Source organism: Amycolatopsis sp. NPDC003731 (genome assembly GCF_053586895.1).
In genome coordinates this window covers 1-57,671 of sequence record NZ_JBSFNC010000035.1, presented here as the reverse complement: position 1 = coordinate 57,671, position 57,671 = coordinate 1, and the positions used below count along the sequence as shown (strand labels likewise).

Here is a 57,671-nt window from a genome sequence, read left to right as displayed (position 1 = left end):
AGAGGACCAGAAGGACTCCGCCGGGCGCGCTGTGACGCCGTGGCGACGGCGGTCCGGGAAGACTTCCGACCACACCGAGGCAGGCGCACGAACGACGAAAGTGGGCACCGTGAACAGGGAAACCGCTCTCACCCGGTCCCAGCTCCGCATGTGGTTCATGCAGGCGATGGACGTCCGGCGTACCGATCTGACGATCGCCTGCGCCGCCCGGCTCAGCGCCCCGATCGGGGTCGAGGAGCTGCAGCGCCGGCTCCTGGACGTCGTCGCCGGGCACCCGCTGCTGTCGGCGGTCGTCGACGCGGCGGCGGGTGAGCCGGTGTGGCGGTCGCTGCCGCCGCGGGAGGCCGTCCTCGCCGCGGTGCGGCCCACCGTGCGGGCGGCGAACCCGGCTCGGCTGCGCGCGCTCTACGCCGATTTCGCCGGGCAGCCGTGGTACCTCGGCCGGGAACTGGCGTGGTCGGCCGGCCTGGTCGTGACGCCGGAAGCGACGTACCTGTGCTGCCGGTTCCACCACCTGGTGTGCGACGGCGACCGCTCGTTGGAGCTGTTCCTCGCCGGGCTCGACGACCGGCCGCCGGCCGCGGCCGGGCCGGACCTCGGCCGGCTGGTGACCGAACCGCCGCTGCCGGAGGACGCCGGCGCGGAGGTGGCCCGGCTCGCCGGGGCGCTCACCGCCCCGGGGGACCTGCGGCGGCGGGTCGTCGAGCCCGATCCCGGCGGCCACCGCTGGAGCGGGGTGCTGGACCCGGGGCCGGACGGCGAGCCCGACGAAGTCCACCTCCTGCGGCGCCTGCGGGCGGCGACCGCCCACCTCGTCCCGGGGGAGCAGCTGCTCGTCGCGATCCCGTTCGACGGCGGCACGCCGGAGCAGGACGGGCAGTTCGGCTACTTCGGCAACCCGGGGATCGCCGTCCTGCCGTCGGACGACGATGACCCGCGGTGGGCCGAGCGGGAGTACGACCGGGCCCGTGCCCTGGCGCAGGTGCCGTTCCAGCACGTCATGGCCGACGACGGGTTCCGCGCCGCGGCCGACCCGGCCCACCCCTTCGACGTCCTGCTCGTGCCCCGGACCCTGTTCGGCCACCGCGGGGAGCTCGTCGAGTCGGTGGCGGAGCCCGCCGTCAGCAGAACGCCGTACGCCCTGGTGCTCAACCACTGGCGGGACGGTGCCGGCCGGCTACGCGTGCATCTGGAGTCCACTGTGGTCGGTCCGGAGGTGCTCGACCACCTGGGCGCGAGACTGCAGGGCGGCACGGACCACCGCGACGACGGCCGCCAGGAAGCACCGCAGGCGGAGCTCGACGTGCTCGAGCGGCTGTCCGCCGTGGTCGAGGCCCAGCCGGACGCGGTGGCCGTCGACGCCCCCGGCACCGGCACGGCGTCCTACGGGCAGCTGTGGGCGGAAGCTACGGCGCTCGCGGACCTCCTCGGCCGGACGCTGCCGCCGGAGCACCGCGTCGTCGCGGTGGTCGGCCGCAAGCACCCCGCCGAGATCGCCTGCGTGCTCGGGGTGAACCTGGCCGGGGCCACCGTGCTGCGGCTCGACCGCGGCCCGGCGGCCACCCGGCGCGCGCTGGCCGGGGTGGCGGGGATCGGCGCGGTCATCCGGCTGCCCGGCTCTCCGGTGCGCGGCACCGGGCCGGAGGAATCGTTCGAAGGAACCTTCGGGACGTACCGGATCGTCGCCGGGGCACGCGGCCCGGCCGCCGGTCCGGAGCGGCCGCTCTACATCACGCTGACGTCCGGCTCGACCGGGCAGCCCAAGCCGATCCCGTTCGCCCGCGCGGACCTGTCCGCGCTGGTCGCCTGGCACCTGCGGACGTTCCCCTCGCCGCGGCGGATGCTCCAGTTCTCCAAGCTGTCGTTCGACATCGCCTACCACGTCATCTACGCGACGCTGTGCGGCGGCGGCACCCTCGTGGCGGCCGGCAAGGAAGTCCGCGACGACCCCCGGAAGCTGCTGGAGTTCCTGGCCGCGGCGGGGATCGAGAAGGTGTACCTGCCGACCGTGCTGCTGCGGCCGGTGGCCGAGTCGGCGCTGGTCGAACCGGCGGTGGCGACCCCGGCGCTCAAGGAGGTCCTCGTCGCCGGCGGCGGGCTGCGGATCACGCCCGAAATCCGCGAGTGGTTCGGCCGCACCTCGGCGCGGCTGGTCAACCAGTACGGCATGTCCGAGACCCAGGACGTCACCAGCCACCAGCTCGGCGGGCCGCCGTCCGGCTGGCCGGACCGCCCGCCGGCGGGCTTCCCCATCGACGGCGTCGACGTCCGGGTGGTCGGCGGGGACGACGCCGAACTGCCGCCGACCCTCAGCGGCGCGGTGGTCGTCCGGCGCGGCACCGATACGGTCGTCACCGGCGACGTCGGCTACACCGACCGCGACGGCAGGCTGCACATCCTCGGCCGGAACAGCCGGGTCATCAAGCGCCGCGGCTTCCGCGTCAACCTGCAGGCCCTGGAGGCCGAGACCGCCGCGGCGCCCGGCGTGGCCGATGCCGTCGCCGTGCACCACCTGACCCCCGCCGGCGGCACCGAGATCGTCGTCGTGACGACCAGGCAGGACTCCGCCGCCGAGCCCGAGCCGGCCGCGATCCGCGACCGGATCGCCGAACGCCTCGGCGAAGGCTACGAGTTCGAGCTCCGGTTCGTGCCCGCGCTCCCGCGGCTGGCCAACCACAAACCCGATCTGCAGGCGATCACGAAGCTGGCCGAGGAGGCCGGCGCCCAGCGGACGTCCGGTGCGCCCGCCGCCGAACCGGGCGCGGCGGGGTCGGCCGTGCTCGCCGCCGTCCGCGCCCTCACCGGCAACCCGGCCGTCGACGAGCACTCCCGGTTCCTCGACGCCGGACTCGACTCGATCAGCCTGATGACCCTGGCGGCCCGGCTCGGCCGGGACCACCCCGGCCTGTCCGTCGCCGACTTCTTCCGCCACCCGGTGATCGGGGACCTGCAACGGGCCCTGGACCGGCCGGCGTCCCGGCCCGCCGCCGTCCGGCCCGAGCCGGTCGCGGCCGGCGAGCCGGACGAGGTGGCCGTCGTCGGCCTGGCCGGCCGGTTCCCCGGCGCCCCGGACGTCGAATCCTTCTGGCGCACCCTGCTCGACGGGACGTCCGCGGTGACGGCTCCCGGCGACGGCGGCACGTTCGTCCGCGCCCAGGGCCACCTGGCCGACGTCGACGCGTTCGACCACGCGTTCTTCGGGATCAGCCCGGCCGAAGCCCGGCGGATGGACCCGCAGGTGCGGGTGTTCCTCGAGCTGTGCTGGACCGCGCTGGAAGACGCCGGCGAAGTGGCCGGCCTGCCGGGCAAGAACGTCGGCGTGTTCGCGGGCGCCGGGTTGAGCACCTACCTGCTCAACGAGGTCGAGCCGCGGCGGCTGGCCGACGACGACACGCCGTTCCTGGAGCACAACACGCTCGCCGAACGGCTCGGCACCGACCGGAACTACCTCACCTCGACCGTGTCCTTCCGGCTCGGCCTGACCGGCCCCAGCGTCGTCGTGCAGGCCGCCTGCGCCACCGCGCTCACCGCCGTGCACACCGCCCGCCGGGCCCTGCTGGCCGGCGAATGCGACCTCGCGCTCGCCGGCGGCGTGTCGATCATCTACCCGCAGCCGGAGGGCTACGAGTACGTCGAAGGCTCGGTCCGCAGCCGCCACGGCGTGTGCCGCCCGTTCGACCGCGACGCCGACGGGACCGTCTTCGGCAACGGCGCCGGGGTCGTCGTCCTCAAGCGCGCCCGCGACGCCCGGACCGGCGGCAACACGGTCTACGCCGAGGTCGTCGGCAGCGCCGTCAACCACGACGGGGCCGCGAAGGCCGGCTTCAGCGCACCGAACCCGGCGTCGCAGACCCGGCTGATCGACGCCGCCGTCGGCGCTTCGGACCCCGTCGTCGACTTCGTGGAAGCGCACGGCACCGGAACCGCGATCGGCGACGTCATCGAGTGGGACGGGCTGCTCGCGTCCCGCCTGCAGGCCCCGGACGAAGCCACGCCGTGCCTGGTCGGCTCGGTCAAGGGCAACGTCGGCCACCTCGACGAAGCCGCCGGGATCGCCGGGTTCGTCAAGGGGTGCCTGGCCGTCCGGTACCGGCTCTACCCCGGGACGTACGGCTTCTCCGGCCTGCACCCGGGCCTGACCGGGACCGGCCGGTTCACGGTGACCGGCGACAGCCGCAAGCTGCCCGACGACCGGCCCGTCCGCGGCGGGGTCAGCTCGTTCGGCATGGGCGGTGCGAACTGCCACGTCCTGCTCAGCTCGCCGGCGGCCCCGCAGGCCAGCGAAGACGCCGGGACGCTGGGCGACCGCGACGCCCCGCTCTACCTGCCGGTCAGCGGCCGGAGCCGGGAGGCCCTCGGCGCACTGGCGACGCGGCTGGGCGAGCGGCTCGGCCACGACGCGGCCCAGCTGCCCGCGGCGAGTGTCGTGCGCACCCTCACCCACGGCCGCGAGCACTTCGGCGAGCACCGGGGCGTGCTCGTGCACGGCGCCGGCGCGCCGCCGTTCCGCGAGTTCCCCGCCGCCGCCGTGCGCGGCGAGACCGTCTGGGCGTTCCCCGGGCAGGGCAGCGGGTTCTCCTGGGACGCGGTGGCCGAGCTGGTCCGGTGGCCGGTGTTCGGCGAGCGCTTCCCGGCCCTGCTCGCGGAGTTCTCGGACCGGCTCGGGCCCGAAGCGTTCGAGCGGCACGTCGGACGGCGCACCGGCGACCCGGCGCGGCCGGTGGACACCGACGCGGCCACGTGCGGCGACCCGTGCACGATCCGCGAGCAGGTCCTGCAGTTCTCGTTCCAGCTCGCACTGGCCGACTTGCTGCGGTCGTTCGGCTGCGCCCCCGACGTCGTCACCGGGCACAGCCTGGGAGAGATCACCGCCGCGGTGTGCGCGGGCCTGCTGGCCGAACCGGACGCGCTGACGCTGGTGGCCGCCCGCTGCACCCTGATGGACGCCGCCCCGGCCGGGTTCATGGCCCAGGCACGCTGCTCGCACGACCGGGCCCGGGCACTGGCCGCGGAGCTCGACCTCGACGTCGCGGCGGTCAACGGCCCGGCGCAGGTCGTGCTGGCCGGCCCCCGGCCCCGGCTCGACGACCTGCGGCGGACCGCGTCCGCCGCGGGCATCCACCTGACCCCGCTGCCCGTCGGCAAGCCGTTCCACAGCCGGCTGCTGGCCGGGGCGGCCGGCGAGCTGGAGCGGGGCGCACCCGTCCCGGCCCGCCCCGCCGCGGTGGCGTTCGTCGGCTCGAACGCGGCCTACGGCCCCACCCGTGAACCGGACGGCCTGCGGTACTGGACGACCCAGCTGACCTCGCCGGTCGACTTCCTCGCCGCCGCCGAGCACGTGCTCGGCCGGTCGCCGCACCCCGCGATCGTGGTCGAGCTCGGCTTTTCCGCCACGCTCTCGCGCTTGGTGCGCGCCGCGGCGACCGACGGCGCGGTGCCGGCCCCGGAGCTGGTCTGCGACCTGAAGAAGTCCGTCCCCGGCTACGTCGGCAAGGTCGCCGCGGCGGCCTACCGCGCCGGCCGCGGGCCCGACTGGGCCGCGCTCAACCGGGTGACCGGCGGGGGCCTGCTCCCGCTGCCCGCCTACCCCTTCGACCGCACCGAGATCCGGCCGCTCGGCCCGGTGCCGCGGCGCGGGCCGCTCGGCGACGTGCTCGCCCCGGACGTGCCGTTCACCCTGGCTCCGTCCGATGAGGACTGGATCGGCGGCCACCGGGTCGGCGACCGCTGGCTCGTCCCGGCCGCCGGCATCCTCCGCCTCTTCGCCCGGATCGGGCGCGCGGTGCGCCCGGACGGCACCGACGTCCTGCTGGCCGACGTCTCCTTCGAGCGGCCCATCGCCTTCGAGGCCGAGACCGACGTCGTGGAGGCCCGGATCTCGGTCGCGTCCGGCTCGCCCGCCGAGTGCGTCCTGTGGACCCGGCGGCCCGGGCAGGCGTGGACCCGCAACGCCGCGGCCGTGCTCACCGACGAGGTCCGCGAGGTCGAGACCCCGGACGGCGCCGCCGGCCCGGTCGACGCCGACGGGCTCTACCGGCGGTTCGAAGACCAGGGACTGCACTACGGCACCGGCTACCGCGGCCTCGCCCGGATCACCGCCGGCCCGGCGGCGGCGCGAGCGCACTGGCGGCCGGAAGAAGCCCGCGGGGACCGCACCCGCCTCGGCATCGGCACCGACGAGGTGGCCGCGGTCGACGGCGTGCTGCAGCTCGCGGACGTCCTGGCGGCCACCGCCGGACCGGACGTCCGGATGCCCGCGCACGTGGCGTGGGCCCGGCTGCGCGCGGTCGCGGCCCCGGCCGACCTGATCACCGTCGGCCCCGACGGACCGGCCACCGTTTCCGGCGCCCTGTACGGCGAGACCGGGGGTGTGGTCGCCGAGCTCGCCGGCGTCCGGTTCCAGGGCGATCGCCGCGGGGGCGAGGTGGCCCACCGGCTCGTGTGGCGGCCGCACGTCCCGGTCGGCGCCGAACTGCCCGGCCCGGTGGCCGCGGCGCTGGAGGAGGCGCACGCCGCCCTGTCCGCACCGGACGACGAAGTCACGCGGTACCAGCGGCGCATCCGGCAGCTGGAAGACCACGCCGTGCGCGTCCTCGACTCGTCGGGCGCCCGCGAGTACCTGGCCGCCGCGACCGCGACCACACCGGCCGACGGCCGGCGCCTGCGGGCCTTCGCGAACCTGCTCGACCGCCCGCGCCCGGCCGTCACGGAAGTGCCGCCGGAGGGCGCCCTGGACGCCGAGTGGGCCATCGTCGGCAACTGCGCCGGCCAGCTGCCGGGGTTCTTCGACGGTTCCCTCGACGGCGAGAGCATCCTCTTCGGCGGCTCCGGCGCGGCCCGGCTGCGGTCCTACTACCAGAGCTCGTTCCTGCTCAACCGGCTCAACTCCGCGCTGGCCGGGGTGGTCGCGTCCGCGGCGGCCGCGCACTCCTCCCGGCCGCTGAAGGTCCTCGAAGTCGGCGGCGGCACCGGCGCCACCACCGAGGGCGTCCTCGCCGCGCTCGGCGAACTCGGGGCGGACGCGGACTACACCTTCACCGACCTCAGCGAGGGGCTGAACCGGCTCGCCGCCGAGCGGTTCGGGGCGCACCCCGGCTTCCGCACGGCGCTCGCCGACCTCGACTCCGACGAGTCTGTCGGCGCGCTCGACGACGACTACGACGTCGTGGTCGCGGTGGATGTCGTGCACGCCACCCGGAACGTCGGCGCCACGCTGGACCGGCTCGCCGGGCGCCTAGCGCCGCACGGGATGGTCCTGCTGGTCGAAGACCTCAAGGCGCTGGCCTGGGTGGACCTGACCTTCGGGCTGCTCGACAGCTGGTGGTCCTTCGACGACGACATCCGGGCGGACCACCCGCTGCTGTCCGAGGAACGCTGGCGGACCCTGCTGGACAGCCGGTTCGGCCGGGTCGACGTTCTCCGGGCGTGCGGCGGGCTGCCCGCCGGGGACACCGTCGCCGACGAAGGGCTGTTCGTCTGCGCCAACCCGCGCCCGGCGGACCGGGACGAGCCGGTCGTCGTCGACGTCGCGACCGGTGCGGACGCCGGAGACCTGCTGCCCGCGTCGGCACGCACGGCCGTGCTGCGGTTCGAGGCCGGCGAGCCGGACGCGGACACGGCCGAGTGGTTCGCCGCCGCGCTGCTGCGGGCGGTCCGGCGGGCCGAGGAGCTGCCGCGGCTGGACACCCTCGTGTTCGGCACCCCGGACGGGGCCGCCGCGGCGCCGGCCGGGGCGATGGCCGCGGCGCTGGCCCGGGTCGCGGCCTCGGAAGACCGCCGGGTCCGGACCCTCGCCCTGGCGGTCGACGGGCACGGACCGGCCGCGGAGACCGTCCGGCAGGTGAAGACCCTGCTGACGCACCGCGGCGCGCACGTCGCCGCACGGATCTGCGACGGCACGCTGCTGCTGCCCGCGGTCGAACCCGCCGGCCCCGCGCCGGACGGCGAGCCCCTCGACCACGACGCGCTGGTGGTGTTCGGCGGCTCGAGCGACCTCGCCCACGCCGTCACCGAATGGTTCGTCACGAACCACGGCACCGGCCGGGTGTGGCTGGCCGGCCGGTCGGTCCTCGACTCCGGCACCGAACGGTTCGCCGCCCGGCTCGCGGACACCGGCGTCCAGGTCCGTTACGTGACGGCCGACGTCGGCGACGCGGCCGAGGTCCGCGCGGTGGCCGAGCGGGTGCTGGCGGACTCGGCGAAGCCGCTCGTGCTCAACCTCGCCGCGGTGCTGCGCGACGGCACGATCGACACCGTCGGCGCCGAAGACCTCGAAGCCGTGCTGCGGCCGAAGGTCCGCGGCAGCCACCACCTCCGGACCGCCTTCGCCGGCACCGCCGCCCGGTTCGTGCTGTTCAGCTCCACCAGCGTCCTGCTCGGCAACGCCGGTCAGGCCGCGCACGGCATGGCTTGCGCCTACCTGGACGGCCTCGCCGCGGCCCCGGACGTCGTGGCGGTGCAGTGGGGACCGTGGGACGGCGTCGGCGTCACCGCCCGGCGCGGGCTGAACACGGCCTTGCGCCGGGCGGGGGAGAACCCGTTGCCCGCGGCCGTCCTGCTGCCCGAGCTCGACCGGGCCTGCCGGACCGGGGAGCCCGGCATCGCGGCCGACCTGAGCGCGCCCGTCCTGCGCCGGCACCCGTTCCACACCGCCTTGCTGCCCGCCCTGCCCCGCCCGGCGGCCACTCCGGACGCGCCGGAAAGCACGAGCGCGACCCCGGCCGGTGAAACCGCACCCGATGGCGAGCTCGTCACCGCGGCGGTGGCGTCCGTGCTCGGGGTGGCGCCCGGCGAGCTGGCCGCGGACCGGTCGCTGGCCGACAACGGCGTCGACTCCCTGACCCTGATCGAGGTCCGCGCGCTCATCGAGCGCCGGAGCGGGGTCCGGGTGCCGCTGAACGACCTGTCCGACGCGCCGACCCTGGCCGCGGCCGCGGACGCCGTCCGGCCGCGGGTCGCCCCGGCGGCCACGGAGCCGGTGGCCACGGACCCGGTGTTCTACGTTTCCGGCATCTTCGGGCGGCTCGACGGCGCGCCCGACCTGGAGAGCGCGCTGACGACGCCGGGCGGGCTGGTCACGCTGGCTTCGCCGACCCGCGAGGCGGGGGCGGCGGGCCGGACCGACGTCGTGGCGGTGGCCGGCGACCTGGCCGATCGGGTCGAGTCGGTGCAGCCGGAGGGCGAGATCACGCTCGCCGGTCACTCGTTCGGGGCGATGGTCGCCTGCTCGCTGGCCGTCGAGCTCAAGCGCCGGGGGCGGACCCTGCGGCGGTTCGTGGCCGTCGACGGCGAACCCGTCGCCGCGGCCGCCGAATCCGCCGTCGAACCTGCCGGTGAGGCGGAATTCACGCGCCTGCTGGAGCTGGGCGGCGGAGCGGGCCGCCTGTCCGGGGACAGCTGGGCGGAGGCCTGGGAGAGCTACCGGGTCAACTGCGAGATCGCCCGCTCGGCCCAGGTCGTCGGCGAGCTCGGCTGCCCGATCGTCATCGCCGTGCCCGAGACCGCCACCGGCGTCGGCCTCGGACCCGGCCGCGCGGCCGCGCTGGCCGCCGAAGCCGAGGAGAAGTTGGGAGGTACTTCCGTTGCCGTAGTCCGCATCCCGGGTGATCACTTCTCGATGCTGCGCTCGCCGCACGTCACCCGGCTCGCCGAACACCTCGAGTGAGACAACCGAAGGAGACACGAGATGACTTCCATCGCCACCCCGGCGGCCGCCACCGAACGGTTGCTGACCCCGGACGAGGCCGCGCAGTTCCACGAAGACGGGTACGTCGTCAAGCGCGGGCTCTTCTCCGCCGGCGAGCTGCGCCCGCTGCAGGACGAGCTCGACCGCCACCCGGACATCCGCGGTTCGCAGTCCAGCATTCCCGACCTCGAAGGGAAACTGTGGAAGGTCACCATCTGGTGCGAGCAGAACGACACCTACGCCGGCAAGCTGCCGCGCCTGGCCCGGATGGTCGACAACACGTCCCTGCTGCTGGGTGAGGAAAGCTACTTCTGGCACATCAAGCTCGTCCGCAAGAGCGACGACGTCCCCGGCGCGGTCGACTGGCACCAGGGGTACGCCTACTGGTACGACGACTGCGTCTACCCGAACACCGTCACGTGCTCGGTCGCGCTCGACTCGAACAACCTGGAGAACGGCTGCCTGAAGGTGGTCAAGGGCTCGCACAAGCTGGGCCGGATCGACATGGTCGACGTCGGCGGCGCGCACGTGGCCGACCCGGTGCGGACCGCGCAGATCCTCGACCGGCTGGAAGTCGTCCCGTGCGAGATGGAGGCGGGCGACGCGGTCTTCTTCCACGCCAACATGCTCCACGGTTCGCTGCCCAACAGCACCAGCCGGCCGCGCACGCTGATGCACTGCGTCTACAACGCGCGGTCGAACGAGCCGGTGGACCCGGAGAAGTCGCCGCACCGGGCCTACCGCCCGACGGAGAAGCTGCCCGACGACACGCTCGCGCGCGGCGACTACGACACCGTGTTCGAGAAGCACACCTTCTTCGCGCCGGAGCAGCTCAACAGCGTCGGCGGGACCCAGGTCTTCTGACCACCGCGGTCGTCCCCGGCCGGGAGTCCTTTGTGGACCGAGAAACCGGCCGGGGCCGGCGCGGTGCCGTAGGTTGGTCCGGTGGATGACGAGAGGTCAGACGTGGAGCCGTTGGTGCGGGAGAAGTCCGGCGACGCGCACGTGCGCCGGGAGCGGGTCGTCGGCATCCTGCTGATGCTGGGCTCGGCGACGTCGTTCAGCACGATCGGGTTGTTCACCCGGGCGACGACGCAGTCGCTGGGTGACGTGCTGTTCCTGCGCGGGGTGTTCGGTGCGCTCGCGATCTGGGTGGTGGCCCGGCTGTTCACCAAGCAGCGCATGACGGACCGGGAGAACTTCCGCTGGCCCGCGCTCGCCGTGGCCGGCCTGTTCACCGTCGGGATGACCAGCCTGGTCGGGGCCTACCGGCTCGGCAGCGTCGTGAACGTGTCGGTCATCTACGCGACCATCCCGATCGTCGTCGGGCTGGCCCAGCTGATCTTCTTCCGGCGCAAGCCGTCCCCGGTGTTCTGGGTGTCCGGCGCCGCCGTGGTGATCGGCGTCGGCGTGATGGCCGGCGGCGGCCTGAGCGGCGGCGACCTGGCCGGCATGGGCCTGGCCTTCGTGATGACGGTGTGCGTGGCGGGGGTCATCCTGATCTCGCGCCGGCACCGGGACACGCCGATGCTGGCTGCGTCCGCGCTGGCCTGCCTGCTCTCCAGCCTGCTCGCGGCCCCCTTCCTGGACCGCGACCTGTTCGACCCGAAGGGGTTCGCCGTCTCGGCCCTGTTCGGCATCGTGACCCTCGGTCTGGGCCGCGTCTTCCTGGTGCTCGGCTCCGGCCGCGTGCCGTCCCGGGACGCGTCGCTGATCGACGTCCTCGACGCGCCCATGACGCCGGTGTGGACCTGGCTCGTCCTCGGCGAAGTGCCCGGTGTCAACGGCATCGCCGGTGGCGCCGTCGTGATCCTCGCCGTCCTGCTCGGCGTCCGGTACGACCGGGAGTGAGTGCCGGTCGTCCCCGGCGTCGCGGGCGGCTTTCCCCCGAAGGTGGTCGAATCCGTGACTCCCCACATCAAAGCTGCTTCCGCCGGCGGAGGCGAAGCGGTGGCCGGCGTCGTCCTGGCCGACCTCGGCCTGCTGCTGGTGACCGCGTTCGCGTTCGCCCTGCTGGCGAAGCGCCTGCGGCAGCCCGCCGTGCTCGGCGAGATCGTCGCCGGGATCGCGCTCGGCCCCAGCCTGCTCGGCCTGCTGCCCGGCGACCCGACGGCGGTGCTGTTCCCGCCGGCGGCCCGGCCCTACCTGATGGTGCTTTCGCAGCTGGGCCTGGTGCTGTTCATGTTCGGTGTCGGCTACGAACTGAGGTTTTCGCGGCTGCGGGGTGTCGGCAAGCAGGTGACGGCGGTGTCCCTCGTGTCGGTCGCGCTGCCGTTCGCGCTCGGCGCCGGGCTCGCCCTGCTGCTGTACCCGTGGCTCGACCGGCACGAGCTGAAGATGGGCGGGGCGCTCGGGCCGGCGCTGTTCCTCGGCGCGGCGATGTCGATCACCGCGTTCCCCGTACTGGCCCGGATCGTCACCGAGCGCGGTCTCCAGCACAGCCGGCTCGGCACGGTCGCCCTGGCCAGCGCGGCCGTGCAGGACTTCCTCGCCTGGTGCGTGCTGGCCGTGGTGGTCGCCGTCGTCACGGTGGGCGGTCCGTGGCCGCTCGGCCGGATCGCGCTCGGCTCGGCGGTGTTCGTCCTCGTGCTGGTGTACCTGGTGCGCCCGGCCCTGAAGTGGCTGCTGGCGCCGGAGCGGAAGTGGGCGGGCAGCCGGATCGCCGTGCACACCGTGCTGATGGCCGGGTTGCTCACGTGTGCGTGGACGACCGACGTGATCGGCCTGCACGTCGTGTTCGGGGCGTTCCTCTTCGGCGCCGTGGTGCCGCGGGAGGCGGTCGCCGCGAGCGCGCCGGAGGTGCCGGCGCGGATCGAGCAGATGAGCCTGCTGCTGCTCCCGGTGTTCTTCACCGTCACCGGGCTTTCGGTCGACCTCGGGACGCTGGGGATGCGCGGAGTGGTGATCGTGCTCGCGGTGATCGCCGTCGCGTGCGTGAGCAAGTTCGCCGGCGCGGTCGGGGCGGCCCGCCTCACCGGGGCCGACGGGCACCGGTCGGTCGCGCTCGGCATCCTGCTCAACACCCGCGGCCTGACCGAGCTGGTGATCCTCAACGTCGGGCTGAGCCTCGGCGTGCTCGACACGCGGCTGTTCACCGCGATGGTGATCATGGCCGTGGTGACGACGCTGATGACCGGGCCGCTGCTGAGCCGTCTCAAGCGCCGCGCGCCGGCGGCCGCCTCGGTCGTCGCACCGGCTCCGGCCCCGGCTCCGAAGGACGCCCCGGACGACGAGGACACGGCGCGCGCTGCATGATCGCCCCATGAGTGAAACCGGCCGGCTCCGGCGCCTGCGGGCGGCGGCGGTGCACGCGACCCTGGGTGACCCGGGTGCGCTGACCACTGCCGTCGAGGCGCTGGAGTTCGTGCAGTACGACCCGATCCGCCGCCCGGGCCGCGCCCAGGACCTGATCCTGCGCCACCGGGTGCGCGGCTACCGCGAGGGCGGTCTCGAGCGGGCGTACGACCGGCTCGGCCTGGACGAGGGCTACCTGCACGTCTACGGCGCGATGACCCCGCGGCTGCGGGCGCTGGCCGACCCCCGCGGCCGCCCGGAGTTCGCGTACCGGCCCTCGGGCGTGGCCGCGGACGTCCTGGCGCTGGTCGGCGAGACGGGGGTCGTCCACCCTCGGGAGGTCGCGGCCCGCCTGGGCGACGCGCGCGTGGAGAACCTCTGGGGCGGGACGTCGACGGCCACCACCCACGCGCTCGACGAGCTGCACCGGCACTGGCTGGTCCGGGTCGCCGGGCGCCGCAACGGCGTGAAGCTCTACGGCCCCGCGGCACCGGTGTCCTCGACGGGCGACCCGGCGCTCGCGCTGACGAGGTACCTGGCGCGGTTGCTGATGCCGGTTCCGTTGCCCACCTTGCGAAGCGCGCTGGTGCAGCTGCGCCGCCGAGGCGGAATCGACGCGTCGGCGGCGGTCGATGCCCTGGTGGCTTCGGGGGAACTCGTCGTCGAAGTGGTGGCCGGGTGCTCGTGGGCCCGGCCGGCCGACGCGGTCGTCCCGGAAACGCCGGTACCGCCGCGGGTCCGGTTCCTCGCCCCGTTCGACCCGGTGGTCTGGGACCGCCGCCGCTTCGAGCTCCTGTGGGGCTGGCCGTACCGCTTCGAGGCGTACACACCGGCCGCGGCCCGCAGGTTCGGGTACTACGCCCTGCCGCTGCTGACCGGCGACCGCGCGGTGGGCTGGGTCTGCTGCACGGTGACCGGTGGCGGCTTGGCCGTGGAGGGGCGGTTCGCCGTCCGGGAGGAGAAGGGCAAGGCATTCCGCGCGGGCTTCGACCGCGAAGCGGAGCGGCTCGCGGCCACCTTCGGGCTTTCGCTGCGGTCGGCGACGTTGGGGGTGTGAGGGGGTCCGTCGCGTGTGGTGGGTCAGCCGCGTGGGTCGGGGAGTTTGCGTCCGGCCGCGAAGATGACCAGGGCGATCACGACCTGGACCGCCATCACGCCCGCGAAGGCATCGCGGATGCCGAGTACTCCGGGCTCGGCCAGCCACAGGTACGAGCTGCCGAGCGTGGCCACGCCCGCGGCCACCGACACCTGCTGCACGGTCACCAGCACGCCGCTCCCGGCGCCGGCCTGGGTGGCCGGCACTCGGGACAGGACGACGCGGAACATCGTCGTCATCGTCAGGCCCTGGCCGAAGCCCGCGAGGGCCATGCCCGGGACCAGGGCGAGGATCGGTACGTGCGGCCAGGCGAGCAGGACCGTGCCGATGAGGACGGCGATCCCGGCTGCCTGGGCGATGGCGCCCGTCGTCACCACTCGGTGTCCGATGTGGACTGTCAACCTGCTGCTGACCAGCGAGGCCACCAGGAACCCGACCGCCATCGGGGTGATCGCGAGGCCCGCGGCCGCGGCGCTGAACCGGAGGCCGTCCTGCAGCGTCAGCGCGTACACGAACAGGAAAGCGCCGAAGCCGGCGAAAAACGGGGCGCTGAGCGCCAGTCCGCGTCGCATGCTGGGCAGCGCGAGCAGGGACGGCGGCAGCAGCGGGGTGGCGTCCTGCCGCTCGGCCCGCCGCTGCGTGCGGGCGAACAGCACCGCGAGCACCGGCGCGGCGCCCAGCGACAGCCACGTCCACCACGGCCAGCCCAGCACGCGGCCGGCCATCAGCGGCACCAGGACCGCCAGGACCAGCGCACCGAACAGCGGGGTGCCGGCCCGGTCGAGGCCGAGCGGGCGCTCCGAGCGGCTCTCCGGCACGGTTCGCCGGAGCGCGAGCAGGCAGACCAGCCCGATCGGCACGTTCACCAGGAAGATGGGCCGCCAGGTCAGGCCGCCGAGGTCGGCCGTCACCAGGAGGCCGCCCGCCAGCTGGCCGACGCACATGGCCAGCCCCGAAGTGGCTCCCCACCAGCCCAGTGCCTTCGACCGCCGCTCGCCGGCGGTGGTGGCCTGGATGATCGACAGCACCTGCGGCACCATCAGCGCCGCCGACGCCCCTTGCGCGGCCCGGGCCGCCACCAGCAGGCCGGCCGTCGGTGCGAGGCCGCCGGCGAGCGAGGTGAGGGTGAACAGGCCGAGGCCGACGGCGAACAGCCGCCGCCTGCCGAAGTGGTCGCCGAGCCGCCCGCCGAGCACCAGCAGGGTGGCGTAGGCGATCCCGTAGGCCGCGACGACCAGCTGCAGCACGACGGGTGTCGCGTGCAGGGTGCGGTCGATGGTCGGCAAGGCGACGTTGACGATGAAGAAGTCGACGATCGACAGGCCGGCGCCGCTCAGCACGGTCAGCAGCCCGGCCGGGCCGAGCTCGGCCGGGGACCGCGTCCCCGGGCGCGTACCGATTGCTGTGTCCATGGTTCCACCCTCCGCGCTGCGGCGTCACACGACCGTCACTCGGCACAGCTCCACGTCATCCGCAACGCCGCGAGCGCCCGCTGCTCCAGCCGGGCGGCGTGCGCCGCGTCGCGCCCGGCGACCAGCCAGCCGATTTCGCCGCGGCACGCCGTGGCGTCGACGGTGACGGCCACCCCGGTCCGGGCCGGCCGGTCGTAGGCCACCTCGGCGATCTCGAGCGCCGCGACGGCCGTCGGGAAATCGCGCACCTTGATGCCCGCGCGGGTCAGCAGCACCCGGTCCCGGGTGTGGTCCGGGCCGGCCAGCGCCCGGGCGAGCCGCGCGACCGGGCCGTACCGGCCGGCGCCGGCTCGCACCCCGCTGACGAACCACCCGTCCCCGGTCACCACCGAGTCGACGCGCAGCGCACCGGCGTACCCCCGCCGCCCCGCCTCGGCCGCGACGTTCACGCTGTGCGAGGTCAGCTCGGCGCGCAGGGCCGCGGTCAGGTTCCCGCCGGGCACTTCGAGGCCCGCGACGCCGGGCCGCCGTTCGGCGAGGCCCAGCAGATCGGGCGGACCGGCGGGCCCGGGCACCCAGAACTCCGCGACGTGGGCGCGCAGGACCCGGCGGTGCACCTCGACGAGCACGTCCGCGCCGCCGTGGTCGCTCAGCAGCGGCCACAGTTCGGCGGCGAGGAAAGCGAAGTCGCAGTCGTCGCCGGGCACCCGCACGATCGGGTGCCGTTCGTCGCGGATCTCGTCGTGCACGGTCACCACCAGCCCCTCGCCCCGGCCGGAATCCCGCCGGACGAGCACGCGCCCCGCGACGGGCAGCAGCGCCCGCACCGCCGAGCAGAGGCCGTGCTCGGTGGCGACCGGCCGGCCCGGCACGAGCGGAGCGCCGACCGCGCCGGCCAGCAGGTGCAGCCCGGCGGGTCCGTCGAGCGCTTCGGCGCCACCGAACCGGAGGAACCGGCGGCACGCGGCGTCGGTGTCGCCGCCGACCCCGGCGACGGGGAGACCGAGATCGTCGGCGAGGGCCAGGACGCCGCGCCCGGGGCGGTACGGGACCAGCCGTCGCGCGCCGAGGTCGCCGGCGCGGAGTGCGGCCGCGGCCCGGCCGTCGTCCAGCGCGGGCCCGGCCACGACCAGGTTCCCGGCGCTCAGCCGCGACCCGAGCAGGTCGCCGAGGTAGCCGAGGAAGTCGTCCCCGCAGCGGTGCGGCACCAGCAGCCGGTCCTGCTCCCCGAGGACGGCCACCAGTTCGCAGCCGCATTCCGGGCCGCCCGGCTCGACGGCGATGAGGTCAGGCATCGTGGCGTCCTCGGTAGAAGGGAAGACCATCGGGCCGACCCTGCACGACTCGCCGTGACCGCGGAGTCGCACCGCCGTCACACCCGCCGTCACCTGATGTGACGAGCCGCACGGTTTTCGCCGCCGCAACCGCCGTTCCGAGCGTTTCCGAATACGCTCTGTTCCGTTGATCAATGCGCTGCTCTATTGTCTGCGCCCTCCCATGTCTTGAGCTACCCTCGGCCCGTGGGAGGATTTACTGGGGGAGCACAACCGCTCCCGTCCGATGCCGAACTCGTCACCCGGCTCAGGGGTGGCGATGAAACGGCGTATGCGCTCCTTCTCGACGCGTGGTCGGGAAAACTCTTGCGCGTGGCGCGATCCTTCGTCAGCACCAACGATTCGGCGCACGAGCTGGTCCAGGACACTTGGCTGGCCGTGGTGCGCGGAATCGGCGACTTCGAGGGCCGCTCATCGTTGAAGACGTGGGTCTTCCGGATTCTCGTGAACGCCGCCAAACGGCGTAGTACCCAAGAAAGGCGTACCGTCCCCTGGAGCAGTGTGGTCCTGGCGGAGGACTTCGGGCCGACGGTCGACCCGTCCCGTTTTCGCGGTTCCACCGATCCGTACCCCGGCGATTGGTGGGCCTATCCGGCCGCGTGGCCGACGCCGGAACAGGAAGCAATGGCGACGGAAATCAGAAATGAAGTGTCGTCGGCGCTGACGGAATTGCCCGAGCGGCAGCAGATCGTGCTCACGCTGCGCGATGTCGAGGGGTGCACGTCCGAAGAGGTCTGCGAGATGCTGGAGATTTCGGCGGCGAACCAGCGGGTTCTGCTGCACCGGGCGAGGGCGGCGGTCCGGCAGCGGCTCGAAGACTACCTGACGCCCGCGCCGGCGGGCGACGACCCGGACGCGATCGCACCGTGACGGCCCGTCTTCGAAGGGGACTGGACCGCGATCCTCGTGCGCGGTGTAACGCTGCGCGACCCTCCGACACTGTATGTCCGTAGCTCTTGGTTGCACGGCGGTGCCGAGGAAGGTCGGACAGGTAGTCTGAACGGGTGGTCGACATGAAGAAGATGACATGTCAGGAGCTGGTCGAGCTGGTCTCGGCCTTCCTCGACGGCGAGCTCGATCCGGCCACGGAGCGCCGTCTGGTCGACCACGTCGCCATCTGCGAAGGCTGCGGAAGCTACATCGACCAGTTCCGCCGGACGATCACCACGCTCGGCGAACTGCCCGACGAATCGCCGGGGGTGTTGGCGCCGGAACGCCGCAGCATGCTGCTGGCCGAGTTCCGCAAACTGCACCCGCCCGCGGACGCCCCGGACGAAGCCGGCAATTAGTTCGCCGTAAGGGATCGGTAACCGTGCTCGGAGCGCGGGCCGGGCCATTCTTCCCGTTGAATGAGGGGCAACCGACGACGTGGAGGAGAGCGAGATGAACCGCACCCGGCGGGTATTCGGGCGGCCCTGGTTCATCGGCGTGCTGGTGGCGGGGCTCGTCGCGGTCGCCGCGGGCCTGTACTGGTTCCAGCCGTGGCAGCTCTGGGTGGACGAAACGGTGCAGGAAGCGCTGCCCGAGCCCGCCGCCGCACCGGCGACGGTGTCCGTGCCGCCGGTGTCCGTGCCGTCTCGCCCGGCGGAACCCGCCGACCTCGCGACCGGCAGGCTGATCAGCCACGAGCACCGGACCGCCGGAACCGTCCGGATCCTGCGTGCGGCCGACGGATCGCTCGTGCTGCGCCTGGAAAACCTCGAGACGAGCAGCGGCCCGGACGTGCACGTCTGGCTCACCGACGCGCCGGTGAAGCCGGGCAAGGACGGCTGGGCCGTCTTCGACGACGGCAAGCACCTCGACGCGGGCAAGCTCAAGGGCAACAAGGGAAACCAGAACTACCCGCTGCCGGCCGGGACGGACTTGGCCGGTTATCGCAGCGTGAGCCTCTGGTGCGACCGCTTCGACGTTTCCTTCGGCGCGGCGGAACTGGCCGGCCGGTACACCGAGGACTGAGCGCGACCAGGTCGCCGTCAACAACCGTTTGCCGCACCCGGCTCTCCCGCGCCGCGCGCCGCCACCGCGTCGAGCAGCTCGGTGGCCGTCGCGCAGGCTTCATCGGTGATGATGTGCTCGGTGCCCGGGTCGATGCGCAGGTCCACCTCCGCTCCGGCTTGCCGCAACACCGCGGCTGTCTCCTCGACCCGGTACCGGGGTACCCACGGATCGTGCTCGATGCTCCGCAGCACCACGGGAACCCCGCGCAGGGCCCGGCTGCCCGGCGCGGGCGGGGTGGTGCCGGGGTAGCCGCCGGTGAACAGGACCAGCCCGGCCACCGGCCGCGGGGCGCTCAGCACCAGGTGCGCCAGCAGGCAGGCGCCTTGGGAAAAGCCCCACAGCACCACCCGGTCACCACCGAAACCGGCCTCGGCGAGCCGGTCGAGGGAGAACTCCAGCACCTGCACCGCCCGGTCGAGCGCGGGCTGGTTGCGCTCGACCGGCTCCAGGAACGACAGCGGATACCACGTGTTGCCCTCGGCTTCGGGCGCGAAGAACCGCGCGGACGCCGTGCCGAGCCGACGTGCCGTCGCCCGCATGAAGGCGGGATCCTGGCCGCGCCCGTGCACGGCGAGCACGGCCAGCGCCGCCCGGTCCGCCGGAGCGCCCCATTCGGTGAGCCCGGCCGTCACCGCGATTCCTGCAGATCGAGGAACACCCACCGCGCGCCGGGGGCCAGGCCGCTCAGGAGCTTGCCGCAGTTCTGCAGCACGACCGGGCTGGAGGTGACGTGCTGGGTGCCCGCGTGCAGGTCGCGGAAGAACCGCTGCAGGACGCCGTGGCGCAGGGCCGCCGTCGCCGCCCACTTGTAGACCGTCTGGCCCACCGCGTGCACCGACCACGTCGTGTTGTTGAGCATCAACCGCGTCAGCGTCTCCTGTTCGGTGTCCAGCGGTTCGCCGCGGTCCAGGGTGTCTTCGTTGGCCGTCCAGACTTCCTTCGCCCACGCCTGCGCCGCCCGCAGTTTCGCCTCGGCCTGGGCGTACTCGGCGTAGAACTGCTGCGTGTCCACCGACGCCCCCGGGACGCCGGTCTTCTTGGCCGCCAACGCTTTCAGCTCGTCGAGCATCCGGCGTCCGACGCCGAGCGCCCAGCCGGCGTGGCAGACGCCGGCCATGTTCGCCAGCCCCATCCGGTAGATCGCGCCGCCGTGCCGGACGTCGGTGGTCGCGATGCCGTACACGTGGCTCTCCGGCACGAACACGTCCTCGCACACGTAGTCGTGGCTGCTGGTCGCCCGCAGGCCCATGACGTCCCAGTTGTCGATGACGGCGGCCTGCTCCTTGGGCAGCGTGAAGACCAGCGGTTCGCCGGTCTCCGCGCACAGCGCGGCGGTGTGGATGTGGGTCGCCATCGAGATCCCGGACGCGAAGTGCCAGTGCCCGCTGATGCGGTAGCCGCCGTCCACCCGGACGGCCGTGCCGAGCTTGGTGCCCTGGCCGGCGATGAGCGCGTGATCGCCGCGGCCGGCGTCCGGGTACAGGTCCGCGGCGGCCTCCGGGCCGAGGTAGGCGGCCGTCGTGCCGGTGACCATCTGCACGGCCATGAACGCCCAGCCGGCCGAAGCGTCCGCATAGGACAGCCGGGCGATCGTGTCGATCACCTGGCGCGGCGAGAACTCGTAGCCGCCGAGTTCGCGGGGGATGCCGATCTTGAACGCGCCGGTGCCCTGCAGGGCCTTGGCGGGCTCGTCGGGCACGCGGCCGAGGACCTCGCCCTGGTCGGCGGTGTCCTCGATGAGCGGCGCGATCGCGTCGAGCCGGGCCATGACCGCGTCGAACTCGGCGCTGACGTGCAGGTGGTTCACAGTGTCCCTCCTCGGGTGGGCAGCGTGGGCAGGATCCAGCCGATGACGGGCCGCACGGTCTCGTCCGAGTTCGCTCGGCCGGCAGCGGGCCCATCGGGCAGGTGACCTCGTGCCCGCCGGCCACGTGCGGTGCGGTCGTGCGCGCCGCCCTCAGATGTCGATCGGTTCCAGCCGGCCCAGGATCTCGTCGCGGCGGTGTTCGAACTGTTCCGGCAGCTGGAAGCGGCTGCCGAGCTCGTGCGGGGACTCGTCGCAGGTCCAGCCGCCGTCGGCGTGGGTGACGGCCAGCTCGAACAACGCGCCGCTCGGGGTGCGGACGTAGACGCTCTTGAAGTACTTGCGGTCCTTGAGCTCGGAGATGTCGGTGTAGCCGCGGCCTTCGATCTCGAACTTCAGCGCGTCCTGGTTCTCCAGGGTGGCGGCGTTCCACGCGAAGTGGTGGTAGGTGCCGGCGCCGTAGCCCCAGGTGCCCTGGTCGTCGGTGCGGTTGACGGTGATCTCGAGGTGGTTGCCGTGCTTGGCGTCGCCGATCTGCAGCCCGATGACGTCGCCCTCCTCGGCGAGGCCGTCCTGGGCGTGGAACGACTCGCCGGCGAATTCGACCATGCGGTCGGGCGTGGCCATGTGCACCCCGACGCCGTGGATGCCGTGGATCGCGTGCTCCGGCGGCACGCCGTGGCCGGGGTGGCCGGCCCGGTCGTCGCCGCTGTTGCCGACGAACCGGTACTCGATGCCCGAGGGGTGCCGGAACGCGAGCCGGCGCCTGCCGAACCGTTCGACGTCGGTGACCTCGACGTCGTGCTCGGTCAGCCGGCCGTGCCAGAAGTCCAGCGAGTGCTCCGGGACCGACAGCAGGACCTCGCGGGCCTGGTTGGTGCCGCGCTTGCCGAAGAACCCGGCCTGCGCCCACGGGAAGGTCGTGACGACGCTCGAGGGGTCGCCCGCGGCGTTGGAGTAGTAGAGGTGGTAGATCGGCAGGGAACCGTCGAACAGGACGGTGCGCTTGATGAAGCGCAGGCCGAGGATCTTGACGTGGAAGTCGACGTCCTCCTGGGCGTCCGCCACGGAAAGCGTCACGTGGTGCGAACCTTGCACGTGGGTCATGGATGGCTCCTCTGCGCTGAGACGTCCGCCGACGCGAACTCTAGGAACACCGCGAGCCGGCGGGTGGCGCGAGAGCGCACGGTGGTGTCGAGCCGGCGCACTGGTCCGCGGCGCGGCGGCTGGGTACCGTGGGCGGGACCGACCGTGGAGTGCGCCGATGACGTCATTCGCATCGCTGCCCGAGCAGTTCACCGGCTTGGCCCCGCGACCGATCACGCTCACGTCGTGGGCGGCCGCGGTCCGGCGCAGTGTGCTGAGCTTCGAGTTCGACTGCGACCGGCCGGAGCAGTTCACCGGCCGCGTCCGTGACCGGCACCTTCACGGCGTCAGCTTCGTCGACATGGCCTCCGGACGGCACGCGGCGCATCGCGACCACCGCACGATCCGCCCCGTCGACGCCGGGTTCTACGTGCTCACCCTGCAGCTCGCCGGCGAAATCCGCATCGCGCAGGACGGCCGGGCCGCGCTGCTGAAACCCGGTCTGTTCGCGTTGTACGACTCGGGCAAACCGGCCACCCTGACCGTGGGCGACGGCTACCGCTCCACCTGCATCCGGTTCCCGAAGAGCGCGATCACGTCCCGGCCGGGCGATCCGCTGGCCGAGATCACCGCGACGCCGTTCGCCTGCGCGCCGGGCCTCACCGACACGGTGTGGAGCACGGTGCTCAGCGTCAACCGGAACCTGGAGGCGCTCGGGCCGCACGGGCCCACCGCCGTCCGGTCGCTGATGACCCTCGTCGGCACGATGCTGCGCAGCGAACTCGGGCCCCCCGTGCCGGCGCGGCCCCCGCACGAGGAGCTGCTCGAGCGGATCCTCGCCCACATCGACGGCCACCTGGCCGACCCCGGTCTCGACCCCGGCCGGATCGCCGCCGCGCACTTCCTTTCGCCGCGGGCGCTGCACAGCCTGTTCGAGCGGACCGGCACCACGGTGTCCCGCTGCATCCGCGACCGCCGCATCGAACGCTGCCGGCTCGACCTCGCCGACCCGGCACTCGCGCACGTCCCGGCGTCCGCGATCGGTGCCCGGTGGGGGTTTCGCGGGGCATCGCACTTCGGGTCGGTTTTCAAGCGGGAGAACGGCTTGGCGCCCGCAGAGTTCCGGCGGCGGGTGCTTGCGGTTGGGCCGCTCGGCGTTTCGTGAGGGTCTGCCGTAGTTTGAGCGGCTTGGCGCCCGCGGGTTCCGGTGGCGGTCCGATCGGCGTTTCTTGGGGATGCGCCGAGGCTTGAGCGGGGTGGCGCCCGCGGGTGGCGGTGCTTGCGGGTGGGCCGCTCGGCGGTTCCCGATGGTCTGCCGAGGCTTGAGCGTTCCTTGAGCGCCTGGCGTGTTACTGCCGGTGGAGGCCGGCGAGCACGGCGTCCAGGCTCGGGAGCCACCGGCGCTGCGGATCCGGGGCGACCAGCCACTCCGCGCCCGGCGTGCCGCGCCGGGGGTCGAGGGGCAGGGGGAGCAGCGTGCCCCACGCGAGCACCTCGACGGTCCGGGGGAGTTCGAACTGCGGCGGGATGAGGCCGTCGGTTTCCGCCAGGATCGCCACCCGTTGTCCCTGCTGGGTCGGCATGACCACGGCCGGGCCCTGGCAGCCGTTGGCGGCGAGCCGCGCCAGGACCGGGGCGGCACTCAGCTTCGGCAGCGTCGCGGCGCAGATGCCGTTCTCCAGCGACAGGAACGGCTGGCTCCCGCGCCACTGCACCGACCAGCCGAAGAGCCGCCGGTACACCGCGTCGGCCCGGTCGCGGGGCGAGACCGGCTGCAGATCCTGGTCGAGCGACATCTTCGGCGCCTTCCGCTCGGGGTGAGGATGCCAGGTTAGCGGCACTGAGTGCCACTAGCAAGCCGGGCTGCTACTTTTCCCGTCATGACCGACGCACCGCACCGCGCGCCCGCCACTCGGGCCGGCGCCACCCCCGCGGGCCGGCGGCGGCTGCGGCGCGCGCTCGCCGCGGCGGCCGTGGACCTGTTCGCGGCGAACGGCTACGAGGCCACCACGGTGGACGACATCGCGGCCGCGGCCGGCATCGGCCGCCGGACGTTCTTCCGGTACTTCGAAACCAAGGACGACGTGCTCTTCGCCAACCACGACGAGATCGTGGCCGAGATGGAAGAGGTGTTCGCGGCCGCGGACCCGGGGCGCGATCCGGTCGAAGTGGCGTGTGCCGCGGTCGGGCTGGTCCTGGACGCCTACGCCGACGACCTCGACGTCTCGCTCAAGCGCTTCGCCTTGACCCGCGCCGTGCCTTCCCTGCGCGACAAGGAGGTCGCGACGGTCGATCGCTACCAGCGCGTGCTCACGCGGTACCTGCAGGCACGGTTCGAGGACCAGGGCGACGAGGCGGCCAGCCTGCGTGCGGCCGTGCTCGCCGCGGCGATCGCCGCCGCCAACAATCACGTCCTCCGGCGCTGGCTGCGCAGTGGCGGGAAGGGCGACATCCAGGCCGACGCGGCCGAGGCGTTCGCGCTGGTCGCCGACGCTTTCCGAGCGCGGGCCGGCACCGAGGGCGGCGACGCCGCCACGGTGGTCGCCGTGCTGACCACGGCGACTCCGCTGCAGCAGGTGCTCGCCGAAGTCCGGGCCGCGCTCGGTGGCGAGCGGCCCGTTTCTTGACCTGGATGGCACTCAGTGCCACGCCCGGACAGGCTCGCGGCGAGTCCGGCAACAGCCACCCGGGCGAGGCGGTGGCGGTGAAGGCGATCGGCCTTGGCGGCCGGTGTTCGTCACGTCGTCAAACGCGCATTCTGTTTCCTCGCAGTGCTTCTTGATCGTCCAATGTGGACAGTGACCGCGCGTGCGTGACGCTACCGTGACCAGTCACCTGATTGGCGGGTTGGCATCCCTTCGGTGCTCGGTATGGTTTTCACCAACTGGCATCGGATTCGACCGTTGGTGCCGGGGAACTTCTGGGGGCTCGCTCGGGGGAATCGCAGACACGGTGCACGGCGCCGTCGGCGCAGGGTCGCGCCCGCAGTCTGCCGCAAGCGCGCACGGACGCTCGGCTCGCGTGGCGCTTTCCCTTCACCAGCGCGGCTTCCGGGGCTGATCCCGTTCCCCGGCGTGGGAGGAGCGACAGTGCAGCAAGCCGGAACGGTACCGGCGCTCGTCGGGCAGTGGGTGAGCCGCACACCGGAGGCCGAAGCGGTCGCCGACGCGCGCACCGGCGCGAGCCTGACCTACGCCGCGCTGTGGCGGCGTTCGGGCCGGTTCGCCGGCGAGCTGGCGGCCGCCGGTGTCGGGCGCGGCGACGTCGTCGGCGTCACCACGCCGCGGTCCCCCGACCTCGTGGTGGCCGTGCTCGGCATCCTCCGGGCCGGCGCCGCCTACCTGCCGGTCGACCCCCAGGCCCCGCCCGGCCGGGTCGCGACGATCCTCGGGGACGCCGGCGCGCGGGTCGTGGCCGGCCAGCCCGCCGCGAACCTGCCGTCGCTGCCGGTCCCGGACGCCGGTGGCGGCCCGGCGGCACCGGAGGTCGAGCTGACCGGGGAAGACGTCGCCTACGTCTGTTCCACGTCCGGGTCCACCGGGACGCCCAAGGGGGTGCTGGTCCCGCACCGCGCCGTCCGCCGGCTCGCGACCGGGGCGCGGTTCTGCACGCTCGGCCCCGGGGACCGCGTCGCGAACACGGCCAACCCGGCCTTCGACGCGACCACGTTCGAGCTGTGGAACACCCTCGGCAACGGCGCCACCGTGGTCGTGCTGCCGACCGTGGCCGAGCTGCCGCCGCCGGAGTGGGCGCGGCTGGCCCGGGACGCCCGGGTGTCCGCGGCTTTCCTGACGACGTCGTTGTTCCACGCGGCGGCGCGGGAACACCCCGCCGCCTTCGGGTTCCTGGACACGCTGGTGGTCGGCGGCGAACAGCTCGACCTCGGCGCGGTGCGCGAGGTGCTCGCCCACGGCGCGCCCGGCCGGCTGGTCAACGGCTACGGGCCGACCGAGACGACGACCTTCGCCACCTTCTTCGACTGCACACCGGAGTCCCTGGCCGGGCTGGACCGCATCCCGATCGGGTTCGCGCTGCAGGAAACCACCCTCGCGGTCGTCGGCGAAGACGGCGAGCCGGTCGCGGCCGGGGAGACCGGCGAGCTGCTCGTCGGCGGCGCCGGTGTCGCGCTCGGCTACCTCGGGCGGCCGGACCTGACCGCGGAACGGTTCGTGCCGGACGAGACGGGCGCGCCGAGCTACCGCACGGGAGACCTGGTGCGCGAATTGCCCGGTGGCGCGCTGGAACTGGTCGGGCGGCGCGACCGCCAGGTGAAGCTGCGCGGGTACCGGATCGAGCTGGAGGAGATCGAGAAGGCCGCGGCGGCCGTCGACGGGGTGGCGGCGGCGTTCGTGGAGAAGGTCGGCGATGGCCCGTCGGCGTGGCTGGCGGGGTTCGTGCTACCGGCGGCGGGTGGTGGCCCCGGTCCGGCGGAGCTGTCGGCCGCGCTCGGCCGGGTGCTTCCGGCCTACATGGTGCCTGCCCGCTGGATCGTGCTCGACGAGGTTCCGCTGGGAGCTACCGGAAAAGCCGACCGCGCGGCCCTGCTCGCGTCGCTGGATCGGCCGCCCGGCTCGCCGGTTGCGCCGCCCGGGCCGGTTGCAGGGTCGGCGGCCGGCGTGCTGGGGCGGGCGGCCGATGGGCTGGACGCGGAGTCGGTCGGTGGCGTGCCCGGTCGCACATCCGGCGGGCCGGTCGCTGAGCTGGCGGGTGGCGTGCCGTCGCGGCCGCCTGGTGAACCGGCTGCTGGGCTCGCGGGTGGCCTGCCGTCGCGGCCGCCTGGTGAACCGGCTGCTGGGCTCGCGGGTGGCGTGCCGGATCGGGCGTCCGGCGAGCCGGTTGCGGGGTCGGCGGCCGGCGTGTCCGAGCGGTCGTCCGGTGAGCCGGCGGGGGATGTGCTGGAGCGGGCGTGGCGCGAGGTGCTGGGCGTGACCGGCACCCCGGCCGATGCGAACTTCCTCGACCTCGGCGGGAATTCCATCCTGGCCATGCAGGTGGCCTCCCGGGTGCGCAGCGGCCTGGGGATCGTGCTGGAGCCGGCGGATGTCCTGCTGGCGGAGTCGTTCGGCGAGCTCGCCACGCGGGTTCGGGAGCTGCAACACCCATGAACGGCCCCGCTCCGGCCGCCGTGATCCGGCGGCCGGGGCGGGGTGATCACGACCGGAGGGCGTCCCGGTGGGCCTCGGCGGCCGCGCGCAGCTCCGGTGAATAGCGCACCCGGCCGCCCGGGCCGCCGTAGCGGCGCTTTCGGGTGCCGCCGGTCCGGCGGATCATCGTCAGGCTGTTCTGGGTCAGTTTCTGCGATTCGAGGAGGTTGACGACTTCCAGCTCACCCGGATTCGTGCGGGCGAACTCGCCGATGTACCGGACAATCACCTCACCCTCCGGATAGGTCAGCAGATAATGCATCAGGACGATTCCGCCGTCCGGGTTGATGCGTTCCCAGAAATTGTCGAAAAAGTACAGGCACTCCCAGGCGTCGACCCACGCGAAGTCGATCGGTGCGAACCCCTCGGGCAGCCGGTCGGCGCAGTCGCGGATATCGGCGTTGACGACCGTCACCAGGTCCTCCAGCCGCAGTTCCCGGAGCACGCCGAGCACCCGTTCGGCCGAGGACTCGGGGATCGACAGGTCGTCGACGGCGACCAGGGACGGCCGGTACGGCCGGAGGTGGAACTCCGGGGTGACCAGGGCCGGCGCGGCGTTGAGCCACGTGTCGTCGAGCTCGTCGTGGTCGGCGAGGTGGCGGCTGGTCTTCTCGGCGAGCGCCGCCGACTCGGCGGCCACCTGGTCCCGCACGTCGGCCAGGGCCGCGGCCAGGAACGGGGTCGTGTACCCCATGCCGACCTCGAGCACCCGGCTCGGCCGGTGCAGGCAGACGAGGTCGGCCAGCAGCCGGGCGATCACCTCGGTGCCCATCTCCGGCACCCGCAGGCGTTCCGCGGCGGCCTGGAATTCGGCGGTGACAAAGCGGTTGAGCTGCACTTTTCCCCCTGGTGCGTGGACGTGGGTCAGCGACCCCGGACGACCGCGGTGACCTCGATCTCGATCAGCGCCTCGGGCCGGAACAGGGCGGCCACGGCGACGGTGGTGCTGGTCGGCAGGTCGCCGGTGAAGTACCGCGCGCGCACCTGCGCGTACGCCGCCCGGTCGGCCATGTCGGTGAGGTAGGTCCGGATGTTGACGACGTCGGCGAACCCGGCGCCGTGCGCCTTCAGGATCGCCCCGATCACCTCCAGGGTCCGTTCGGCCTGCACCGCGACGTCGCCCTCGCCGACGATCGCGGCGTTGTCGTCGTCGAGGGCGACCTGGCCGGAGAGGATGAGGAGCGCGCCGTCGCCGAAGTCCAGCCGGGCCACCTGGGAGTAGGGGCCGGCCGGGGCGGGCGCGGTCGCCGGATTGCTGAGCTCGGTGCGCATGTTCGTCCTTTGTTCACCTGCCGGGAATTCCGATTAATCGGCGAGGCCCGGTCAATTCGATCACGTCCGCCCGGCACGATACCTGATCGGCTCCGGGAGTGAGCGAATGATCAGGGAATCGCCGACGAAGGTGGGTCGTGACCCAGATCACATAATGATCTACGAAAAGGTTGCCTATGGTGGTCGGCAGGGGGTGTGAAAGTTGCGCGAAATTCGCGAACAAGGTCGAATTCCGACGTCCTCGCCCATTGCTTCGGCCGATCGGCCGCACGGCGGTCCCGGCCCGGGGGAGGCGCCGCTGTCGGCGGCCCAGCGCCGCCTGTGGCTGGTGGACCAGGCCGCCCCGGGCGCGGCCACCTACAACGTCCCCGTCTTCCTGCGGTGGCACGGCCGGGTGGACGTGCCCGCCCTGCGGGCCGCGCTCACCGAGGTCGTCCGGCGGCACGAGGTGCTGCGCACCCGGTACCTCCTGCGGGACGGCGATCCCGTGCAGCAGGTGGTCCCGGCGGCCCCGGTCGACGTCGAGGTCGTCGCGACCGAAGACGCCCGTGAAAGCGCTTCACACCGGGTCGCCCTGCCGTTCGACCTGGCCGCGGGCCCGGTCCTGCGGGCCACCGTCTTCCACGGCGCCGAGGACGCGGTGCTGCTCGTGCTGCACCACATCGCCTTCGACGGCTGGTCGCTCGGCCGGCTCGGCACCGACCTCGCGCTGGCCTACGACGCCGCCGTGCGCGGCCGGCCGGTGCGGCTGCCCGGGCTCGGCGAGCAGTACGCCGAGTTCGCCCGCCGCGACGCCGCGGACGCCGGCTCGGCCGAAACCGCGGACCGGATCCGGCAGCGGCTGGCCGAACTGGCCGGGGTACCGGCCGGGCTGACCCTCGCCGGGGCCCTGCCGAAGGAGCCCGGCCGCCGGGTGGTCCGCGACGGTGCCGAGCAGGTCGCCGTCCTGCCCGCGCCGTTGTGGCAGTCGGTGGCGGACTACGCGCGGGCCCACCGGTTGACGCCCTTCGTGGTCCTGTTCTCCGCCTTCCAGTTGCTGCTGCGGCTGCGCTCGGCGCGCACGGAGTTCCTGGCCGCCGCGATCACCGCCAACCGGAGTTCGGTCGAGGTCGAAGACCTGGTGGGGTTCTTCGTCAACACGGTGCCGCTGCGGTGCGCCGTGCCGGACGGCGCCGGCTTCACCGAACTGTGCCGCCGGGTGCGCGGCGAGGCCTACCGGGCGCTGACCCACCAGCGCATCCCGTTCGACCGGCTCACCGCGGCCGCCCGGACCGAGCTCGTCGACGTCGCCTTCGCGCTGCAGAACTTCCCCCGGCCGGCCGCGGACGTCCCGGTGCGCTGGGACCAGCCGGAGATCCTGCCGACCGGCACGGCCAAGTTCGACCTCCTGCTCACCGTCGAGCCGCGCGGCGACGAGGCCCGGGTGAGCCTGGAGCACGACACCGGCCGGTACCCCGCCGAGGTCGCGGCCGCGCTGCTGGAGTCCTATGTGGACATCCTGGCGCTGGTCCTCGCCGACCCCGCCGCCGACCTCTCGCGGTTCGCCGCGGAGCCGCCCGCCGAAGAGCCCGTCCGGGCGGAAGCGCCTGCCACCACGGCGTTGTCCGGCACGCAGCACCGCGCCGCGGAGCTGTTCGCAGCCGCGCTGGGCGAGCTGGGGGCGGAAGCGGGGCAGCTCGGGCCCCGGGCGGACTTCTTCGCCCTGGGCGGGCATTCGCTGCTCGTCGTGCGCATGCTCCGCAGGATCGAGGAGGAGACCGGCGTGGCCCTCTCCGCCCGGCGGTTCCTGGCCGACCCGACGGTGGCCGGGCTGGCGGCCCTGCTCGCCGAACCGGCCCCCGCCGCGGCGGCCCCGGCCCCGGCCGATCCCGGGCCGGAGCGCCCGGCGACCGCGGCACAGCAGCGGTTCTGGTCGCTGGACCGGCTGCCGTGGCTGCGGCAGGCCTACGTCGTGCCCGCCGTCCTCGAGCTGCCCGCGGGCACCGACCCGGGCAGGCTGCGGGACGACACCGCCGAGGTGCTGGCCCGCCACGACGCGTTCCGCTCGGCCTTCCGGCTGGACCGCAAGCGCCGCCGGGTCGTGGTCCGGGCCGGCGACGCGGTGCCGCCGGTGACCGTGACCGACGCACGGTCGTGGGACGCGCCCCGGCTGGCGGCCCACCTCGCCGAGGCCTGCTGGCGCGGGTTCGACCTCGCCGCGGGACCGCTCGCGCGGGCCGAGGTCGTCCGCCACCGCGACGGCGTGCTGCTGGTCGTCGTGGCCCACCACATCGCCTGCGACGGGCCGTCGATGGACCTGGTGCTGCGGCAGATCGCCGCGCTGGGCCGCGGCGAGCCGCTCGCCCCGGCCACCCCGCCGTCGCCCGCCGAGGAAGCGGGAGCCGACCAGGACACCGATGCCGTCATCGCGCGGCTGGCCGGGGCGCCGGTGGACGTCGAGTTGCCCCACGACCGGCCCCGGCCGCCCGAGCAGAGCACCGAAGCGCTGGTGGTGCGCGCGTCGCTCGGTCCCGAGCGGGCCACCGCCCTGCGCGCGGCCGCGACCGCCGCCGGGTGCACGCCGTTCCTGCTCGGCGCGGCGCTGCTCGGCGTCGCCCTCGCCCGCACCGGCTCCCAGCGCGACTTCCTCTTCGCCTTCCCGTGGTCGACCCGCTCGGCCCGGGACGAGGAGGTGGTCGGGATGTTCGTCGACACCCTGCTGCTGCGCGTCGACCTGCGGGACGGCCCGTCGTGGACCGAGCTGCTGGGCCGCGTCCGCGCGGCGGGCCAGGCCGCGTTCGGCACGTCGCTGGCGCGCTTCGACGCCGTCGCCGCGGCGCTCGACCCCGACCGCGACACCAGCCGGCCGCCGGTGACCCCGGTGTACCTGACCGTGCGCGACACCCCGCCGCCCGGCCGGCTGCGGCCCCTGGAACCCCTGCACATCAAGTACGAGCTCGAGTTCACCGTCGTCGACGACGCGGGCGACCTGGCCTTCGAGCTCGCCGGGCTGACCGCCCTGTTCGACCGCGGCACGGCCGAAACCCTGCTCGCCGCGATAGTCACCGCCGCCGAGGACCTCAGCACCGGTCCGTCGGCCCGGCCACTGGAGGAAATGTGACGACCAGCGAAGGAACCGGCACCGAACTCGAGGAGCGGGTCCGCGCGGTGTGGGCGGAGATCCTGGACCTCGCCGACCCGGCGGCGCTGCCGCTCGACCGCGACTTCCTCGACGCGGGCGGCTCGTCGCTGCTGCTCGTGATGCTCTGGGAGGACCTGCGCGAGCTGACCGACCGGCAGCTGCGGGTGTCGGACCTGTTCCGGCACTCGACGATCCGCGCGCAGGCGGCGTTCCTCGCCGGCACCGAAGACCGGGTGGCCGCCCCGGCGGGCCCGGCCGCGCGTGGTGCCCTGCTCGGCCGAGCCGGTGGGCGGGCATGAGTTCTCCGACCGATATCGCCGTCATCGGCGTCGGCTGCCGGTTCCCCGATGCCTGGACGCCCGCGCAGTACTGGCGCAACATCGAGCGCGGTGTCGTCTCGATGCGCGAGCTGAGCGACGAGCAGCTGCGCGCGGCCGGGCACTCCGAAGCGGCCCTCGAAACGCCTGGGTTCGTCCGGGTCGGCGCGTCGCTGCCGGGCGTGGCCGACTTCGCCGCCGAGTTCTTCGGCTACAAGGCCCGCGAGGTCGACGCCATCGACCCGCAGCAGCGGATCTTCCTCGAAGCCTGCTGGGAGGCCCTGGAGTCGGCGGGACACCCGCCGCGCCCGGACGGTCCGGTCACCGGGGTCTTCGCCAGCAGCGCGGCCGGCAACTACTCGGCCGCGGTGTTCGCGGCGCGCGTCCGCGACGAAGGCCTCGCCGCCGCGGTCGGCGACCTGGACCTGACCCTGGGCGGCCAGGCGGACTTCATGACCTCCCGCGCCGCCTACAAACTGGGCCTGCGCGGGCCTTCGGTGAGCGTGCAGACCGGGTGCTCGTCGTCGCTGACGGCGGTGCACTACGGCACGCTCAGCCTGCTGTCCGGCGAGAGCGACCTGGTGCTCGCAGGCGGGGCGACGGTGCTCGACCCGCTGCTCGGCTACCAGCCGGCTCCGGGCGGGTGGGTGTCGGAAGACGGGTACGTGCGGTCCTTCGACGCGAAGTCGAGCGGGACGACGTACGGCTCGGGCGTCGGCGTGGTCGTGCTGCGGCGGCTGGCCGACGCGCTCGCCGACGGTGATCCCGTGCTGGCGGTGCTGCGCGGCACCGCGGTCGGCAACGACGGCGGCGACCGCCTCGGGTACGTGGCGCCCAACCTGGACGGCGTCGCGGACGTCGTGGCGGCCGCCCTGCGCGTCTCCGGCGTCCCGGCCGGGCTCGTCCGCTACGTCGAGGCGCACGGCACCGGCACCCCGCTGGGGGACCACGTCGAGCTGCTGGCGCTGGCCAAGGCGTTCCGGCTGAGCACCGCGGACACCGGCTACTGCGGGCTCGGCTCGGTGATGGCGAACATCGGGCACCTCGGCCCGGCGGCGGGCATCGCCGGGTTCATCAAGGCCGTGCACGTCGCCCGCACCGGCGTCCTGCCGCCGCACCCGGCGTTCGACTCCCCGCGGGACCCGGCCGAGCTGGCCGCGAGCCCGTTCCACGTGCCGACCGAGCGGGTCGCCGACCCGGCCGCCGACCGGCACGTCCTGGTGAACTCGATGGGCGTGGGCGGGACCAACGCGGTCGCGGTGCTCGCCGCGCCGCCGGAGCCGGCACGTCCTCCGGCGGAGGCGGGCGACACGGTCCGGCTCGTGCTCTCCGCGCGCACGCGGGCCGAGCTGGACGCGTTGTCGCGGCAGCTCGCCGACGAGCTCGACACGCCGGGCGCCCCGATCGGCGACATCGCGCACACGCTGCGGGTCGGCCGGGCCGCGTTCGGCGAACGGCGGGTCGTGACGGCCCCGCCCGGCCGGCTCGCCGCGGCCCTGCGGCTGCCCCGGCCCCCGCTGGCCGCCACCGCCCGCCCGGCGCCGCGCCGCGCGGTCGTCGTCGGGACGCAGCCGCCGGCCGGCCTGCTCGCCGCCCTCCCGCCGGACACCACCGTGTCCACTGTGGACCCCGGGGCGGCGGACGGGATCCACCGGATCTTCGCCGACGGGCCGGGCGAGCTCGACGAGCTGCTGACAACGGCGTGGCTGAACGGCGTCGACGTCGACTGGGCGGCCGCCGCGGGCGAGACCGGCCGCCGGGTCCCACTGCCGACGTACCCCTTCCAGCGCAAGCGGTTCTGGCCGCTGGACCGGCTGGACGTGTTCGCGCCCGCCCGCCCGGCCGAATCGCCGGCGGTGGCGACGGGGTCGCTGGAGGACGACATCGCCGCCCTGTGGGGTGAACTGTTCGAGCGCGAGACCGTCGGTGTCGACGAGGAGTTCGGCGCGCTGGGCGGGACGTCGCTGCTGTCGGTGCAGATGGCGCTGCGGCTGCAGCAGCGGCACGGCGTGCTGGTCAACGTCCACCGCGCGGGCGGCAGCCGGGCCACCGTGCGGCGGCTGGCCGGGATCGTGCGCGCGCAGCTGGCGGACGGCACCACCGAACCGTCCGAAGTGGACGACCACGGCGCACTGGTCGACGCCGACCTGAAGCTGCCGCTCGCCCCGATGTCGCGGCGGCGGGCGCCGGGCCGGGACGTCCTGCTCACCGGCGCCACCGGCTACCTCGGCGCGTTCCTGCTGCACGAGCTGCTGAAGACGACGCCGGGCCGGGTGTACTGCCTGGTGCGGGCCGCGGACCCGGCGGAGGCGGCGGCCCGGCTGCGGGAGGCGGCCGCCGCGGTGGCGCTGCCCGCGCCCGATCCGGACCGCGCCGTCGCCGTGCCCGCGGACCTGCGCACCTTCGGCGAGACCGCGGACGCGCTGGCCGACGGGGTGCTGCCGGACCGGATCGGGCACGTCGTGCACTGCGCGGCCCGGGTGGTGTTCACCGAGCCGTACCGGGTGCTGCGCGAGGACAACGTCCTGCCGCTGGTGGACCTGCTGAACTGGGTGCGCCGCCACGGCATCCGCGACTTCAGCCTGGTCTCGACGCTGGCCGCGACCGCGCCGGCGAGCGGAACCGACGGCACCCGCCTGGAGACGCGGCGCCAGCCGCTGCACCCCGACCTCGGCGGCTACGGGATCAGCAAGTGGGTCGGCGAGCGGCTGCTGGAGCGGGCCGAAGAGGACGGCATCCGGGCGCGGGTGTTCCGGCCGGGCCTGATCATGGCGGCCGGCGACACGGGCGCGTGCAACACACGGGACCTGGTGTGGCTGATGCTCGCCAGCGGCTTGGCCACCGGTACCCACCCGCTGGACGACCGCGCCGAGCCGGTCGCCCCGGTCGACGTCATCGCGCGCGCGATCGCCGAGCTGGCGCTGAGCCCGGCCTCGGCGGGCCGGGTCTACCACCTGGCCGACGAGCGCTCGATCGGCACCCGGGACCTGTTCGGCCTGCTGGCGGGCACCGGCCTGGAGACCGACCCGATGCCGTTGCCGGATTGGCGGGCGATGGTGGCCAAGGAGGCGCTGGCCCGCGACAGCCGCGTGCTGTCGGCGGTCGCGCTGTACGAACTCGAGGGCCACGAGCTGGCCGAGGACGCGGTGCAGGTGCGCGCTTGGCAACCCTGGCTGCGGCGGCGAGGCCTCAGCTCGGCCATCGACGGCGCGCAGCTGCGCCGAGGCCTGGCCTTCCTGGCCGCGCACGACGAAGCGTTCGGCGAGCTGCTGCCCGAACTGGCGAAGGAGGGCAAGTGAGCGGCGAACGGCTGGCGGTGCTCGCCGCCGGGGTCATGGGCACGGCGATCGCGACGCCGGCGGCGGGTCACGGCCTGCCGGTGACGGTGGTCGACGTCGATTCGGTGCGGCTGGCGGCGGTGGGCGCCGAGGTGCGGGGGCGGCGGGGCGGTGTCCCGGCTCGGGAGCTGCCGGAATTGGCGAGGGAGGGCAAGTGAGCGGCGAACGGCTGGCGGTGCTCGGCGCCGGGGTGATGGGCACGGCGATCGCGACGCTGGCGGCGGGTCACGGCTTGCCGGTGACAGTGGTCGACGTCGATCCGGCACGCCTCGAGGCGGTCGAGGCCGACATACGCGGCCAGCTGCGGCTGGCCCAGCTGATGGGGAAGCTGCCCACCGACGTCGCCGCCGGGGCAATCACCCCCGCGGACAGCATCGCCGCGGTGGCGGAGGCCGACGTCGTGATCGAGTCGATCACCGAGCGGCCCGAGCTGAAGGCGAAGGTGCTCGCCGAGGTGTCGGCCGTCGTGCGGCCGGGGGCGCTGCTCGTCTCCAACACCTCCGCCATCCCGATCGACGAGCTCGCGGCCTCCGTCACCCACCCCGGGCGGCTCGTCGGCATCCACTTCATGAACCCGCCCTACCTGATCCGCGCGGTCGAGCTGATCCGCGGGCCGCGCAGCACCGACACGGCGATGGCCGCCGCCACCGCCCTGCTGGACCGGCTCGGCCGGGAACCCGTCGTCGTCGGCGACGGGCCCGGCTTCGTCATCAATCGGATCCTGCAGCGGACGATCAACGAAGCCGCGCGGATCGTCGAGGAGGGCATCGCGACCCCCGAGGCGGTGGACGCGGCGTTCACCGGCTGCCTCGGGCACACGACCGGGCCGCTGGCCACCGCCGACCTGATCGGCCTGGACAACGTCGTCGACTCGCTGCGCGTGCTGCACGAACGCACCGGCGACGCGGGCTACGAACCGTGCGCGCTGCTGCTGCGCAAGGTCGCCGACGGCGACTTCGGCCGCAAGACCGGCCAGGGCTTCCACCGACACTGACCCGAGGAGAGCTGTGAGCACAACGACCAACCGGGAGCCGGTCACCGCGGACGCGGTCCGGGCGGACCTGCTGGCCTTCCTGGAGCAGCGCACGAAACAGGCCGTCGACCCCGATCTCGACCTGTTCGCCTCCGGGCTCGTCTCGTCGATGTTCGCCATGGAACTGGTGGTGCACCTGGAGAGCGCGTTCGGCCTGGCGATCGGCGGCCCCGACCTCAAGCTGGACCACTTCCGCACGGTGACCGCGATGACCGCGCTGGTGCTGCGGCTGCGGGAGACCGCCGATGGCTGAGCCGCACGCCGAGGCGGCCGCCCTCGCCACCGGGCTCGCCGCGGACGCCGCCGCGGGCTGGGACCTCGCCGGGGAACTGCCCCGGGAGGTGCTGCGCGAGCTCGGCGTCAAGGGCGTCCTGTGCGCGCAGGTGCCCCCGGACCACGGCGGCCTCGGACTGTCCAGTGTGGACAACGGGGAACTGACCGTGCACGTGGGCACGCTCTGCGGTTCGCTGCGCAGCGTGCTGACGTCGCAGGGCATGGCGGCCTGGGCGGTGCAGCGGCTGGGCACCGCCCGCCAGCGCGCCGCCCACCTGACCGCGCTCACCGGGGGCGCGCTCGCCGGCGTGGCGTTCAGCGAGCCCGGTGCCGGCAGCGACCTCGCCGCGATGGAGACGACGCTGACCGTCGAGGGCGACGAGGTCGTCGTCGACGGCGCGAAGGTGTGGGTCACCGTCGGGGCCTACGCCGATCTGCTGGTCGTGATCGGGAAGCTGGCCGGCCAGGCCGGGTGCGTGGTCGTGCCCGCCGACGCGCCGGGGGTCCGCGTGACGCGGGTGCCGGACCCGCTCGGGTGCCGCGCCGCCGGGCACGCCGACGTCCGGTTCGACCGGGTCCGGCTGCCTGCCGACGCGCTGCTCGGCGGCACCGCCCTCCCGCTCGGCATGCTGGTGACGACCGTGCTCACCTACGGCCGGATCTCCGTCGCGTGGGGCTGCGCGGGCATGCTGCGCACCTGCCTGGCCGAGGCCGCCCGGCACGTCTCGGCGCGGCGGCAGGGCGGGGTGGCCCTGAGCGAGCACCAGCTCGTCCGCCGGCACCTGGCCGGCCTGTACGTCGCCGAACGGTCCGCGACGCTGGCCTGCGCCCGGGCCAGCCGGTGCTGGGACGAGGGCGACCCCGACCTCGGCGGCGCCGCCGTGCTGGCCAAGCACGTCGCCGCGACCGGAGCGGCGGCGGGCGCGGCCACCGCCGTGCAGCTGCTGGGCTCGGCGGGCGCCCGCGACGGGCACCCGGTCGCGCGCGCGTACCGGGACGCGAAGCTGATGGAAATCATCGAGGGCAGCAACGAGATCAGCGAGCTCGTGCTGGCCGAAGAAGCCCTGCGGACGTGGGCATGACGGGAGCGGACATGATCGGGATCGGCACCGTCCACTGTGTCCTCCCCGAGGACTTCACCGAGGTGACGGCACTGTCCGAACTGGACTCGTTGCCGACCGAAGAGGCCGAGTTCGCGACGGCCAGCGGGGTATCGCGGGTCGGGGTCTTCCCGGAGGCCGACACGGCGGAGTACGCGACCCGGGCGTGCCAGGAGCTGCTCAAGGAGACCACCGGCGAACCCGACGTGCTCGTCATGGTCGGCCCGCGGGCGCCGGACGTCCTGCTGGGCTCGGACGTCGGCCGGGTCCAGGCCGGCTGCGGGCTGCAGAAGACGTTCTCCTTCACCGTCGACGGGCTCGGCTGTGCGGGCTCGAGCGTGGCGTGGGCGCTGGCCCGGGACCTGTTGCTCGCGGACCCGGCGAAGCAGAGCGTCCTGATCACGCACGCGAGCCGCCCGGCCGGCGCCGACCGCGTCCGCTACCCGGTCACCGTGATCGGGGACGGTGCCTACGCGATGACGGTGGTCCGCGGCGGGCGGCCGGAGCTGGTGGCACACCGGCAGGAGACCGACGGCAGCTTCCACGACCTGTTCCGCGTCGACTACAAGCAGGCGCCCTGGTACGAGTGGCGCGAAGAGTGCTCCTCGCCCGACCGCTACCGGTTCGAGCTCGCCATGCACAGCAGGCTGCGGCTGAGCCGGCTGGTCGACGAGGTGCTCGCCGACGCCGGCCTGGGCAAGGACGGGGTCGCCGCCACGCTCATGCAGAACGTGACCGCGAGTGCGTACGACTTCTACGAAACCCTGCTGGGCCTGCCGATCCACCCGGTGTGCGCCCGGAACCTGGCCGGGTACGGGCACGTCGGCGCGATGGACGTCGTGCTCAACCTCGACGCGCTGCTCCGCTCGGGCGAGGTCTCGGCGGGGGAACACGTGCTGGTGTTGAACAACAGCCCGGTGGCCGCGTGGGCGGTGTCGCTGTGGCGGGTCTGAGCGGGAAGGGAACAGCGGTGACTACGGTGAAGTGCCTGGTCTGGGACCTCGACAACACGTTGTGGCGGGGCACCCTGCTGGAGGACGCCGAGGTCGGCGTGGCCGAGGAGGTCCGCGCGGTGGTGCGCGAGCTGGACGCGCGCGGCATCCTGCAGTCGGTGGCCAGCCGCAACGACCACGACCACGCCTGGGAGCGGCTGGAGGCGCTCGGCCTGGCCGAGTACTTCGTGCTGCCGAAGATCGGCTGGGGCCGCAAGTCCGACTCGGTGCGCGAAATCGCCGACGAGCTGAAGTTCGCGCTCGGCACCATCGCCTTCGTCGACGACCAGCCGGTCGAACGCGCGGAGGTCGCCCACCACCTGCCCGAGGTGCGCTGCTACGACGCCACGGACGTGCTGGAGCTGCTCGGCCGGCCGGAGTTCAGCCCGGCCACCGTCACGGTCGACGCGCGGCGGCGCCGCACGATGTACCAGGCCTCCTTCCGCCGCGACGCCGCCCGCGACCGCTTCGACGGACCCGACGAGGACTTCCTGCGCTCGCTGGACCTGGAGCTCGGGATCCGGCGGGCGGGGGAGGAGGAGCTCTCCCGTGTGGAGGAACTGACCCTGCGCACCAGCCAGATGAACGCCACCGGCGTGCACTACCCGGACGCCGTGCTGCGCGGCCTGCTCTCCGACGAGCGGCACGAGGTCCTGGTGACCACGCTGACCGACCGGTTCGGCCCGCACGGCGCGGTCGGGGTGCTGCTGGTGGCCAAGGACGCCGGGGCGTGGCACCTCAAGCTGCTCGCGACCTCGTGCCGGGTGGTCTCGTTCGGCGTCGGCGCGATCGTGCTCGGCTGGCTCGCCGACCAGGCCGCGCGGGCCGGGGCGCACCTGGTCGCCGACTTCCGGCCGACCGCGCGCAACCGGATGATGGAGATCGCCTACCGGTTCGCCGGCTACACCGAAGACCCCTGCGGCTGTCAGGCCGGCCTGGCGCCGGCCGACGAGGGCGTCCAGCGGCTGCACCTGGTCCCGCGGCGCACGGATCCGCCGGCCACGATGAAGGTCACCGCGCCTTCGCTGACCGGCGTGGCGGTGACGGCGTGACGCTCTACGAAATCTTCGCCGGCACCGCCGCCCGCACGCCCGACGCCGTGGCGGTCGAGATCGGCGCGACGGAACTGACCTACGCGCAGCTGCACCGGTGTGCGCTCGGGCTGGCCGGGCGGATGGTGGCCGAGCACGGCGGTCCGCCGGCCCGGGTGGCGCTGCTGGCCGCGCACAGCGTGACGACGTTCGCCGGGTACCTCGCCGCGCAACGGCTGGGCGCCGCCGTCCTGCCGCTGAACCCGGGCTATCCGGTGCGGCGCAACCGGACGGTGTGCGAGCTGGCCCGTCCGGACGTGCTGATCGCCGACGAGTCGGGTGCCCCGCAGCTGGCCGGCCTCGCGGACGCGGTCCCGGCCGTGCTGGCCCCCTCGGACGCCGACGTGCTCGCCGGGGCGGGGGAACCACCGCTGCCCGCGCACCCGGCCGACGACGACGCCGTCGCCTACCTGCTGTTCACCTCCGGCTCCACCGGGCGGCCGAAAGGCGTGCCGATCCGCCACCGCAACGTCGTGCCCTACGTCGAGCACAACGTCGAGCGCTTCGCGGTGGGCCCGGGCTGCCGGATGTCGCACACCTTCGACCTGACCTTCGACCCGTCGGTGTACGACCTGTTCGTCACCTGGGCGGGCGGTGCGACCCTGGTCGTGCCGGGCAAAGCGGAGCTGCTCAGCCCGGTCGACTACCTGGTGGACCGGGCGATCACGCACTGGTTCTCGGTCCCGTCGGTGGTCTCGGTCGGCGACGAGCTCGGCACCCTGCCCAAGGGGCGGGCGACCGGGGTCCGGCACAGCGTGTTCATCGGCGAGCCGCTCACCTACGACCAGGCCGAGAGCTGGCAGGCCGTGGCGCCCGACGCGGTGATCACGAACGTCTACGGCCCGACCGAGCTGACCGTGGCCTGCACCGAGTTCCGGCTCGGCCTCGACCCGCTGAGCTGGCCGCCGACGTCGAACGACACGGTGCCGATCGGCCCGGTCTACGACTTCCTCGACCACGTGGTGCTCGGCGACGACGGGCAGCCCGCCGAGGAGGGCGAGCTGTGCGTCCGGGGGCCGCAGCGGTTCGACGGCTACCTCGACCCGGCCGACGACGCCGGGCGCTTCCTGGCCCACGGCCCGGACGGCACGACACCCTACGAAGGCGGCGGCCTGACCCCGGAGCACTACTACCGCACCGGGGACCGCGTCCGGTTCGAGGAAGGCGGGCTGGTGCACCTGGGCCGGCTCGACAACCAGGTGAAGGTGCGCGGCTACCGCGTCGAGCTCGGCGAGATCGAGGCCGCACTGCGCCGCCACGAGCGGATCGGCCAGGCCGTGGTGCTCGCCCGCCCGGCCGGCGGCGAGACCGTGCTCGTCGGGTTCTACACCGGTGACGAGCAGCCGCCCGGGGAGTTGCGGCGGTGGCTGCGCAAGCACGTCCCGCTGCACATGGTGCCGCGGCGGCTGGTGCACCTGGCCGCGCTGCCGCTCAACGCCAACGGCAAGATCGACCGGCCGGCGCTGCGCGAGCAGCCCGCGTTCACCGCTCTCGAGCTCGAGCCGAGCGGCCGGTGACCGCCGGGACGCGGCTGCGCGCGGCGCTGGCCGAGCTCGTGCCGCCCGCGGGCGTCGTGCGCGTGATCAGCGTCAGCAACCTGGCCAAGACGACCGCGCACGGCATCATCATGTCCGTCAGCGTCCTGTACTTCACCGGCTCGCTGGGCCTCGCCGCGGCGCAGGTCGGGCTGGCCCTGACCATCGGCGCGCTGGCCGGGATGGTCGTCGCGGTGCCCGCCGGGCACGCGGCCGACCTGCTCGGCCCGCGCAACGCCACGGTCATCGCCCTGTGCGCCCTCGGCGTCACCGCGTGCGGGTACGCGTTCGTCGGCAGCTTCGCCTGGCTCACGGTGACCGCCTGCCTGGTGCTGATGGGCGAGTCCGCGACCGACGCCTCGCGCGGCACGCTGGTGGCGGCCGTGGTCCCGCCCGAGGACCGGGTGCGGGCGTGGTCGTACTTCCGCTCCATCGCGAACATCGGCGTCTCCGCGGGCGCGGTGCTCGGCGGGATCGGCCTGTACTTCGACTCGCACACGGGGTACGTCGTGCTGCTCCTGCTCGCCGGGGTGCTGTTCGCCGTCGCCGGGCTCTGCTACCTGCGGGTGCCGAGCGTCGAGCCGGTGGCCCAGCCCGCCGGCGGGCCGCGCCTGCGGGTCCTGCGCGACCGGCCGTACGCGGCGTTCGCGCTGATCAACGCCGTGCTGATCATGAACGGCCCGCTGCTGACGGTCGCGCTGCCGCTGTGGATCGCCCGCCGCACGGCGGCGCCGTCGTCGCTGTTCTCCGCGCTGCTGGTGCTCAACACCGTGTGCGTCGTGCTGCTGCAGGTCCGGGTCAGCAAGGGCGCGGAGAAGCCGGACGGTGGCGCGAAGTCGTTGCGGCGCGCGGGATTCGTCCTCGCCATCACCTGCGGGCTCTACGCGTTCGCGGCCGGGCTGCCGGTGTGGGCCGCGGTGCTGGTGCTGGTCTCCGGCGCGCTGGCGCACGTGCTGGGGGAGATGCTGCACAGCGCCGGTGCCTGGTCGCTGGCCTACGGCCTGGCCCCGGACCACGCCCAGGGCCAGTACCAAGGCCTGTTCGGCATGTCGACCCAGCTCGGGTCGACCGTGGCGCCGTTCGCGGTGACCGTGCTCATCATCGGCGGCGGCGCGCCGGGCTGGCTGGCCTTCGGTGCGGTGATGCTGCTGGCCGGGCTGGCCGCGCCCGCCGTCGTCCGCTGGGCCGGCGCCACCGCCGCGGACCGGGCGGCGGTCCCTCTCGGCCCGGCCGCCCCGGCAACCGACAACTGACCGTTCTTGAGGGGATTTTACGGTGGACTTCAGCCTGTTCTACTTCGCCAACGACAGCACCGCCGAGTCCGGTGACCGCTACGAACTGCTCCTGGAAGGCGCGAAGTTCGCCGACCGCAACGACTTCGCCGCGGTGTGGACGCCGGAACGGCACTTCCACCCCTTCGGCGGGCTCTACCCGAACCCGGCGGTGACCGGGGCCGCGGTGGCCGCGGTGACCGAGCGGGTGGCGATCCGCGCCGGCAGCGTCGTCGCGCCGCTGCACCACCCGGCCCGCATCGCCGAAGAGTGGGCGGTGGTCGACAACATCTCCGGCGGCCGGGTCGGGCTGTCGTTCGCCTCGGGGTGGCACGCGTCGGACTTCGTCCTCAACCCGGACGCCTACCCCGACCGCCGCCGGCTGGTCGTCGACTACGCCGAGCAGGTGCGCGCGCTGTGGCGCGGCGAGGAAATGTCCGGCAAGGACGGCGCCGGCACCCTCCAGCGGTTCCGCACCTACCCGCGCCCGGTGCAGGCGAACCTGCCGATCTGGCTGACCAGCGGCGGCTCGGTGGACACGTTCCGCGCGGCCGGCACGCTGGGGGCCGGCCTGCTCACCCACCTGCTCGGCCAGGACGTCGGACAGCTGGCGGAGAAGATCGCCGCCTACCGGGAGGCGGTGGCGCAGCGGCCGGACGCCGACGGCTGGCCCGGGCACGTCGTGCTGATGGTCCACACCTTCCTCGGCACGGACGAAGACCGCGTGCGCGACCAGGTCCGCCCCGCCCTGAGCGAGTACATCCGCAGCTCGCTGGGCCTGATCCTGGGTTCGCAGCTCGACGGCAAGCGCCGGGTCGACCCGGCCCAGCTGCCGCCGGAGGAGCTGGACTTCCTGGTCGAGCACTCGTTCCGGCGGTACTTCGACGACGGCGGCCTGCTCGGCACCGTGCCCAAGGCGCTCGGCATCGCGCGGCGGCTGGCGGAGACCGGCGTCGACGAGGTGGCCTGCCTGGTCGACTTCGGCCTCGACACGAAGACCGTCCTCGCCGGCTTCGACCACCTCGACGAGCTGCGGCGTCAGCTGCCGTAGCGCAGCGCGGTCACGCCCCAGCTGAACCCCATGCCGCTGCTGGCGACGAGCACCGTGTCCCCCTCGGTGAGGCGGTGCTCGTCGAGCAGGCCGCGCAGGGCGATGAACGGGTCCGACCCGCCCATGTGCCCGAGCCGGTCGTAGTTGAACACCGACTTCTCCCGCGGAATGCCGAGCGTGCCGAGCAGGCGTTCGTGCATACCGCGGTCGCCCTGGTTCATCAGCAGGAACGCGATTTCCCCGAGCGGCAGCTCGAGTTCGCCGAGGGTTTCGGAAACGAGCTCGACGAAATTGCGGACATAGGCGTCGCCGAGCCCTTTCCGGTGCCCTCGGCGGCGCATGTAGATCCGGTCGTCGAGGATTTCCCCGCGGTAGTAGTCGGCCCAGGCGGGATCGGTCCGCATCGCGGAGTGCACGACCTCGAACCGGACGTCGTGCGCGCCGAGCAGGATGGCCGCGGGCGCGTCGCCGAAGTTGAACAGCGGTTTCGAGTCGGGGTCGGCGTGGTCGACGAGCCCGGCGAGCCGGTCACCGGACAGCACGAGGACGTGCTCGGCCCGGCCGAGGGCGATCTTGTCGGCCGCGAGCTGGACCGCGGTCATGGTGGCGTTGCAGAAGTTGGCGACCTCGAAGCAGTGCGCCCGCCGGATGTCCAGCTCCTCGGCCACCTTGGCGGCCGGCGACCAGAAGGGGACGTCCCATTCGCCGGACCCGGCGTAGAGCACGTACCCGACCTCGCCCGGCTCGACGCCGCTGCGGTCGAGCACCTCCCGGCCGGCGTCCACCGCGAGCTCCCACGCCTGTTCGTGCTCGCCGAGGACCGGAATGGTTTCGGTGTGCGTGATTTCGAGGATTTCCGGCAGCGGCACCCCCGACGCGGACTGCAGATCCGGGACCTTCAGCACGCCGCTCGGAAACCGGACGGAGAAATCGATGATGCCGGGCACCGGCAAGCCCCCTCGGTGTCGATTCGCCTCGCCGTCATCGTAACGCATTCACGCGCGTTTCCGGAATGCTCGCCGACCGGGGTCCGGGAATCGGCGGCGCGTCAGGGGAGCGGAACGCCGGTGTGCCCGGCGAGCGCGTCGAGGAGCCGGTCCTGGAACTCGTGGTCGGCGGCCGCCGGATGCCGGTCGGCGTGCCGCCGGTGGTGCCAGTAGCCGCCGCTGGTGCGGGCTTCCGGATCGTCGGAAGTCGCGAGCCAGACCTGGGTCATGGCTCCTTCGCGCAGGTCGTCGGGGGCACCCGCGCCGCCCATCCGGGTCGGGACCCAGCCGGGGTCGACGGCGTTGCTGAACACCCGCGTCCACCGGCGCGCGACGGCGGCGGCGAGCGTGGTGACCAGCAGCTTGCTGTCCGAATAGGACCCGGCCGGGCGCGCCCCGGACCAGTCGAGGCCCGCCAGCTCGGCCCGGCCGCCGCGGTGCATGCCGCTGCTCAGGTAGACCAGGCGCCCGGGCGGGCCGACGAGGGCGGTGAGCAGGTAGGGCGCGACGACGTTGACCGGAAGGATCGTGGGGCCGGTCATGACGCCGGCGTTGTGGATCACGGCGTCCACCGGCCCGAGGCGGTTCACCTGCTCGGCGACCTCCCGGGTCTGCCCGGGATCGGCGAGGTCGCCGAGGACGACGTCGGCCCCACGGGCGGCGAGGTCGTCCAGCCGCCCGGCGCCACGCCCGTGGGCGACGACGTGGTGGCCGTCGGCGAGCAGCTCTTCGGCGGTGAGGCGGCCCAGGCCCTGGGTGGCGCCGGTGACGAGGATCCGGGCCATCGGCTCAGGCGCCCGGTGCGGTGTCGGTCATGCCGTCGAGCCTATTTCGCCGGCGGCCGTCCCGGCGAGTTTCCGCGCGCGCAGGGCGATCTCGAGGGTGAGGCGTTCGGCCGGATCGGCGAGCCGGCCGCCGAAGAGGTCCGTGAGCAGGCGCAGGCGGTGGCGGACGGTCTGGGGGTGCACGCCGAGCAGGTGGGCGATCTCGGGGGCGCTGCCGCCGGTGCTGACGAGCGCGAGGAGCGTGTCGGCCGCCTTGGTGCGCTGGGTGGGGGTGAGCGCGTCGAGCGGGGCGAGCGCCCGGTCGGCGAGGGTCGTGGTGAGGAAGGCGTCGGCCAGCAGCCAGTGGGTGGTCAGGTGGTCGGCCCAGTGGGTGACCGGCCGGTCGGGCAGGACGCCGTCGTGGACGAGCTGCAGGGTGCGGCGGGCCCAGTACAGGGACTTCGCCGCATCGGGCAGGGGCACGCGCGGGCCGACGGCGGCCCGCGCGCCGAAGGTGCCGGGGGTGGTGCCGTCCGGGAGCAGCAGCCGCGGTTCCGGGGCGTCCAGATCGGCGAGCGCGGGCCCGCCGGGAGCGGCCGCGCCGGGCTCCAGGGCGACGAGGACGACGTGCTCGGGCAGGGGCCACCGGGCGACCCGGGACAGCGCCTCGAGGTCCGCGGCGCCGGTGAGGATCGCGTCGAGGAGGAGCTTGCCGCCGGGGTCGCCGGCGTCGCGGGCACGGGCGTAACCGGCGCTCGTCAGCCGGGAAAGGGCTTCGACACCGGCGAAAAGGGCCTCCGCGCACGCGCAGACGACGGCGCTGGGCGGCTTGCCCAGCGCGGCCAGCGCGCGGCGGCTCCCGGCACTGCAGGCCCGGACCACGCGCTGGGCATCGTGGCCCGCGGCGAACTCGGCGGCGCCCAGCTGCCGGAACAGGTCCGCATCGGCACCGTCCCAGCCGGCGTCGTCCCCGGTGAGCGTCCGGTGCAGGTTGACGGCCACGAACCGCCAGGCCCGGCCGTCCCTGGCCGCCGGGTGCCCGGGCACGGTACGCCGGAGTTCGCCGAGGACGGCGTCGGTCATCAGCCGGGCCACCGGCCAGGTCCAGGTGGGTGCCTCGGCGGCGGCGCGGGTCATCGGTGCCGCCCGCGGCCGGGGACCGGGGTGCGGTCGCGGAACGGCGAAGCACCCGCCGCGGTCAGGAGGGCGATCAGCGGGGCGACGACCGCCACGAACCGCCAGGCCCGGGCCACCGGGCGGCCAGGCACCGCGGGCCGGAGCTCGGCATCGGTCATCAGCCGGGCCACCGCCCAGGTCCAGGCAGGTGCCTCGACGGCCGCGCGGGTCACCGGTGCCACCTGCGGCCAGGGACCGGGGTGCGGTCGCGGAACGGCGAAGCACCCGCAGCGACCCTAAGCGCAACTGCCACAACGCTGTGGCACTTCCAGGGCATTTCACGCCTCCTCGAGCCGGACGCGGGTGATCATCACCGGTCCGGCCCGGACGCCGCATCGGCAAAATCCGGTATTGCCGCCGCGCGGCTACGTACGCGGTCGCCCGGTGCGGGTGGCTCGGTTAAATTGATCGAGTTCCCGACTGCGAGGTGCCCACTGACGTCCACGCCCGAGCCCGCCCTGCCGGCCGAGCTGACCAGCTACGTCGGCCGCCGGCGGGAGGGCGCGGAAGTCCGCAGGCTGCTCGGTGACGCGCGGCTCGTGACGCTGACCGGCCCGGGCGGGGTCGGCAAGACCCGGCTCGCGGTGCGGGTCGCGGCGGACGTCGCCGCCGATTTCCCCGGCGGCGTCGTGTTCGCCGGGCTCGCCGAGGTGCGCGACGGGGCACTGGTGGCGAACGTCGTCGCGGACCGGCTCGGGCTGCACGGCCGGCCGGGCCTGGCCCCGGACCGGCTGGTCGTCGACCACCTCCGGCCGCGGACGGTGCTGGTGGTGCTGGACAACTGCGAGCACGTCGTCGGCGCCTGCGCGGAGTTCACCGCCACCCTGCTGGCCGAGTGCCCGGACGTCGTCGTCCTGGGCACCAGCCGGCAGTCGCTGGCGGTGCCCGGCGAGCAGGTGCTGCCGGTGCCGCCGCTGGGGGCGGCCGACGCCGTCCGGCTCTTCCGCGACCGCGCCGCCCGGATCTGGCCCGCCGCCCTGCCCGCCGCCCCGGACTCCGAGCGCGTCCTGGACGAGCTGTGCGCGCGCCTCGACGGGCTGCCGCTGGCGATCGAGCTCGCCGCGGCCCGGATCCGCTCGCTGTCCCCGCGGCAGATCGCCGACCGGCTGGCCGACCGGCTCGGCCTGCTGAAGTCCGGCCTGCCCGGCGCGCCGGAGCGGCAGCAGACGCTGCGGTCCGCGATCGACTGGAGCCACGAGCTGTGCTCGCCGGCCGAGAAGGAGGTCTGGGCGCGGACGTCGGTCTTCGCCGGGTCGTTCGACCTCGACGCGGCCGCGTACGTGTGCGACGTCCCGCCGGACGAGGTGCTCGAGCTGGTCGACGGCCTGCTCGACAAGTCGGTGCTCGTCCGGCGGCAGGACGACGACGTGGTCCGGTACCGGCTGCTGGAATCCCTGCGGGAGTACGGGCAGGAACGCCTGGAGCAGTCGGGCGAGCGCGAGCGGGTGGCGCGGCGGCACGCGGAGTGGTTCGACCGGCTGACCGCGTGCGCCGAAGCCGGGTGGGTGAGCGGCCGGCAGCAGCGCCTGCTCGCCGGCCTGACCCGCGACCACGCGAACCTGCGGGCCGCGCTGGACCGGTCACTGTCCACTTCGGACGAAGTGGGCGTCGCCCTGCGGATCGCCGCGCGCCCGTCCGAGTACTGGCTGCTGCGCGGGCTGGCCGGCGAAGCGAAGAGCTGGCTCACCCGCGCGCTCGCGCTGGCCGCGCCCGGGCACCCCGACCGCGGCCGGGCGTTGTGCGTGTGTGCGCTGTACACGCTGTGGCTGGGCGACGTCGGCGGCGCGGAGCGGCTGGTGGCCGAGGCCGAAGCCCTCGACGACGACCCCGTGCTGCACGCGCGCGTCCTGCACGTGCGCAGTTTCGTGGCGATGCTGACCAACCGGCCGGGCTCGGCGGGCCTGGCGGCCGAGACCGCCGCGGCCTTCCGCGAGCACGGGCTGGTGCGCGACGAGCTGCACCCGCTGTTCATCCACAGTGTTTCGGTGGCCTACCGGGACCGCAACCTCGAAGCCGCGCACGGCGCGCTGCGTCGCATGCGCGAGCTCACCGGCGAGGACGAGATGTTCTACCGCGCGATGTCGTTGTTCGGGGAAGCGGTCGTGGAGGTCGAGTTCGGCGACGCCGCGGCGGTGGCCCGGGCGGCCACCGAAGCGCTCCGGCTCGACGTGCGCCTCGGCGACCTGCAGGGCCGCGCCTACCGGCTCGACACGCTGGCCTGGATCGCCGACCGGGCGGGCGAGCACGCGCGGGCCGCCACGTTGTTCGGCATCGCGGCGGCGAACTGGGAGCGGATCGGCACGGCGCCCGAGTTCGCGGTCGCCATCCCGCACGGCACGCACATCGCGAACACCCGCGCCGCCCTCGGCAACGCCCGGTTCGAGAAGGCGTTCGCCGCAGGCCGCGCCATGGCCGACGACGAGGCCGACCGCTTCGCCCTGGACCTGCGGGCGCCGTCGCCGAAGCAGCCGTCGCCGCTGTCCGGTCGCGAGCGGGAGGTGGCGCAGCTCGTCGCGGAAGGGCTGACCAGCCGCGAGATCGCGGCCGCGCTGGTGATCTCGCCGCGCACGGCGGAGACGCACATCCAGCACATCCTGGCCAAACTGGGGTTCGGCAACCGGGCGCAGATCGCGGCCTGGGTGGCGCGCCAGGAGTGAGCCCGGCGTGCTGCGACGCGGTCGCCGGACGGACCGGGCCAGGCGGGACTGGCCGCGTGCTCAACCCGGTATCAGGTGCCCTTCGCAAGTCTGTGGTGTTTGCTTACCGGCGCGGTCGGTTCGGACACCCGCGTTGCTGTTGGTGCCGTCCGGGCAGATCGTGTTCGCCCAGATCACATCCTTGATCGTGGCTCCTTTCAGATCGGCCCCTCGGAGGCTGGCGCCGGAGAGGTCGGCGCCGGTCAGGTCGGCGTTGCGCAAGGAAGCGCCGTTGAGGTTGGCGTTGCGCAGATCCGCATGAAGGAGTGACGGAACCGGCTGGTCGGGCTTCGGAGGATTGGCGGCCCAGGCGAAGAGTATGATCCCCGCGGCCCCGACGAGTACGCCGACCGCGATCTGCCGGCGCAGCCTGCGAAAGCGTGCGTCCAGGTCGACGGTGGCGCCGATGTCCGACAGTTCGTCCATCAGCCCGACGAGGTCCGAGAGTCCCTCGCGGTCAGGCTCCGATTCGTCGTAGATTTTCTTGATTTCCGTCGGGGAGGCGAATCCGCCCAGCGATGACAAATGGTCGTGGAGGTACCATCCGACCGGGTGTTGCGATTTGTTGCGCCGCTTCTTGTAGGCCGACGTCGAGTCGGTCTTGGTCAGTTTCCAGTCCGTCACCACGTCGTCGAAGGTCCAGCGTTTTCCGGAGAGGATGTCGACGACCCGCCACATCGCCCAAAGGATCGCGACCAGGCCGGCCACCACTCCGGCCACCGCGAGGTAGAAGCGTGACGAGTCGGCTGGAAGTGCTCCGATACTCGACAGCTGACTTCCGGCGATCAAGACGACGCCGATGCCGCCGAGGCCGGCGATGAACCACTTCGCAGCGCTTCTGATCATCTCCCGCGCCGGCGCGAGGTGCGACGAAGGCTCCGGGCCCGGTGCGGACGTCATGGCTGACGACCGACGCTCGCGTCGTCACCCGGCCGGGCGGAGAAAACCGTGGGCCGCGGCTTCACGTCGATTTTGGGCTGCCGCTTCTTCTGTTCTGGTTTTGCCCTCGTTGAGGCTTTCGTCGTGGCGGTTGAGGTTGCGGTGGATTTCGTGTGGTGTTTCGCGGATCGAAGTGATTCCCGTGCCTCGGTCAGGGCCTTGACGAGTGCCGAATTGCGCGTTCTTCTGGCGGCCGTCAGGGCTTCGTTGATCGCGACCTCGGCCGCGTCGATCTTGTCCTTGAGGGATCGGCCGCGCACCGTTCGCTTTGCGGGGGTGGTCATGGCATGTCACAGCCCTCTCGTTGCTCAGGTGTTGCGCTCTGTTTGCTGTGCGTTCATGCGAGTCGCAAGGGTGCCGCGGCGCGTTACCGTGTGTGATCAACTTGAAACACGCGGATGGCGCGTTTCCTGGTGGTTGCCCTTGACGACCGGGTCGATGCGGCAACCAACCAGGCGAGCGCCGCGTGGCCGGTGCGGCGGCCAGTGGCCGCGCACCGTGCTGATCCGCCTCCGGGCCCGCGGCGCGTTCCTGATCGGCCCCCACCGGGTCGGCACGCCGTCCGTGCGGAGAAGGCCGAGGTGTGGCCGGCTCGGGCGACGGTCTTCGCGCGGGGTCCCCTGCCCCGCGCCTCGCACGGGCGAGCCACGCCGGTCCGGCGGCACGCTCAGCGGTTGCAGCGGCGGCACCCAGCCGGTGGCCTACCTCGGCGTCCACGGCATCCGCGACGGGGTGCTGGGCAGCGCCGGCGACCGGTCGCTGCGGGACCGGTTCGTCCGCGCCAACGGCTGTACCGCGCGGAGCCCCCGAGAGCCGGCCCAGGGCAGCCGGACGCACGTGGTGACGTCGTGCGCGGGCTGCGCCGCGGGGCACCCCCGGTGCATTGGGCCGCGTTCGACGAAGGGCACATCGCCGCCCCGCACGACGGGGGACCGGGGGACTGTGGTTCCCAGGCCTGGGTTCCCGCGCTGGTCTGGCAGTTCTTCACGCAGTTCTAGGGGAGGGGGTGGCGGGCCCGGCCCGCCACCCACTTTCCGGGCGGCCTCAGCGGCGCGCGGTCCGGACGTCGTCCAGGCAGGTCGAGCTCACCGTGAGGTCGCGGTAGGGATAGGCCTCGCGGTCGAGCAGGTCCATCGCCCGCAGTTGGGCGTCGTCGTGTGCCCGCTGCGCGGCCCCGGCCCCCGCGGCGACCTCGACCAGGACCCGGAAACTGAACCCGCCCAGGTGCCGGCTGTAGGTCAGCGTGCCCGTTTCGCCGAAGGACAGGCCGGAGAGGTCGTCGTCGGCGGCGTCGGCCAGCAATTTTTCGCGGACGGCCTCGCTCGGCCGGTCGAACTTCCCCCGGACGAGCACGCGGTAGGTCGGCATGCGCGTCAGGGTACCGAAGCAGCCGCCGGGAACTAACCGATTTTCTCCGCGCACGTAAACAGTCCTGAGTGGACAGCCGAACACTCCGATTCGGACAGACGAGACAACCGGTACAGGAAGGTACTTTCCCCTCTGTCAGAAGAAAACATAGGGGTACCCAAGTCGGGGAAACGCCATCAGTGGACGGGTTTGCGCGCTAATGTGAGATCATGAGCACGACGACGCAGACCACGATCGGTGCGGTGCGGTGAAACTCGCCGAGATCGCTCCCGAACTCCGTCCTCGAGCCGACCGGCTCCCGCGCGTGCCGCTGGAGGAAGCCGGGGTGCTGCCGCGGATCCGGGCCGCGACCGCGCAGATCCAGCCGGTCGAGGTGGCGGGGGTGGACGTCGAAAGCACGCCGGGGTGGCGGGTGCACCGCCCGCGGGCCGCGCGGCCCGGGCGCACCCTCCTGTGGATCCACGGCGGGGGGTTCGTCGTCGGCCGCGCGGCGCAGGACGACCGGCTCTGCGGGGAAACGGCGCGGGAGCTGGGCATCACGGTGGTGTCCGTGGAGTACCGGCTCGCCCCAGACGCGCAGTACCCGGCCGCGCTCGACGACTGCCACGCGGCCTGGACCTGGGCCCGCGACCAGGCCGGCGGGCCGGACGGGGTCGTCGTCGGCGGGCAGAGCGCCGGTGGCGCGCTCGCGGCCGCGCTGGTCCAGCGCCTCTGTGACCGTGGCGAGCGGCCGCACGCGCAGTGGCTGCTGTGCCCGATGCTCGACGACCGCACCGCCGCCCGCCGCGAGCTCGACGACCACAACCACCGCGGCTGGGACAACCGCCTCAACCGCTTCGGCTGGCGGTCCTACCTCGGCACCGAGCCGGGCGCCCCGGACGTGCCGTCCTACGCTGTGCCGGCCCGCCGCGAAGACCTCGCCGGGCTGCCCCCGGCGTGGATCGGCGTGGGCGACATCGACCTGCTCCACGACGAGTCCGCCGCGTACGCCCGCCGGCTGCGCGAGGCGGGTGTCGACGCCACGCTGCACGTGGTGCCCGGCGCGCCCCACGGCTTCGAGGCGTGGGCGCCCGACACCGCCGTGACCCGGGACTACCTGGCCACCGCCCGAGCCTGGCTGGGTGACCGCACCCCGACCCCCTGAACCGGTCATGCCGGCCCTCGGCCGAGGTGGACGCCGACCGTAGCAATCCACTGTGGACGGGCCGAACCGGCCGGCGCCCCGGGGTTGATCGGGCCGGCGGTCTCGGCGGCGAGGATGCGGCGGCGCCAGGCCCGATCACCTCCTTATGGCCCTTACCCGGCGGGCCGTGAGTTGGTTGACTCACCCACGTGAGGATCTCGGGTGTGCTGCTCACCGTCCTGCTCGCCACCGCCGGCGCCGTCGTGCCCCTCGCGCGGGCCGAGCCGGGCCCGCCGTCCTGGACCGGGCCGCTCAGCACCCGCGGCCGGTACATCGTCGACGCGCACGGCGACCGCTTCAAGCTGAAGGCCGCCAACTGGCACGGCGCGAGCGGCACGTGGACCGGCTCCGGTGACGTGACCGATCCGGCGAACCACCACGCCGGCGAGATCGCCTACCAGACCCCGCTCGGGCTCGACCGCGCGTCGATCGACACGGTGATCGACGGGCTCGCGCAACTCGGCCTCAACAGCGTCCGGCTGCAGTTCTCCAACGCGATGCTCCACGACACCCGGCCCGTCCCGGACCTGACCGCCAACCCGGCCTGCACGGCCTGACCCCCCTGCAGGTCTACGACCGCGTCGTCGAGCGGCTCACCGCGCGCGGGTTCGCCGTCATCCTCAACAACCACACCACGACCTCGCGCTGGTGCTGCGGGCTCGACGGCAACGAACGCTGGAACACCGCGCAGACCGAGCAGCAGTGGCAGGACGACTGGCTGTTCATGGCGCGCCGCTACGCCGCGAACAAGCGCGTCGTCGGCGCCGACCTCTACAACGAAGTCCGCCGCGACACCCTCGACGACCCCAACTGGGGCTGGGGCAACGGCACCGACTGGCAGCGCGCGAGCCAGCAGGTCGCCGACCGCATCCTCACCGAGGCCAACCGCGACCTGCTGATCTTCGTCGAAGGCATCAACTGGACCGGGCTGCCGATCGACGGCTTCCCGCACGGCCGCCCGACCCTCGAACCCGCGCGGACGCTGTCGCACACGCTCGTCGACTCGGGCAAGCTCGTCTATTCGGCGCACTTCTACGGCTACACCGGACCCCACCACTCCGGCGCGACCGGCATCGGCGAGACGCACGACCCGCGCTACCGCGACCTCTCGCTCCAGGACCTGCGGGACACCCTGTACCGGCAGGCGTTCTTCGTCTCGGCCGACACCGGCCGGCACTACACCGCACCGCTGTGGATCAGCGAATTCGGCGAGGGCCGCAACACCACCGACCCGGCGTCGCGCGCGTTCTTCGAGAACTTCGTGAACTACCTCGCCGAGACGGACACGGACTTCGCCTACTGGCCCGCGGTCGGGTTCCAGGTCAACGGCTCCGGTGACGGCTGGGCCCTGCTCGAGTACGACTCCGCGGGGCGCCGCATCGACGTGCTCGACGGCACGGACTGGCGCGGCCCGGCGTGGCGGCGGCTGATCTCCGCGCCGTCCCGGACCGGGCCGATCCCGGCAGCGGAACAATGGCCGATGCTGAACCTCGACCACGGCGACTTCCAGGAATCGCGCCAGGTGCGGGCGCTGCCGGACTGGAACCCGGGCGCCCGCAAGGGTGCCTGCCCCGACGGCCGGCGGCTCGCGGGCCTGGCCCACACCGGCAACCGCGGCCTGTGCACCGGAGCCCTCGCGGCGCCCACCGGGTACGTCGTCGTCCGCGACGAGGCGTTCGTCGACACCGACTGGGCGCCCGGCTACACCAAGACGCAGTGCCCGCCCGACTCCGCGGTCGTCGGGTACAGCGTCCAGGGCGCGGCGTTCTCGGCGGTGTTGTGCGGCCGGTCGGCGACCCCGCTGGGCCGCACGGGCCGCACGGTGTGGTTCGACCGAGGCGACAACCGGCCTGCCGGCGATCCCGGCGGCGACTTCGCGACCGGGAACTACAAGGGCCAGTGCGCGCCGGGGGAGTACGTCGCCGGCGTCGCCTACACGGGCCGGATCGGCTCGGGCCGGACACCGGACGCGCTGTTCTGCCGGTCCTAGTTCGACCACCTGCGGCACCGCGACTCCCCGCGTCCGCTCATTGACCGCCACGCTCCGCACTCCGTAGGTTCGAGAGCGGAACGAGGAGGTGCGGGATGAGCCACCTGGTGCGGTTCGCCGGCGGAACCGGTGAGATCCGCGTCGGCCTGCTCGCCGATGAGCAGCTGCGGCCGCTCGCGGTGGCGTCGATGAGTGACCTGCTGCGCCGCCCCGTGGCCGAGATCCGCGAGCTGGCCGAGGCCGCGGGGGAGCCGGTGCCCGCGGCCGGGGTGCGCCTGCTGCCGCCGCTGGACGGGCGGATGGAGGTGTGGGCCGCCGGCGTGACCTACCTGCGGTCCGAGGAGGCCCGCCGCGAGGAGAGCGCCGACGAGGACGTCTACGCCCGCGTGTACCGCGCGAAGCGGCCGGAGTTGTTCTTCAAGTCGGCCGCGTGGCGGGTGGTCACCGACGGCGAGCCGATCGCCGTCCGCGCCGACTCCGCCAACAACGTGCCCGAGCCGGAACTCGGCCTGCTGCTGACGAGCGGCGGCGAGACCGCCGGGTACCTGGTGGTCGACGACGTCAGCTCCCGCAGCATCGAAGGCGAGAACCCGCTGTACCTCCCGCAGGCCAAGATCTACACCGGTTCGTGCGCGGTGTCGGCGCGGGTCCGGCCGGTGTGGGAGGTGCCCGACCCGCTGTCCCTCGACCTCCGCATGCGCATCCTGCGCGACGGCCGCGAGGTGTTCGCCGGTGAAGCCAATACCTCGCAGCTGAACCGCGAACCGGCCGAACTGGTCGAGTACCTGTGGCGCGACAACGACTTCCCCGACGGCGCGGTGCTCTCGACGGGCACGTCCGTGGTGCCGGGCCTCGACCTCGGGCTGCGCCCGGACGACGTCGTCGAGATCGAGATCGGCGAGGTCGGATCGCTGCGTTCGCCCGTGGTGCTGGGCGCGGACGAGGTGCGCCGCGTGCTCGCGGCCACCAGGTGAGCCGGACGACGGGCTACGGGTTCAGGACGACGATCGCCGCGTTGAGGGCGGTGGCGAACAGGGTCCACGCCAGGTAGGGCAGCTGGAGGGCCGTGGCGACCTTCGAGCGGCGCCGGAACACCAGGAGGGTTCCGGCGATGACGACGTCGAGGACGACGATCTCCACCAGGGCCAGGGTGTACGCCCCGGCCGCGAAGAACAGCGGGGTCCACGCCGCGTTCAGCACCAGCCCGGCCGCGTACCAGAGGAATTCCCGGCGGGTGCCGCCGGCCCGCCAGAACAGCCAGCCGGACACGGCGATCAGCAGGTACAGCACCGTCCACACCGGACCGAACAGCCAGGACGGGGGAGCCCAGGGCGGCTGGGTCAGTCCACTGTAGACAGCGCGTGACCGGGTCGCGGCGAGGCTGCCGACGACGGCGACGGCGGTCACCGCCGCGAGGAAGCCGGCCAGGGCCAGCGGGGCGGGGGTGGGCCGGGGCAGCGTCGTCATACCGGTTCTCCTGCGGGCGAGGCGGGCGGGGCGAGCGAGGGGGAGGGATCGGACGTGGGCATGGTCGCGGTGCCGAGCAGGTGGCCGAGCGCGTCGGCGAGGCGGGGGTGGCGGAACTCGTGGCCGGCCTCGGTCAGCCGCTGGGGTGTCACGCGCTGGTCGGCGAACGCCAGCTCACGGGCGCCGTCCTCGCCCAGCAGCAGCCGGGGGCCGATCGGCGGCACCTTGAGCAGTGTCGGCCGGTTGAGCACGGCTCCCAGCGTGTGCGTGTACTCGGCGTTGCGCACCGGGTGCGGGCTCACCGCGTTGATCGGTCCACTGAGGACGGAGTCGGTCAGGGCCCGCAGGTAGACGTCGGTCAGGTCGTCGATCCCGATCCACGGCATCCACTGCCGTCCGGTGCCGAGCGGGCCGCCCAGTCCGGCGGTGAACAGCGGGTACTGCAGCCGCAGCAGGCCGCCGCGCGGGCTCAGCACCAGGCCGGTGCGGACCCGGACCACGCGCAGCCCCGCCGCCGACGCCGGTTCGGTGGCCGCTTCCCAGTCGGCGACGACGTCGGCCAGGAACCCTTGGCCGCGTTCGCTTTCCTCCGTGAGGACCTCGTCGCCGCGGTCCGGCCCGTAGTACCCGACGGCGGACGCCGAGACGAACACCGCCGGCCCGCCGGTGGTGCGCGCGGCCAGCTCCGCGAGCGCCCGCGTCGGCTCGATCCGGCTCTCCCGCACGGCCTTCCGGTGGCTTTCGTCGAACCGGCCGGCGACCGAGGCGCCGGCCAGGTGCACGACCGCGTCGACGCCGTCGAGCAGGTCGGCCGCGGGTGCCTCCGGCTGCCACGTCCGCTCGCCGGGAGTTTCGGCGGGCCGCCGCACCAGCCGGACGACCCGGTGGCCCCCGGTGGTCAGCAGCGCGGTCAGCGCCGTCCCGACGAGACCGCTCGCACCGGTCACCGCGACCGTCAGCGGGTCGTGCCGATAGCGCCGGTGGGCGGCCAGATCGGCGGCCAGCTGGCGGTGCCGGTAGGCGAACATCGAGCGCAGGAACGCTTCGGGCACCGGGGTGTCGACGTGGTCGGTGACCTGCGTCCGGCCGGGGCCGTCGGCGTCGAACCGGTGCGTGTGGCGCCACCGCAGCACGGGGCAGGCGAGCCGGTCCACGAACTGGTGCGGCGGCCGGTAGCCGTCCGCCTCGTGCGCCGCCACCCACGGCACGCGGCCGGGCAGGAGGAGCTTGGCCGTGCCGTCACGCAGGGAGGGCGCCTCCGCGCCGACCCGCACCGGCTGCCACGGCGGCGTGAGCCGCGTGATCGCCCCCGGCCGGGCATGCCAGGCGAAGACCTCCTCGACCGCCGACCGGACGACCGAGCGAAAGACCCTGGCCAAGGCCACCTCCCGATGCACAAAAGCTGCGCTGTTTCGCCGAGCCTACGATTTCCGCCGCGTTCCGGCACGTCGAACGCCCGCGAGCGATTCACAGTCGATGCAAACCACGGGCTGTCGTTGCGGTATCGATCTCCCGGTGTCACGGTCGGGAGCAGGGGACAGACCGGGAGGAGCGGGGCGCCGATGAGTTCACTCACCACGCCGACCAAGGGGTCGAGCCCGGTGGAGAAGGCGCTGGGCGAGGCCGCGAACAACGCCGACCAGCGGTATCACCTGGCCAAGGGCCTGCGGCACCAGATGAACAAGGTGTTCCCGACCCATTGGTCGTTCCTGCTGGGCGAGATCGCGCTGTACAGCTTCATCATCCTGTTGCTGACCGGTGTGTACTTGACGCTGTTCTTCGACCCCTCGATGCAGGAGGTCGTCTACCACGGCAGTTTCAAGAACATGCAGGGCCTGGAGATGTCGCAGGCGTT

Annotated in this window: 44 protein-coding genes and 2 pseudogenes; 29 read left to right on the top strand and 17 right to left on the bottom strand. The window is 73.8% G+C overall.

Annotated elements, in window-relative coordinates; genetic code table 11:
• Positions 1 to 109: 109 nt before the first annotated feature.
• From ACWDN5_RS17350 to ACWDN5_RS17330, 5 genes are all read left to right on the top strand, one after another.
• Entirely contained in the window at positions 110 to 9,664 is a 9,555-nt protein-coding gene (locus ACWDN5_RS17350) for a beta-ketoacyl synthase N-terminal-like domain-containing protein (RefSeq protein WP_449677019.1), read from the top strand.
• A gap of 21 nt (positions 9,665 to 9,685) precedes the next feature.
• The gene (locus ACWDN5_RS17345) at positions 9,686 to 10,549 is read left to right on the top strand and encodes a phytanoyl-CoA dioxygenase family protein (protein WP_310970046.1); all 864 of its coding nucleotides are present in this window, start codon (positions 9,686 to 9,688) and stop codon (positions 10,547 to 10,549) included.
• Positions 10,550 to 10,663: 114 nt separating this feature from the next.
• Positions 10,664 to 11,536 carry a DMT family transporter gene (locus ACWDN5_RS17340; RefSeq protein ID WP_449677018.1) on the top strand — a complete coding sequence of 291 codons (873 nt, stop codon included), beginning with the start codon at positions 10,664 to 10,666 and terminating at the stop codon, positions 11,534 to 11,536.
• Between the two features lie 54 nt (positions 11,537 to 11,590).
• Positions 11,591 to 12,940, top strand: a complete 1,350-nt coding sequence (locus tag ACWDN5_RS17335) for a cation:proton antiporter (protein WP_449677017.1) — start codon at positions 11,591 to 11,593, stop codon at positions 12,938 to 12,940.
• Positions 12,941 to 12,947: 7 nt separating this feature from the next.
• On the top strand, positions 12,948 to 14,036 hold the full coding sequence (locus tag ACWDN5_RS17330; protein ID WP_449677016.1) for a DNA glycosylase AlkZ-like family protein: 1,089 nt from the start codon (positions 12,948 to 12,950) through the stop codon (positions 14,034 to 14,036).
• 23 nt (positions 14,037 to 14,059) lie between these two features.
• Here the strand turns inward: ACWDN5_RS17330 and ACWDN5_RS17325 are convergent, their stop codons facing one another.
• A complete protein-coding gene (locus ACWDN5_RS17325; RefSeq protein WP_449677015.1) occupies positions 14,060 to 15,487 on the bottom strand; it encodes an MFS transporter in 1,428 nt (475 codons plus the stop codon).
• 35 nt (positions 15,488 to 15,522) lie between these two features.
• Positions 15,523 to 16,782: a peptide ligase PGM1-related protein gene (locus ACWDN5_RS17320; protein ID WP_449677014.1), complete on the bottom strand. Its 1,260-nt coding sequence runs from the start codon at positions 16,780 to 16,782 to the stop codon at positions 15,523 to 15,525.
• 225 nt (positions 16,783 to 17,007) lie between these two features.
• Here ACWDN5_RS17320 and ACWDN5_RS17315 point away from each other — a divergent pair, with 225 nt between their 5' ends.
• The 3 genes from ACWDN5_RS17315 (at position 17,008) to ACWDN5_RS17305 (ending at position 18,777) form a co-directional block, all read left to right on the top strand.
• The gene (locus ACWDN5_RS17315) at positions 17,008 to 17,691 is read left to right on the top strand and encodes an RNA polymerase sigma factor (RefSeq protein WP_310970053.1); all 684 of its coding nucleotides are present in this window, start codon (positions 17,008 to 17,010) and stop codon (positions 17,689 to 17,691) included.
• A gap of 143 nt (positions 17,692 to 17,834) precedes the next feature.
• Complete coding sequence (locus tag ACWDN5_RS17310; RefSeq protein WP_310970054.1) at positions 17,835 to 18,110, top strand: anti-sigma factor family protein; 276 nt, start codon at positions 17,835 to 17,837, stop codon at positions 18,108 to 18,110.
• A gap of 94 nt (positions 18,111 to 18,204) precedes the next feature.
• Positions 18,205 to 18,777: a DM13 domain-containing protein gene (locus ACWDN5_RS17305; RefSeq protein WP_449677013.1), complete on the top strand. Its 573-nt coding sequence runs from the start codon at positions 18,205 to 18,207 to the stop codon at positions 18,775 to 18,777.
• Positions 18,778 to 18,794: 17 nt separating this feature from the next.
• Here the strand turns inward: ACWDN5_RS17305 and ACWDN5_RS17300 are convergent, their stop codons facing one another.
• From ACWDN5_RS17300 to ACWDN5_RS17290, 3 genes are all read right to left on the bottom strand, one after another.
• Entirely contained in the window at positions 18,795 to 19,451 is a 657-nt protein-coding gene (locus ACWDN5_RS17300) for an alpha/beta hydrolase (RefSeq protein WP_310970056.1), read from the bottom strand.
• On the bottom strand, positions 19,448 to 20,626 hold the full coding sequence (locus ACWDN5_RS17295; protein ID WP_449677012.1) for an acyl-CoA dehydrogenase: 1,179 nt from the start codon (positions 20,624 to 20,626) through the stop codon (positions 19,448 to 19,450). The genes ACWDN5_RS17300 and ACWDN5_RS17295 overlap by 4 nt, the downstream gene beginning before the upstream one ends.
• 150 nt (positions 20,627 to 20,776) lie before the next feature.
• Positions 20,777 to 21,730: a VOC family protein gene (locus ACWDN5_RS17290; RefSeq protein ID WP_449677011.1), complete on the bottom strand. Its 954-nt coding sequence runs from the start codon at positions 21,728 to 21,730 to the stop codon at positions 20,777 to 20,779.
• Between the two features lie 157 nt (positions 21,731 to 21,887).
• Here ACWDN5_RS17290 and ACWDN5_RS17285 point away from each other — a divergent pair, with 157 nt between their 5' ends.
• The gene (locus tag ACWDN5_RS17285; RefSeq protein ID WP_449677010.1) at positions 21,888 to 22,874 is read left to right on the top strand and encodes an AraC-like ligand-binding domain-containing protein; all 987 of its coding nucleotides are present in this window, start codon (positions 21,888 to 21,890) and stop codon (positions 22,872 to 22,874) included.
• A gap of 184 nt (positions 22,875 to 23,058) precedes the next feature.
• On the opposite strand, the gene ACWDN5_RS17280 is transcribed toward ACWDN5_RS17285, so the two are convergent.
• Complete coding sequence (locus tag ACWDN5_RS17280) at positions 23,059 to 23,505, bottom strand: glycogen operon protein GlgX (protein WP_449677009.1); 447 nt, start codon at positions 23,503 to 23,505, stop codon at positions 23,059 to 23,061.
• Between the two features lie 84 nt (positions 23,506 to 23,589).
• Here ACWDN5_RS17280 and ACWDN5_RS17275 point away from each other — a divergent pair, with 84 nt between their 5' ends.
• Positions 23,590 to 24,336, top strand: a complete 747-nt coding sequence (locus tag ACWDN5_RS17275; protein ID WP_310970061.1) for a TetR family transcriptional regulator — start codon at positions 23,590 to 23,592, stop codon at positions 24,334 to 24,336.
• Between the two features lie 462 nt (positions 24,337 to 24,798).
• The gene (locus ACWDN5_RS17270) at positions 24,799 to 26,814 is read left to right on the top strand and encodes an amino acid adenylation domain-containing protein (protein WP_449677008.1); all 2,016 of its coding nucleotides are present in this window, start codon (positions 24,799 to 24,801) and stop codon (positions 26,812 to 26,814) included.
• Between the two features lie 46 nt (positions 26,815 to 26,860).
• Here the strand turns inward: ACWDN5_RS17270 and ACWDN5_RS17265 are convergent, their stop codons facing one another.
• Together ACWDN5_RS17265 and ACWDN5_RS17260 are read right to left on the bottom strand one after the other, a co-directional pair.
• The gene (locus ACWDN5_RS17265) at positions 26,861 to 27,691 is read right to left on the bottom strand and encodes a class I SAM-dependent methyltransferase (RefSeq protein WP_449677007.1); all 831 of its coding nucleotides are present in this window, start codon (positions 27,689 to 27,691) and stop codon (positions 26,861 to 26,863) included.
• A gap of 26 nt (positions 27,692 to 27,717) precedes the next feature.
• Positions 27,718 to 28,125 (bottom strand): RidA family protein, encoded by a 408-nt coding sequence (locus ACWDN5_RS17260; RefSeq protein WP_086852962.1) that lies wholly within the window; start codon positions 28,123 to 28,125, stop codon positions 27,718 to 27,720.
• A gap of 202 nt (positions 28,126 to 28,327) precedes the next feature.
• Here ACWDN5_RS17260 and ACWDN5_RS17255 point away from each other — a divergent pair, with 202 nt between their 5' ends.
• The 12 genes from ACWDN5_RS17255 to ACWDN5_RS17200 are packed head-to-tail and all read left to right on the top strand — an operon-like array spanning position 28,328 to position 43,247.
• Entirely contained in the window at positions 28,328 to 31,225 is a 2,898-nt protein-coding gene (locus ACWDN5_RS17255; protein WP_449677006.1) for a condensation domain-containing protein, read from the top strand.
• Positions 31,222 to 31,545, top strand: a complete 324-nt coding sequence (locus tag ACWDN5_RS17250) for an acyl carrier protein (protein WP_449677005.1) — start codon at positions 31,222 to 31,224, stop codon at positions 31,543 to 31,545. Before ACWDN5_RS17255 ends, ACWDN5_RS17250 begins: the two co-directional genes overlap by 4 nt.
• Positions 31,542 to 34,862 carry a thioester reductase domain-containing protein gene (locus tag ACWDN5_RS17245; protein ID WP_449677004.1) on the top strand — a complete coding sequence of 1,107 codons (3,321 nt, stop codon included), beginning with the start codon at positions 31,542 to 31,544 and terminating at the stop codon, positions 34,860 to 34,862. Before ACWDN5_RS17250 ends, ACWDN5_RS17245 begins: the two co-directional genes overlap by 4 nt.
• Positions 34,859 to 35,059 carry a 3-hydroxyacyl-CoA dehydrogenase NAD-binding domain-containing protein gene (locus ACWDN5_RS17240; protein ID WP_449677003.1) on the top strand — a complete coding sequence of 67 codons (201 nt, stop codon included), beginning with the start codon at positions 34,859 to 34,861 and terminating at the stop codon, positions 35,057 to 35,059. The genes ACWDN5_RS17245 and ACWDN5_RS17240 overlap by 4 nt, the downstream gene beginning before the upstream one ends.
• Complete coding sequence (locus ACWDN5_RS17235; protein WP_449677002.1) at positions 35,056 to 35,895, top strand: 3-hydroxyacyl-CoA dehydrogenase family protein; 840 nt, start codon at positions 35,056 to 35,058, stop codon at positions 35,893 to 35,895. The genes ACWDN5_RS17240 and ACWDN5_RS17235 overlap by 4 nt, the downstream gene beginning before the upstream one ends.
• Positions 35,896 to 35,908: 13 nt before the next feature.
• Positions 35,909 to 36,187 (top strand): acyl carrier protein, encoded by a 279-nt coding sequence (locus ACWDN5_RS17230; protein WP_449677001.1) that lies wholly within the window; start codon positions 35,909 to 35,911, stop codon positions 36,185 to 36,187.
• Positions 36,180 to 37,289: an acyl-CoA dehydrogenase family protein gene (locus ACWDN5_RS17225; RefSeq protein WP_449677000.1), complete on the top strand. Its 1,110-nt coding sequence runs from the start codon at positions 36,180 to 36,182 to the stop codon at positions 37,287 to 37,289. The genes ACWDN5_RS17230 and ACWDN5_RS17225 overlap by 8 nt, the downstream gene beginning before the upstream one ends.
• Positions 37,286 to 38,260 carry a 3-oxoacyl-[acyl-carrier-protein] synthase III C-terminal domain-containing protein gene (locus ACWDN5_RS17220; protein ID WP_310970072.1) on the top strand — a complete coding sequence of 325 codons (975 nt, stop codon included), beginning with the start codon at positions 37,286 to 37,288 and terminating at the stop codon, positions 38,258 to 38,260. The genes ACWDN5_RS17225 and ACWDN5_RS17220 overlap by 4 nt, the downstream gene beginning before the upstream one ends.
• A gap of 26 nt (positions 38,261 to 38,286) precedes the next feature.
• Positions 38,287 to 39,351 carry an HAD-IIIC family phosphatase gene (locus ACWDN5_RS17215; protein ID WP_449677028.1) on the top strand — a complete coding sequence of 355 codons (1,065 nt, stop codon included), beginning with the start codon at positions 38,287 to 38,289 and terminating at the stop codon, positions 39,349 to 39,351.
• A complete protein-coding gene (locus ACWDN5_RS17210; protein ID WP_449676999.1) occupies positions 39,348 to 40,907 on the top strand; it encodes an amino acid adenylation domain-containing protein in 1,560 nt (519 codons plus the stop codon). The genes ACWDN5_RS17215 and ACWDN5_RS17210 overlap by 4 nt, the downstream gene beginning before the upstream one ends.
• Entirely contained in the window at positions 40,904 to 42,178 is a 1,275-nt protein-coding gene (locus ACWDN5_RS17205; RefSeq protein WP_449676998.1) for an MFS transporter, read from the top strand. The genes ACWDN5_RS17210 and ACWDN5_RS17205 overlap by 4 nt, the downstream gene beginning before the upstream one ends.
• A gap of 22 nt (positions 42,179 to 42,200) precedes the next feature.
• Positions 42,201 to 43,247 carry a MupA/Atu3671 family FMN-dependent luciferase-like monooxygenase gene (locus ACWDN5_RS17200; protein ID WP_449676997.1) on the top strand — a complete coding sequence of 349 codons (1,047 nt, stop codon included), beginning with the start codon at positions 42,201 to 42,203 and terminating at the stop codon, positions 43,245 to 43,247.
• Here ACWDN5_RS17200 and ACWDN5_RS17195 read toward each other — a convergent pair.
• From ACWDN5_RS17195 to ACWDN5_RS17180, 4 genes are all read right to left on the bottom strand, one after another.
• The gene (locus ACWDN5_RS17195) at positions 43,235 to 44,194 is read right to left on the bottom strand and encodes a 3-oxoacyl-ACP synthase III family protein (RefSeq protein ID WP_449676996.1); all 960 of its coding nucleotides are present in this window, start codon (positions 44,192 to 44,194) and stop codon (positions 43,235 to 43,237) included. The two genes, ACWDN5_RS17200 and ACWDN5_RS17195, sit on opposite strands and share 13 nt — an antisense overlap.
• 101 nt (positions 44,195 to 44,295) lie before the next feature.
• Positions 44,296 to 45,018 carry an SDR family NAD(P)-dependent oxidoreductase gene (locus ACWDN5_RS17190; protein WP_449676995.1) on the bottom strand — a complete coding sequence of 241 codons (723 nt, stop codon included), beginning with the start codon at positions 45,016 to 45,018 and terminating at the stop codon, positions 44,296 to 44,298.
• A gap of 27 nt (positions 45,019 to 45,045) precedes the next feature.
• Positions 45,046 to 46,134 (bottom strand): helix-turn-helix domain-containing protein, encoded by a 1,089-nt coding sequence (locus ACWDN5_RS17185; RefSeq protein WP_449676994.1) that lies wholly within the window; start codon positions 46,132 to 46,134, stop codon positions 45,046 to 45,048.
• The gene (locus tag ACWDN5_RS17180; RefSeq protein ID WP_310970079.1) at positions 46,131 to 46,346 is read right to left on the bottom strand and encodes a hypothetical protein; all 216 of its coding nucleotides are present in this window, start codon (positions 46,344 to 46,346) and stop codon (positions 46,131 to 46,133) included. Before ACWDN5_RS17180 ends, ACWDN5_RS17185 begins: the two co-directional genes overlap by 4 nt.
• A 231-nt stretch (positions 46,347 to 46,577) precedes the next feature.
• On the opposite strand from ACWDN5_RS17180, the gene ACWDN5_RS17175 reads away from it, so the two are divergent.
• Complete coding sequence (locus ACWDN5_RS17175; protein ID WP_449676993.1) at positions 46,578 to 48,830, top strand: ATP-binding protein; 2,253 nt, start codon at positions 46,578 to 46,580, stop codon at positions 48,828 to 48,830.
• 60 nt (positions 48,831 to 48,890) lie between these two features.
• Here the strand turns inward: ACWDN5_RS17175 and ACWDN5_RS17170 are convergent, their stop codons facing one another.
• Positions 48,891 to 49,769 carry a pentapeptide repeat-containing protein gene (locus tag ACWDN5_RS17170; RefSeq protein WP_449676992.1) on the bottom strand — a complete coding sequence of 293 codons (879 nt, stop codon included), beginning with the start codon at positions 49,767 to 49,769 and terminating at the stop codon, positions 48,891 to 48,893.
• Positions 49,766 to 50,092: a hypothetical protein gene (locus ACWDN5_RS17165; protein WP_449676991.1), complete on the bottom strand. Its 327-nt coding sequence runs from the start codon at positions 50,090 to 50,092 to the stop codon at positions 49,766 to 49,768. Before ACWDN5_RS17165 ends, ACWDN5_RS17170 begins: the two co-directional genes overlap by 4 nt.
• Before the next feature lie 564 nt (positions 50,093 to 50,656).
• On the opposite strand from ACWDN5_RS17165, the gene ACWDN5_RS17160 reads away from it, so the two are divergent.
• The gene (locus tag ACWDN5_RS17160; RefSeq protein ID WP_449676990.1) at positions 50,657 to 50,806 is read left to right on the top strand and encodes a hypothetical protein; all 150 of its coding nucleotides are present in this window, start codon (positions 50,657 to 50,659) and stop codon (positions 50,804 to 50,806) included.
• Between the two features lie 46 nt (positions 50,807 to 50,852).
• Here the strand turns inward: ACWDN5_RS17160 and ACWDN5_RS17155 are convergent, their stop codons facing one another.
• Positions 50,853 to 51,176 (bottom strand): DUF6204 family protein, encoded by a 324-nt coding sequence (locus tag ACWDN5_RS17155; RefSeq protein WP_449676989.1) that lies wholly within the window; start codon positions 51,174 to 51,176, stop codon positions 50,853 to 50,855.
• A 247-nt stretch (positions 51,177 to 51,423) separates the two neighbouring features.
• On the opposite strand from ACWDN5_RS17155, the gene ACWDN5_RS17150 reads away from it, so the two are divergent.
• The 3 genes and pseudogenes from ACWDN5_RS17150 (at position 51,424) to ACWDN5_RS17140 (ending at position 55,323) form a co-directional block, all read left to right on the top strand.
• A complete protein-coding gene (locus ACWDN5_RS17150) occupies positions 51,424 to 52,320 on the top strand; it encodes an alpha/beta hydrolase (RefSeq protein ID WP_449676988.1) in 897 nt (298 codons plus the stop codon).
• Between the two features lie 188 nt (positions 52,321 to 52,508).
• Positions 52,509 to 54,349 (top strand): annotated as a pseudogene (locus ACWDN5_RS17145) (glycoside hydrolase family 5 protein).
• Between the two features lie 95 nt (positions 54,350 to 54,444).
• Positions 54,445 to 55,323 (top strand): fumarylacetoacetate hydrolase family protein, encoded by an 879-nt coding sequence (locus tag ACWDN5_RS17140; protein ID WP_449676987.1) that lies wholly within the window; start codon positions 54,445 to 54,447, stop codon positions 55,321 to 55,323.
• A 13-nt stretch (positions 55,324 to 55,336) separates the two neighbouring features.
• Here ACWDN5_RS17140 and ACWDN5_RS17135 read toward each other — a convergent pair whose 3' ends face one another.
• A complete protein-coding gene (locus tag ACWDN5_RS17135; protein WP_449676986.1) occupies positions 55,337 to 55,816 on the bottom strand; it encodes a TspO/MBR family protein in 480 nt (159 codons plus the stop codon).
• The gene (locus tag ACWDN5_RS17130; RefSeq protein WP_449676985.1) at positions 55,813 to 57,195 is read right to left on the bottom strand and encodes a TIGR01777 family oxidoreductase; all 1,383 of its coding nucleotides are present in this window, start codon (positions 57,193 to 57,195) and stop codon (positions 55,813 to 55,815) included. Before ACWDN5_RS17130 ends, ACWDN5_RS17135 begins: the two co-directional genes overlap by 4 nt.
• A gap of 183 nt (positions 57,196 to 57,378) precedes the next feature.
• Between ACWDN5_RS17130 and ACWDN5_RS17125 the strand changes: the two are divergent.
• Positions 57,379 to 57,671: pseudogene (locus tag ACWDN5_RS17125) on the top strand (cytochrome b); the annotation flags it as partial.

Excerpts from the sequence above, each read along its gene's own strand:
- ACWDN5_RS17190 (WP_449676995.1), bottom strand. The coding sequence starts at position 45,018 with ATGGCCCGGATCCTCGTCACCGGCGCCACCCAGGGCCTGGGCCGCCTC.
- ACWDN5_RS17330 (WP_449677016.1), top strand. The coding sequence starts at position 12,948 with ATGAGTGAAACCGGCCGGCTCCGGCGCCTGCGGGCGGCGGCGGTGCAC.
- ACWDN5_RS17170 (WP_449676992.1), bottom strand. The coding sequence starts at position 49,769 with ATGACGTCCGCACCGGGCCCGGAGCCTTCGTCGCACCTCGCGCCGGCG.
- ACWDN5_RS17225 (WP_449677000.1), top strand. The coding sequence starts at position 36,180 with ATGGCTGAGCCGCACGCCGAGGCGGCCGCCCTCGCCACCGGGCTCGCC.
- ACWDN5_RS17135 (WP_449676986.1), bottom strand. The coding sequence starts at position 55,816 with ATGACGACGCTGCCCCGGCCCACCCCCGCCCCGCTGGCCCTGGCCGGC.
- ACWDN5_RS17280 (WP_449677009.1), bottom strand. The coding sequence starts at position 23,505 with ATGTCGCTCGACCAGGATCTGCAGCCGGTCTCGCCCCGCGACCGGGCC.
- ACWDN5_RS17310 (WP_310970054.1), top strand. The coding sequence starts at position 17,835 with ATGAAGAAGATGACATGTCAGGAGCTGGTCGAGCTGGTCTCGGCCTTC.
- ACWDN5_RS17345 (WP_310970046.1), top strand. The coding sequence starts at position 9,686 with ATGACTTCCATCGCCACCCCGGCGGCCGCCACCGAACGGTTGCTGACC.
- ACWDN5_RS17140 (WP_449676987.1), top strand. The coding sequence starts at position 54,445 with ATGAGCCACCTGGTGCGGTTCGCCGGCGGAACCGGTGAGATCCGCGTC.
- ACWDN5_RS17260 (WP_086852962.1), bottom strand. The coding sequence starts at position 28,125 with ATGCGCACCGAGCTCAGCAATCCGGCGACCGCGCCCGCCCCGGCCGGC.
- ACWDN5_RS17220 (WP_310970072.1), top strand. The coding sequence starts at position 37,286 with ATGACGGGAGCGGACATGATCGGGATCGGCACCGTCCACTGTGTCCTC.
- ACWDN5_RS17165 (WP_449676991.1), bottom strand. The coding sequence starts at position 50,092 with ATGACCACCCCCGCAAAGCGAACGGTGCGCGGCCGATCCCTCAAGGAC.
- ACWDN5_RS17325 (WP_449677015.1), bottom strand. The coding sequence starts at position 15,487 with ATGGACACAGCAATCGGTACGCGCCCGGGGACGCGGTCCCCGGCCGAG.
- ACWDN5_RS17290 (WP_449677011.1), bottom strand. The coding sequence starts at position 21,730 with ATGACCCACGTGCAAGGTTCGCACCACGTGACGCTTTCCGTGGCGGAC.
- ACWDN5_RS17155 (WP_449676989.1), bottom strand. The coding sequence starts at position 51,176 with ATGCCGACCTACCGCGTGCTCGTCCGGGGGAAGTTCGACCGGCCGAGC.
- ACWDN5_RS17185 (WP_449676994.1), bottom strand. The coding sequence starts at position 46,134 with ATGACCCGCGCCGCCGCCGAGGCACCCACCTGGACCTGGCCGGTGGCC.
- ACWDN5_RS17320 (WP_449677014.1), bottom strand. The coding sequence starts at position 16,782 with ATGCCTGACCTCATCGCCGTCGAGCCGGGCGGCCCGGAATGCGGCTGC.
- ACWDN5_RS17245 (WP_449677004.1), top strand. The coding sequence starts at position 31,542 with ATGAGTTCTCCGACCGATATCGCCGTCATCGGCGTCGGCTGCCGGTTC.
- ACWDN5_RS17285 (WP_449677010.1), top strand. The coding sequence starts at position 21,888 with ATGACGTCATTCGCATCGCTGCCCGAGCAGTTCACCGGCTTGGCCCCG.
- ACWDN5_RS17275 (WP_310970061.1), top strand. The coding sequence starts at position 23,590 with ATGACCGACGCACCGCACCGCGCGCCCGCCACTCGGGCCGGCGCCACC.
- ACWDN5_RS17305 (WP_449677013.1), top strand. The coding sequence starts at position 18,205 with ATGAACCGCACCCGGCGGGTATTCGGGCGGCCCTGGTTCATCGGCGTG.